General features: G+C 61.6%; 46 protein-coding genes, 1 tRNA gene, 1 pseudogene and 1 riboswitch (1 of these 49 running past the window's edge). Of the genes and pseudogenes, 30 read left to right on the forward strand and 18 right to left on the reverse strand.

Annotated elements, in window-relative coordinates; genetic code table 11:
• Positions 1 to 644: 644 nt before the first annotated feature.
• The 17 genes and pseudogenes from RCCGE510_RS15515 to RCCGE510_RS15595 all read left to right on the forward strand — a co-directional run bounded on the left by RCCGE510_RS15515 (position 645) and on the right by RCCGE510_RS15595 (position 20432).
• The gene (locus tag RCCGE510_RS15515; protein ID WP_007631293.1) at positions 645 to 983 is read left to right on the forward strand and encodes a hypothetical protein; all 339 of its coding nucleotides are present in this window, start codon (positions 645 to 647) and stop codon (positions 981 to 983) included.
• A gap of 141 nt (positions 984 to 1124) precedes the next feature.
• A complete protein-coding gene (locus RCCGE510_RS15520) occupies positions 1125 to 1331 on the forward strand; it encodes a hypothetical protein (protein WP_007631295.1) in 207 nt (68 codons plus the stop codon).
• 154 nt (positions 1332 to 1485) lie between these two features.
• Complete coding sequence (locus RCCGE510_RS15525; protein WP_007631297.1) at positions 1486 to 2292, forward strand: pseudouridine synthase; 807 nt, start codon at positions 1486 to 1488, stop codon at positions 2290 to 2292.
• A gap of 20 nt (positions 2293 to 2312) precedes the next feature.
• Positions 2313 to 2999: a phosphoribosyltransferase gene (locus RCCGE510_RS15530; protein ID WP_037078895.1), complete on the forward strand. Its 687-nt coding sequence runs from the start codon at positions 2313 to 2315 to the stop codon at positions 2997 to 2999.
• Positions 3000 to 3101: 102 nt separating this feature from the next.
• Positions 3102 to 4844, forward strand: coding sequence for an SLC13 family permease (locus RCCGE510_RS15535; protein ID WP_007631300.1), 1743 nt, complete (start codon positions 3102 to 3104; stop codon positions 4842 to 4844).
• Between the two features lie 180 nt (positions 4845 to 5024).
• Positions 5025 to 5969 carry a phosphoribosylaminoimidazolesuccinocarboxamide synthase gene (locus tag RCCGE510_RS15540; protein WP_007631302.1) on the forward strand — a complete coding sequence of 315 codons (945 nt, stop codon included), beginning with the start codon at positions 5025 to 5027 and terminating at the stop codon, positions 5967 to 5969.
• Positions 5970 to 6073: 104 nt separating this feature from the next.
• On the forward strand, positions 6074 to 6676 hold the full coding sequence (locus RCCGE510_RS15545; protein ID WP_007631305.1) for a TetR family transcriptional regulator: 603 nt from the start codon (positions 6074 to 6076) through the stop codon (positions 6674 to 6676).
• Between the two features lie 157 nt (positions 6677 to 6833).
• Positions 6834 to 8045: an efflux RND transporter periplasmic adaptor subunit gene (locus RCCGE510_RS15550; RefSeq protein WP_007631307.1), complete on the forward strand. Its 1212-nt coding sequence runs from the start codon at positions 6834 to 6836 to the stop codon at positions 8043 to 8045.
• Positions 8046 to 8092: 47 nt separating this feature from the next.
• Positions 8093 to 11203: an efflux RND transporter permease subunit gene (locus RCCGE510_RS15555; RefSeq protein WP_007631309.1), complete on the forward strand. Its 3111-nt coding sequence runs from the start codon at positions 8093 to 8095 to the stop codon at positions 11201 to 11203.
• Positions 11204 to 11353: 150 nt separating this feature from the next.
• A complete protein-coding gene (locus RCCGE510_RS15560; RefSeq protein ID WP_037078878.1) occupies positions 11354 to 12793 on the forward strand; it encodes an efflux transporter outer membrane subunit in 1440 nt (479 codons plus the stop codon).
• Positions 12794 to 12965: 172 nt separating this feature from the next.
• Positions 12966 to 14010 (forward strand): annotated as a pseudogene (locus tag RCCGE510_RS15565) (LacI family DNA-binding transcriptional regulator).
• Position 14011: 1 nt separating this feature from the next.
• Positions 14012 to 15034, forward strand: coding sequence for an ABC transporter substrate-binding protein (locus RCCGE510_RS15570; RefSeq protein WP_007631313.1), 1023 nt, complete (start codon positions 14012 to 14014; stop codon positions 15032 to 15034).
• A 67-nt stretch (positions 15035 to 15101) separates the two neighbouring features.
• On the forward strand, positions 15102 to 15929 hold the full coding sequence (locus RCCGE510_RS15575) for an ABC transporter permease (protein WP_007631314.1): 828 nt from the start codon (positions 15102 to 15104) through the stop codon (positions 15927 to 15929).
• Positions 15926 to 16705 carry an ABC transporter permease gene (locus RCCGE510_RS15580; protein WP_007631315.1) on the forward strand — a complete coding sequence of 260 codons (780 nt, stop codon included), beginning with the start codon at positions 15926 to 15928 and terminating at the stop codon, positions 16703 to 16705. Before RCCGE510_RS15575 ends, RCCGE510_RS15580 begins: the two co-directional genes overlap by 4 nt.
• A complete protein-coding gene (locus tag RCCGE510_RS15585; protein WP_007631316.1) occupies positions 16698 to 17723 on the forward strand; it encodes an ABC transporter ATP-binding protein in 1026 nt (341 codons plus the stop codon). The genes RCCGE510_RS15580 and RCCGE510_RS15585 overlap by 8 nt, the downstream gene beginning before the upstream one ends.
• A 4-nt stretch (positions 17724 to 17727) precedes the next feature.
• Positions 17728 to 18648 (forward strand): nucleoside hydrolase, encoded by a 921-nt coding sequence (locus RCCGE510_RS15590; protein ID WP_007631317.1) that lies wholly within the window; start codon positions 17728 to 17730, stop codon positions 18646 to 18648.
• Positions 18645 to 20432 (forward strand): adenine deaminase, encoded by a 1788-nt coding sequence (locus tag RCCGE510_RS15595; RefSeq protein ID WP_007631318.1) that lies wholly within the window; start codon positions 18645 to 18647, stop codon positions 20430 to 20432. Before RCCGE510_RS15590 ends, RCCGE510_RS15595 begins: the two co-directional genes overlap by 4 nt.
• Before the next feature lie 168 nt (positions 20433 to 20600).
• Here the strand turns inward: RCCGE510_RS15595 and RCCGE510_RS15600 are convergent, their stop codons facing one another.
• The 6 genes from RCCGE510_RS15600 to RCCGE510_RS15625 form a co-directional block, all read right to left on the reverse strand.
• Complete coding sequence (locus tag RCCGE510_RS15600) at positions 20601 to 21770, reverse strand: M20 aminoacylase family protein (protein WP_007631319.1); 1170 nt, start codon at positions 21768 to 21770, stop codon at positions 20601 to 20603.
• A gap of 107 nt (positions 21771 to 21877) precedes the next feature.
• Positions 21878 to 23383, reverse strand: a complete 1506-nt coding sequence (locus RCCGE510_RS15605; protein WP_007631320.1) for a tripartite tricarboxylate transporter permease — start codon at positions 23381 to 23383, stop codon at positions 21878 to 21880.
• Positions 23384 to 23392: 9 nt separating this feature from the next.
• Positions 23393 to 23854, reverse strand: a complete 462-nt coding sequence (locus RCCGE510_RS15610; RefSeq protein WP_007631321.1) for a tripartite tricarboxylate transporter TctB family protein — start codon at positions 23852 to 23854, stop codon at positions 23393 to 23395.
• Between the two features lie 217 nt (positions 23855 to 24071).
• Positions 24072 to 25055 (reverse strand): tripartite tricarboxylate transporter substrate-binding protein, encoded by a 984-nt coding sequence (locus tag RCCGE510_RS15615; protein ID WP_007631322.1) that lies wholly within the window; start codon positions 25053 to 25055, stop codon positions 24072 to 24074.
• Positions 25056 to 25371: 316 nt separating this feature from the next.
• Positions 25372 to 26706 (reverse strand): sigma-54 dependent transcriptional regulator, encoded by a 1335-nt coding sequence (locus RCCGE510_RS15620; RefSeq protein WP_007631323.1) that lies wholly within the window; start codon positions 26704 to 26706, stop codon positions 25372 to 25374.
• The gene (locus RCCGE510_RS15625; protein WP_276310656.1) at positions 26703 to 28499 is read right to left on the reverse strand and encodes a sensor histidine kinase; all 1797 of its coding nucleotides are present in this window, start codon (positions 28497 to 28499) and stop codon (positions 26703 to 26705) included. The genes RCCGE510_RS15620 and RCCGE510_RS15625 overlap by 4 nt, the downstream gene beginning before the upstream one ends.
• Positions 28500 to 28688: 189 nt before the next feature.
• Between RCCGE510_RS15625 and RCCGE510_RS15630 the strand changes: the two genes are divergently transcribed.
• The gene (locus RCCGE510_RS15630; protein WP_007631328.1) at positions 28689 to 29351 is read left to right on the forward strand and encodes a sulfite oxidase-like oxidoreductase; all 663 of its coding nucleotides are present in this window, start codon (positions 28689 to 28691) and stop codon (positions 29349 to 29351) included.
• On the opposite strand, the gene RCCGE510_RS15635 is transcribed toward RCCGE510_RS15630, so the two are convergent.
• The 3 genes from RCCGE510_RS15635 to RCCGE510_RS15645 form a co-directional block, all read right to left on the reverse strand.
• On the reverse strand, positions 29336 to 29965 hold the full coding sequence (locus RCCGE510_RS15635; RefSeq protein ID WP_007631329.1) for a hypothetical protein: 630 nt from the start codon (positions 29963 to 29965) through the stop codon (positions 29336 to 29338). The genes RCCGE510_RS15630 and RCCGE510_RS15635 overlap by 16 nt on opposite strands.
• A 296-nt stretch (positions 29966 to 30261) precedes the next feature.
• Positions 30262 to 30996: a CbtA family protein gene (locus tag RCCGE510_RS15640; protein ID WP_007631331.1), complete on the reverse strand. Its 735-nt coding sequence runs from the start codon at positions 30994 to 30996 to the stop codon at positions 30262 to 30264.
• A gap of 13 nt (positions 30997 to 31009) precedes the next feature.
• Positions 31010 to 31219, reverse strand: a complete 210-nt coding sequence (locus RCCGE510_RS15645; RefSeq protein WP_007631333.1) for a CbtB-domain containing protein — start codon at positions 31217 to 31219, stop codon at positions 31010 to 31012.
• A 28-nt stretch (positions 31220 to 31247) separates the two neighbouring features.
• A riboswitch (cobalamin riboswitch) is annotated at positions 31248 to 31369 on the reverse strand.
• 83 nt (positions 31370 to 31452) lie between these two features.
• Here RCCGE510_RS15645 and RCCGE510_RS15650 point away from each other — a divergent pair.
• Positions 31453 to 32007, forward strand: a complete 555-nt coding sequence (locus RCCGE510_RS15650) for a histidine phosphatase family protein (protein ID WP_007631336.1) — start codon at positions 31453 to 31455, stop codon at positions 32005 to 32007.
• Positions 32008 to 32521: 514 nt separating this feature from the next.
• Entirely contained in the window at positions 32522 to 34093 is a 1572-nt protein-coding gene (locus RCCGE510_RS15660) for a bifunctional diguanylate cyclase/phosphodiesterase (protein WP_007631343.1), read from the forward strand.
• A 65-nt stretch (positions 34094 to 34158) separates the two neighbouring features.
• On the opposite strand, the gene RCCGE510_RS15665 is transcribed toward RCCGE510_RS15660, so the two are convergent.
• Positions 34159 to 35760, reverse strand: coding sequence for an inorganic phosphate transporter (locus RCCGE510_RS15665; protein ID WP_007631345.1), 1602 nt, complete (start codon positions 35758 to 35760; stop codon positions 34159 to 34161).
• A gap of 285 nt (positions 35761 to 36045) precedes the next feature.
• On the opposite strand from RCCGE510_RS15665, the gene RCCGE510_RS15670 reads away from it, so the two are divergent.
• Together RCCGE510_RS15670 and RCCGE510_RS15675 are read left to right on the forward strand one after the other, a co-directional pair.
• On the forward strand, positions 36046 to 37224 hold the full coding sequence (locus RCCGE510_RS15670) for an acetate/propionate family kinase (RefSeq protein WP_007631347.1): 1179 nt from the start codon (positions 36046 to 36048) through the stop codon (positions 37222 to 37224).
• Between the two features lie 71 nt (positions 37225 to 37295).
• Positions 37296 to 39680: a phosphoketolase family protein gene (locus tag RCCGE510_RS15675; RefSeq protein ID WP_007631349.1), complete on the forward strand. Its 2385-nt coding sequence runs from the start codon at positions 37296 to 37298 to the stop codon at positions 39678 to 39680.
• A gap of 40 nt (positions 39681 to 39720) precedes the next feature.
• Here RCCGE510_RS15675 and RCCGE510_RS15680 read toward each other — a convergent pair whose 3' ends face one another.
• On the reverse strand, positions 39721 to 40611 hold the full coding sequence (locus tag RCCGE510_RS15680) for a helix-turn-helix domain-containing protein (RefSeq protein WP_007631351.1): 891 nt from the start codon (positions 40609 to 40611) through the stop codon (positions 39721 to 39723).
• Positions 40612 to 40726: 115 nt separating this feature from the next.
• Here RCCGE510_RS15680 and pobA point away from each other — a divergent pair, with 115 nt between their 5' ends.
• The 7 genes from pobA (at position 40727) to RCCGE510_RS15715 (ending at position 47851) form a co-directional block, all read left to right on the forward strand.
• Complete coding sequence (gene pobA, locus RCCGE510_RS15685; protein ID WP_007631353.1) at positions 40727 to 41899, forward strand: 4-hydroxybenzoate 3-monooxygenase; 1173 nt, start codon at positions 40727 to 40729, stop codon at positions 41897 to 41899.
• A gap of 200 nt (positions 41900 to 42099) precedes the next feature.
• The gene (locus tag RCCGE510_RS15690; protein WP_007631355.1) at positions 42100 to 43272 is read left to right on the forward strand and encodes an ABC transporter substrate-binding protein; all 1173 of its coding nucleotides are present in this window, start codon (positions 42100 to 42102) and stop codon (positions 43270 to 43272) included.
• A 65-nt stretch (positions 43273 to 43337) separates the two neighbouring features.
• The gene (locus tag RCCGE510_RS15695) at positions 43338 to 44201 is read left to right on the forward strand and encodes a branched-chain amino acid ABC transporter permease (RefSeq protein WP_007631357.1); all 864 of its coding nucleotides are present in this window, start codon (positions 43338 to 43340) and stop codon (positions 44199 to 44201) included.
• Between the two features lies 1 nt (position 44202).
• Positions 44203 to 45207, forward strand: a complete 1005-nt coding sequence (locus tag RCCGE510_RS15700; RefSeq protein WP_007631359.1) for a branched-chain amino acid ABC transporter permease — start codon at positions 44203 to 44205, stop codon at positions 45205 to 45207.
• Positions 45204 to 45968: an ABC transporter ATP-binding protein gene (locus RCCGE510_RS15705; RefSeq protein WP_007631361.1), complete on the forward strand. Its 765-nt coding sequence runs from the start codon at positions 45204 to 45206 to the stop codon at positions 45966 to 45968. The genes RCCGE510_RS15700 and RCCGE510_RS15705 overlap by 4 nt, the downstream gene beginning before the upstream one ends.
• Positions 45949 to 46665 (forward strand): ABC transporter ATP-binding protein, encoded by a 717-nt coding sequence (locus RCCGE510_RS15710; RefSeq protein ID WP_007631363.1) that lies wholly within the window; start codon positions 45949 to 45951, stop codon positions 46663 to 46665. Before RCCGE510_RS15705 ends, RCCGE510_RS15710 begins: the two co-directional genes overlap by 20 nt.
• Positions 46666 to 47017: 352 nt before the next feature.
• Entirely contained in the window at positions 47018 to 47851 is an 834-nt protein-coding gene (locus tag RCCGE510_RS15715) for a VCBS domain-containing protein (protein WP_007631366.1), read from the forward strand.
• Positions 47852 to 48017: 166 nt separating this feature from the next.
• Here RCCGE510_RS15715 and RCCGE510_RS15720 read toward each other — a convergent pair.
• Positions 48018 to 48094: transfer RNA gene (locus tag RCCGE510_RS15720), tRNA-Met, on the reverse strand.
• A 136-nt stretch (positions 48095 to 48230) separates the two neighbouring features.
• Positions 48231 to 49430, reverse strand: a complete 1200-nt coding sequence (gene mnmA / locus RCCGE510_RS15725; protein ID WP_007631368.1) for a tRNA 2-thiouridine(34) synthase MnmA — start codon at positions 49428 to 49430, stop codon at positions 48231 to 48233.
• A 511-nt stretch (positions 49431 to 49941) separates the two neighbouring features.
• Here mnmA and RCCGE510_RS15730 point away from each other — a divergent pair.
• Positions 49942 to 50205, forward strand: a complete 264-nt coding sequence (locus RCCGE510_RS15730) for a hypothetical protein (protein ID WP_007631371.1) — start codon at positions 49942 to 49944, stop codon at positions 50203 to 50205.
• Positions 50206 to 50396: 191 nt separating this feature from the next.
• Here RCCGE510_RS15730 and serA read toward each other — a convergent pair whose 3' ends face one another.
• The 5 genes from serA to ftsH form a co-directional block, all read right to left on the reverse strand.
• Positions 50397 to 51992 carry a phosphoglycerate dehydrogenase gene (gene serA / locus RCCGE510_RS15735; RefSeq protein WP_007631373.1) on the reverse strand — a complete coding sequence of 532 codons (1596 nt, stop codon included), beginning with the start codon at positions 51990 to 51992 and terminating at the stop codon, positions 50397 to 50399.
• A gap of 83 nt (positions 51993 to 52075) precedes the next feature.
• Positions 52076 to 53254, reverse strand: coding sequence for a phosphoserine transaminase (locus RCCGE510_RS15740; RefSeq protein ID WP_007631375.1), 1179 nt, complete (start codon positions 53252 to 53254; stop codon positions 52076 to 52078).
• A gap of 189 nt (positions 53255 to 53443) precedes the next feature.
• Complete coding sequence (locus RCCGE510_RS15745) at positions 53444 to 54280, reverse strand: outer membrane protein (RefSeq protein WP_007631379.1); 837 nt, start codon at positions 54278 to 54280, stop codon at positions 53444 to 53446.
• Positions 54281 to 54540: 260 nt separating this feature from the next.
• The gene (gene glmM, locus RCCGE510_RS15750; RefSeq protein WP_007631381.1) at positions 54541 to 55893 is read right to left on the reverse strand and encodes a phosphoglucosamine mutase; all 1353 of its coding nucleotides are present in this window, start codon (positions 55891 to 55893) and stop codon (positions 54541 to 54543) included.
• 242 nt (positions 55894 to 56135) lie between these two features.
• Positions 56136 to 57671 carry the 3' portion of an ATP-dependent zinc metalloprotease FtsH gene (ftsH, locus tag RCCGE510_RS15755; RefSeq protein WP_007631383.1) on the reverse strand. It continues 393 nt past the right edge of the window, so only the last 1536 of its 1929 coding nucleotides appear in the window; the start codon falls outside the window, past its right edge; its stop codon occupies positions 56136 to 56138.

Here is a 57671-nt window from a genome sequence, read left to right on the forward strand (position 1 = left end):
AATAGCCGAAACCAAATCTCCGAAAACCAGTGTAACTTCTCTTGATAAAACGTGACCGTCAAAGTCTCTTTCAAAGGATCCAAATCTCTTCGGATCCCGCAAGCTCCGCCGCCCACGTTTCTCTTTCTTCTCTATATTCAATTGTCAAAAAACCGACGACACAAAGCCGTCACCAAAACCCGCTCCAAACTCGCGCCCAGAACACAAACCAGCAATCCGCCAATCCGCTTGAGTTTCTTTAGAACGAAAGACTTCGTCGCCAGCAGCGCCGCCGCCCTCGTTCAGTGAGTGGGCTTATAGAACTAACCCTCCCAAACAGTCAACAGCCATCCCAAAAGTTTTTTGACATTTTTGTAACAGTTTGATTCGGCTGGCATTTTTGTCGGTGGATATTATCCACAGGGGGCTGTTTCGGAGCGGATTCCTGAAAATTTGTTTATCGTCTGGTCAAAAATCTGTCGGAAAGCCGCCCTCCAAGCGGAAAAATGACAAGAAAACAGCGGCTTGCAAGAATTTATGGTTAATGAAGGATTGAGGGCCCTCAATCGGCGAGCTTTAAATTTCCGTCACAAATCAAAGGCCGACATCTCGGAACCTATCTTCATCTGAGGTGTTTCCTCTCCCATTGAAGGAAGGAGACCGACATGGCTGCCAACACCGATGATATCAGAGCATCTGTCAGCAAGGACATTGCCGCACTTCAACAGGAAGTCTCGCGCCTGCAGAAGATGATTTCCGCTCAAGGCGCCGAAGCCTATTACGAAGTGCGCGGCCGGGCCGGCAAGGCATATGAAGAAGCCCTGCCCCGGGCAAAGAACGCCGTCGCTCAGATCAGGGCTGAAGGCGTCGCTGCCGCCGACGCCGCCCGCGAGCATCCGGCCGCAACGACCACTGCGCTAGCACTTGCAGGTGCCATCGGATTCCTCGCCGGATATCTGCTTTCCGGCAGCCAACAGCCGCAACCTCGGCAATGGTGGCGCTGAGACCGCAACATCCACGCATAGACCGGTTTTTTTACGCACCCGCCGATCCTTTTATCGGTAGGGTGCGTAAACGCTTATGTCTTACAAAAACCAATTTTTAATGCCAGCTATGGGAACATAAAAAACGAAGGGAGGACTACCATGGAAAACAAGAGGGCCAACTGCATCATCGAAGTCAGCGTCGACGGCGCCAATGGTCGTCACGCCGTCGGCATCATGAATATGCGCCAGGCACTCGACCTGCCGGAAATGCCAAGCCTATCCTACACACATCCGGACCCGGTCAAGGCCGCCGCCGGTATCGTTGTCAGCCGCAAGGAACTGGCCGGCTTCATGGTCTGCCGCTGAGGCAGCCCAATCCCAGCAAGCCCCACTGCGCTTTACCCTGAAGCGCTGAATCCTTTTTGCGGCATTATTCATTCCGTCTGGTTTTCTTTTGCGTTGCTGGCATCCATGCGCCGTTCATGCCAAGAGAGGGCACGAAGCAAGACAAGGACGGCAGATGAGGGAGCGGCGCCCACCGCATAAGACGCGTGAGCGGACAAAGCCCGCCGATAACGCTGCAGGCAAGCGGGTCACCCTTCCCCGCGCCCTCTCTAAGCTCGGTTATTGCTCCCGAACCCAGGCCGAACGGCTGATCGCCGAAAACCGCGTCGCCGTCGACGGCCGCACCATCACCGATATCTCCGCATGGGTCGATCTTGCAACTGCTCGGATTAGCGTCGACGGACTCGTGATCGTTGCAGAGGCGAAAATCTACCTGATGCTCAACAAGCCCCGCGGTCTCGTCACGACCCGTCATGATCCCGAAGGCAGACCAACGGTCTATGATTGTCTCCGGGATTTCGATATCCCGCATCTCTCCCCCGTCGGCCGGCTTGACAAGGCAAGCGAGGGGCTGCTGCTGTTCACCAACGACACCGAATTCGCGCAGATCCTGCTCGATCCGATTACCCATGTGACGAAGACCTATCACGTCCAGATCGACGGCGTCATGGATGATGAAGGCATCGCCGCCATGACATCGGGCATCCGTCACGACGGCGAATTGCTGACGGCGACCGCCGCGCGGCGGTTGCGCCAGGGCGACCGGAATTCCTGGATCGAGGTCGAGCTCGACGAGGGCCGCAACCGCCAGATCCGCCGCATGCTGGAAGCCCTCGGAAGCGAATGCCTGCGCCTCGTGCGCGTTGCAATCGGCGGGCTCGAACTCGGCGAACTGCCGAAAGGCGCCGTGCGTGCGCTGAGCGAGGTGGAATTGCAGGCGCTACGCCGCAGAACCGGCATGGAAAGGGCGAGACGCAATTGACCGATGTGATGGCGATGGCGATGGCGCCGCATGATTTCTGGCAGGAGATTCATCCTCCCGGCACCTTCCCCGACGACCGGGAGTTCACCTCCTTTTATGTCGCCGCGCTGGAGGATGGCCGCCAACTTCGCCTGCCGATCCGCATACTGGCGGATGGCGATCACGCCCTTGCCTCGCTGATCGTCAACCAGGCGAGCTTCGCCGTCCTCGATGCGCTGGCCGAAAGCCTCGCCGAAAAGATCAGGCCCATGCGCATCGATGTTGTCGCCGGCCTGCCGACGCTCGGCCTGACGCTTGCCGCCGCCGTGGCGCAGAAGCTCGGTCATAACAGGTACGTTCCGCTCGGCACCTCACGCAAATTCTGGTACCGCGACGAGCTCTCCGTTGCCCTGTCCTCGATCACCACGCCAACGCAACAGAAGCGGCTCTATATCGATCCGCGCATGCTGCCGCTGCTGACCGGGCGGCGCGTCGCTCTGATTGATGACGTCATTTCCAGCGGCGCCTCGATCGCCGCCGGTCTTCACCTGCTGACGGCCTGCGGCATCGAACCCGCCGCCATCGGTGCGGCGATGCTGCAATCGGAGCGCTGGCGCGACAGCCTTGCGGCCGTCGGGCCGCAATGGATCGAGCGCACAGTCGGCGTTTTCGCAACGCCCATTCTGGAACGGAACGCAGCGGGCCGGTGGCAGGCTCCGACGGCTTGACGCGAGATATGGAAATTGTCCAATCTTTGCCTGAAGGCACCTCTGTACAGAGCATGAGGAACGATTACAGTCTGCCTGGTCGATGAAAGACCGGATCCACGCATGACGTTCGAGCAAGCACTCCTGCTGATCCTTCTGCTGGGGATGCTCGTTCTCTTCTCACTCGATCGCTTCCGCATCGAGGTGGTCTCGATCGCCGGTCTGCTTGTCGGCCATGCGCTCGGCCTCTATCCCGCCGACCAGATCTTCACGGGCTTCGCCAGTCCCGTCGTCGTCACCGTCGTCGAGATCCTGCTGATTGTTCAGGTGCTGGCGCGCGCCAAGCTCTTCGACAGTCTGGCTGCCCGTTTCGCCGCCTCAGGGCCCTCGGGTTTCCAGGTCATATCAGGCATTTCGTCGCTTACCGGATTCATCTCCATTTTCATTAACAATATCGGTGCCTTTGCGATCGCCCTGCCGGTGGCGCTGCGGCTCGGCACGGCTCTGGCGATCCCCCGCCGCCAGCTCGTCATGCCGGTCTCATTCGCAGCCCTGCTCGGCGGTCTCGTTTCGCTGATCGGCACGCCGGCCAACCTGCTCGTCAGCGATGCGCTCACCAAAGCGACCGGCGCGAGCTTTCGCTTTTTCGATTTCGCCTATGTCGGCCTGCCGGTCGCGATCGCCGGCATTTTGCTCATCGCCTTTCGCGTGCAGCGGCTGTTTCCAGATCTCGACGAAGCGCCGGCGACGGCCTCTCCGGCCACGCGCCGCATCGTCGTCGAGCGTCGCATCCCCGACGTTTCGCCGTTGATCGGCGTGCGGCTTTCCGATTGTCCCGCGCGTTTCGGCATCAAGCCGCATGCGCTAATCCGTGGCGACAATTTCGTCTTCGGTCCGCTCGACCAGTCGGTGATCGCAGCCGGCGACGTGTTGCTTGCCGAAGGCGGCGATACGGTCTTTGCAGGCCTTGCCGCCGCGCAGGCGCTGATGGCCGATGCCCACCCGCATGGCCTGCAGCCGGATTTTACCCGTGTCGAAGCCGTCGTCATGCCGGAAAGCACGCTGGTGGGTTCGCGGATCCGCTCGCTCGAAATCTTTCACAGTCGCGGCGTTGCGGTCACCGCTCTCGCCATGCGCGCGCCGCGCATAGAAGGCCGCTTCCTGGATCTGCAGCTGTCGATTGGCGATATATTGACATTGGAGGGGCCGCGCATGGCGATCGCCGAAGCGCTTGAAGAAAGCGAGTGCCTGCCGCTCGCCTCGGCTGCTTCGAGCGAACCAGCCTCGCTCTCTTGGCGGCCCTTCGCGCTCTTTGCCTGCGGCATCGCCGCCTCGGCGGCCGGCTTGCGTCCCGATGTTTCTTTTGCCGGCGTCGTGCTCGTGCTTGCCCTGCTCAATCATCTCAACATCCGACAGGCGATGGCCGATCTCAATTGGCCGATCATTATAATGCTGGCGGCGATGATCCCGATCGGTCAGGCAGTGGCAACCACTGGGGCGGCAGAAACCATTGCCGGCTGGCTCAGCCTCGTCGTGCCGATCACCCATCCGCTCTTCGGCATTGCTCTCATCCTCTTCCTCGCCATGGCGCTGACACCCTTCGTCAACAACGCGACGGTCGCAATCGTTCTGGCGCCGATCGCACTGGAATTCGCAAAGGCCGGCAGCCATGCGCCGGACGCCTATCTGATCGCCGTCGCGGCCGGCGCCTCGCTCGATTTCCTGACGCCCTTCGGCCATCACAACAACACGTTGGCGATGGGCATTGGCGGCTACCGCTTCAGTGACTTCCTGCGCGCCGGCTGGCCGCTTGCCGTTACAAGTTACGGCCTCGCTTTGCTTCTCCTGGCTCTGTTCTGGCTGTGATGCGATACTTGGGCGCCACCTTGACTTCCCGGCAATGACTACAGCGCCGCGCGTCTTTCAGACGCGCAAAGGACGCTGGAGCATTTTGAGTGCTGCATAATTCCTTAAATCGATTCCGATTTAAGGAATTATGCAGTAGAGCAGGAAGCCTTCACCCAATCACAAGGACAGTCGAGCGCCGTGCGAATCCTCTCCGAAGCCCATTTCCCGGAACTGCCGAATTATTATCGCGGCAAGGTGCGCGAGAATTACGATCTTCCGGACGGACGCCGGATTATCATCAGCACCGACCGGCTGAGTGCTTTCGACCGCATTCTCACCTGCATTCCCTATAAGGGCCAGGTGCTGACGCAGACGGCGCGCTACTGGTTCGAGGCGACAAGGGACATCTGCCCGAACCACGTCCTCGACTATCCCGATGCGAATGTCGTCATCGGCACGCGGCTCGACATCCTGCCGGTCGAGATCGTCGTGCGCGGTTATCTCGCCGGCACCACCGGCACGTCGATCCTGACACTCTATAAGAAGGGTGAGCGCCAGATGTACGGCATGCGCCTGCCAGACGGCATGCGCGACAACCAGATCCTGCCCGAACCCGTCATCACCCCGACCAGCAAGGAATTCGATGGCGGCCATGACGAGCCGCTGACGCCTGACGAAATCGTCACGCGCGGCCTTCTGACCAAGGAGCGGTGGCAGACCCTGTCGCGATACGCGCTTGCGCTCTTCGCCCGCGGCCAGGAGATGGCCGCGAAACGTGGATTGATTCTGGTCGACACCAAATATGAATTCGGCACCGATGGCGACGGCAATATCATCCTAGCCGACGAGATCCACACGCCCGACAGCAGCCGCTACTGGCTTGCCGAAAGCTATCCGGCAAGCTTCGCCGCGGGAAAACGTCCAGAAAGTTTCGACAAGGATTTCGTCCGCGCCTGGGTGGCAGAGCGCTGCGACCCTTATAAGGACGACATTCCGGAAATCCCCAACGAACTGATCGAGCAGACCTCGGCCGTCTATATCAAGGCGTATGAGGCGATCACCGGCCAGCGCTTTGTGCCCGACGATAGTGGCGAGACGCCGCTTGCCCGTGTCCGAAAGAACCTCACCCCCTACTTCCTCTGAGAGGGCGGCGCGAAGGCCGCCGGCCAATGATCGACTTGCTGCATTTCGTGCAATCGCGCTAACATCAGCCGAAAGAAGGATCGGGCTCGCCCGGCGGGGGACGGATGGCAAGAAGGCCGAGACGCAAGGCCGAGGAAACGCGGGAAGACATTCTCTCCATGGCGGAGATGCTGTTTCGCGAGCGCGGCTATGTCGCAGTGTCGATTGCCGACATCGCCGGCGCGCTCCACATGTCGCCGGCCAATGTCTTCAAGCATTTCCGTTCTAAAGTCGCGCTGATCGATGCGATCGCCGGGCGCCATCTCGACAATGCGACCGAGCGTTTTGCAGCCTTCGACCAGGACCTGCCGCCGAAGGAGCAACTGCTTCGCTTCGTCCTTCGCCTGCTGGAAGGCCATCTGCAGGACATCCAGAAGAACCCTTACATCTTCGAAATGGTGCTTTCGACAATTGAGGCCAAACTCGAGGCCGGCAACCGTTATCGCGCCCGTATCGAAGAAAAGCTCGGTGAGATCATCGGCGAGGGAATGGCGGAGGGACGTTATCATTGCCGCGACCCCGAAAGCGCGGCACGCACCGTCGCAGACGTGCTTGCCTGCGTGCTGCACCCTATCCTGATCGCCCGTGACGACAAGGAAACACTCGTGCACCGCGCCGAGCACATCGTGGGCTTCGTCGATGCCGCACTGCAAAATAACGCTTGCTAAGTGACGATCGCTAACTTACGTCACTTCGTAAAGCTTTTGTTAAATTCGGACAATGGCATTTGAATGCCGAACCAATCCTGACGCTTATACAAGTCTGCGCTCGGCTGAGCTGCGGCCATGGATTGAACGGCAACTGCCATCGCACAGGGAATTCAGAATGATACGGCGTGCCCTCCTCATCTCCTCGGCGCTGGCGTTCGGCGCATTGCTCGCAGCCTGCAGCGATAACGCCAGCAAGCCCGCCGGCAATGCATCCGCAGGCACGGCCCAGCAGGCGGCGCCTGTCGGGGTCATCGCGCTGAAAAAGGGGAGTTTCCCGATCACCACGATCCTTCCCGGCCGCGCCGAGACCTTCCAGACGGCTGATATCCGGCCGCAGGTAAGCGGCCTCATCCGCGAGATCGCCTTCAAGGAAGGCGGCGAGATCAAGAAGGGCGACCTTCTCTACCAGATCGAGGATGCCCCCTATATTGCCGCCGTCGAGCAAGCCAAGGCGGCAATCTCCAAAGCCGAAGCGAGTGTGCCGAGCGCTGAAAGCAATCTCGACCGCTACCAGCGCCTCGTCGGCAGTGGCGCCACCCAGATCGAATTCGAAACGGCCAAGACGACGCTGCTTCAGGCCAAGGCCGAAGTCGAGTCAGCAAAGGCAGCGCTGTCCGCCGCACAGATCGATCTCGACCATACCAGGATCATCGCGCCCTTCGACGGCGTCAGCGACCAGACAGCCTATAATGTCGGCAACGTCGTTTCAGCCAATCAGACGACGGCGCTGACGACGATCCGCCAACTTGACCCAATCTATATCTCGCTGACGGAATCGAGCACCAACCTGCTGAAGCTGCGCGATGCGATGGCCGCCGGCGACATCAAGGGCGCCGCCAGTGTCGTGTTCCACCTGATCCTCGAAGACGGCAAGGAATACAATCAGCAGGGCAAGCTCGACATGTCGAAGCAGGTGGTCAGTGAGACCACCGGCACCTTCATTATCCGCGTACTCTTTCCCAATCCCGACCGTCTCGTCCTGCCCGGCATGTATGTCCGGGCAACCGTCGAACTCGGCGCCGAGGCGGGGTATGCCTTGCCGCAACTGGCAACGAGCCGTGATGCCAACGGCCGGCTGACGGCACAGTTCGTTTCCGCCGATGGCAAGGTCGAAACCCGCGCTTTCGAAAACAGCTCGCCCTCCAACAATTCCTGGCTCGTGACCGAAGGCATCAAGGACGGCGATCAGCTGATCGTCAGTGGCCTGCAATCGATCACCTCAGGCATGCCGGTGAAGCCGGTTCCGATGAAGATCACCGACAACGGCGTGGTCGTGGCTGCTGAGCAGCCCGCGGCCGGTGACGCACAGAAGCCCGCAGCGAAGTAATCGCTTCGAGCCCCTACGTCGCCGTCTCAGCCGCACAGGAACAACCGATGGCCAAGTTTTTCATCCGACGTCCGATTTTCGCCTGGGTCATTGCGATCACCATCATGCTCGCCGGCTTGCTGGCGATCTCCACCCTGTCGATCTCGCAATATCCCGACATCGCGCCGACGACGGTCCGTATCAATGCCACCTATCGGGGTGCGAGTGCTGAGACTGTCGAGAAATCGGTGACGACGATCATCGAGGACGGCATGACCGGCCTCGACGATCTCACCTATATGACCTCAACCTCGTCGACGGGTTCGGCCAGCATCCAGCTGACCTTCGGGACGAGCGCCGACCCTGATATCGCCCAGGTACAGGTGCAGAACAAGCTGCAGCTGGTTCAGTCGAAGCTTCCGAACGACGTTATCGATGCCGGCATCAGCGTAACCCGCTCGACCTCCAGCATTCTTCTCGTCGGCTCGCTCGTTTCCACCGACGGCAAGCGCAATTCGGTCGACCTCGGCAACATCGTGTCGACCTCGATCGAGGACCAGATCCAGCGCCTGGAGGGCGTCGGCAGCATCAACGTCTTCGGCTCGGGATACGCCATGCGCGTCTGGCTCGACCCCTTCAAGCTGCTGAAATACCAGCTGACGCCGAGCGACGTCACCGCCGCCATCCAGGCGCAGAACACCCAGGTCTCCGTCGGTTCGCTCGGTGCCCAGCCGGCAATCCCCGGCCAGCAGATCAACGTTACCATCACTGCGCAAAGTCAGCTGACCACCGTCGCCGATTTTGAGCACATTATCCTGAAGGTCGAAAAGGATGGCGCGACGGTGCGCCTGAGCGATGTCTCGCGAATCGAGATCGGCCAGGAAAGCTACGGCGGCAATTCGCGTTACAATGGCCAGCCCTCGACCGGTTTTGCCGTCAACCTGGCGATCGGCGCCAACGCCATCGATACCGCCGCCCGCGTGCGCTCTGCGCTCGCTGTCATCGGCCGCGGCCTGCCCGCCGGTGTCGAGATTACCTATCCCTATGACACGACGCCCTTCGTCGAGCTGTCGATCGAAAAGGTGGTGCACACGCTGATCGAGGCGATCGTGCTCGTTTTCGTCGTCCTTCTCATCTTCCTGCAGAACCTGCGGGCGACGCTGATCCCGACGATTGCCGTTCCCGTCGTCCTGCTCGGCACCTTCGGGGTGCTGGCGATCACCGGCTATTCGATCAATACGTTGACGATGTTCGCGATGGTGCTGGCGATCGGCCTACTCGTCGACGACGCCATCGTCGTCGTCGAAAATGTCGAACGCATCATGTCCGAAGAGAAGCTTTCGCCGCTCGAGGCGACGGAAAAGTCGATGGGCGAAATCACCGGCGCCATTGTTGGCATCGCCCTCGTCCTCACCGCCGTCTTCATTCCGATGGCTTTCTTTGGTGGTTCGACCGGCATCATCTATCGTCAGTTCTCGATCACCATCGTCTCGGCCATGCTACTGTCGGCGCTCGTCGCCCTCGTGCTGACGCCCGCCCTTTGCGCCACGATGCTGAAGCCGGTCGGCGAACACAGGAAACACCGCGTCGGCGATTGGTTCAACCGCAATTTCACGCGCTCGACCAACGGCTATGTCAGCACCATCGGCTATCTCCTGAAACGGCCGATCCGCGTCATGCTGGTCTTCCTGCTCGTCGGCGCCGGCTGCGCCTATCTCTTCACCCGCCTGCCGAGCTCGTTCTTGCCGCAGGAAGACCAGGGCGTACTGCTGACCATCGTCACCACGCCGCCGGGCTCGACGACCCAGCAAAGCCAGGCAGTCGTCGAGAAGGTCGAGAAGTACTATCGGGAAAATGAGAAGGATGCGGTCGAATCCGTGTTCGGCGCGCTCGGCTTCGGCTTTAACGGCTCCGGCCAGAACAGCGCCATCGTCTTCACCAAGCTCAAGGATTTCTCGCAGCGTACCGATCCGGCGCTGAGCGCCCAGTCGGTCGTCAACCGGGCGCTTGGCAGTTTCTTCAAGATCCGCGAGGCGCAGGTTTTCGCGCTTCTGCCGCCGGCGATCCAGGGCCTCGGCGTGTCGAGCGGCTTCTCCATGTATCTCGTCGATACCGGCGGTCACGGCAATGATGCCTTGACAGCCGCCTCCAAGCGGCTGATCCAGATGGGCAACACCTCGGGCAAGATCGTGGCGCTGCGCAGCAGCAACAAGGAAGTCGAGCCGCAGATGCGAATCGTGCTCGATCAGGAAAAGATCGGTGCGATGGGCGTCGACATCGCCTCGGTCAATTCGATGCTGTCGATCATCTTCACCGGCCGCGACGTCAACGATTTCACCCTGAATGGCGAGATCAAGCCCGTCTACGTTGAAGGCGATGCGCCCTTCCGCATGCAGCCTGATGATCTCGACCACTGGTATGCCCGCAACAATGCCGGCGAAATGGTGCCGTTTTCCGCCTTTACCCGAACGGAGTGGGTGAAGGGTGCGCCCTCGCTTGCCCGCTTCAACGCCGTCAGCGCCATTCCGCTCGACGGAGCTTCCGCACCCGGGATTTCCTCCGGCGATGCGATGAACGAAATGGAAGCGCTGACCGAACAGCTGGGCGGCGGTTATACGGTCGCCTGGCAGGGCATCTCCTATCAGGAGCGGCTTTCCGGTTCGCAGGCGCCGATGCTCTATGCAATCTCCGTTCTCGTCGTCTTCCTCTGCCTGGCGGCGCTTTACGAAAGCTGGTCCATCCCTTTCTCGGTGATCATGGCGGTGCCTGTCGGTATTCTCGGGGCGCTGACGGCAGCAACCTTGTTCGGTCAGGCCAACGACGTCTATTTCAAGGTCGGCCTGCTCACAACCATCGGGCTGGCGGCAAAAAACGCGATCCTGATCGTCGAATTCGCCAAAGATCGCATGGAAAGTGGCATGGGCCTCTACGAAGCGACGCTGGAAGCGGCGAGATTACGCTTGCGGCCGATCATCATGACCTCGCTTGCCTTCATTCTCGGCGTCGTGCCGCTGGCAATCGCGACAGGCGCGGGTTCGGCGGCACAAAACGCCATCGGTATCGGCGTTCTCGGCGGCATGTTGGCGGCGACGATGCTCGGAATCTTCTTCGTTCCCTCCTTCTTCGTCGTCATTCGACGCATCTTTGCCACACGCGGCAAAAATGCGGCAGGAGTGTGATATAAATGCACTGTGATAATGCTGTTCTCGTTGCTACATTGCGGCCGACTGCTTCGGCATGGTGTTTTTGGTAGAGCGAGGCGCGGCGGCCGTTAGTGAAGTATGAAGCTTCAGACTAGAATTGACTTGCTCGAGTACAGGATGAAATGAATGGTATCTCTTCGTTTTGCCACACCGGCATTATTGTTATTGTTGTCGGGCTGCGTTGTTGGCCCGGATCATGTTCCTCCTGAGATGCCACTGCCCGCCAAATTCGGAGAGGGCAGCACCAAGAGCGACGGCGATGTCACCACCGTAGCCTGGTGGAATGCCTTCAACGACCGCAAGCTGAACGGCTATGTCCAGAGCGGCCTCGACCAGAACCTGTCAATCCAGCAGGCGATCGAACGAATCAATGCGGCTTCCGCCAACGTTACCGTAGCAGGAGCCGGCGGCCTGCCGAACCTGACGGTCGGCGCCTCGCACACGGTCAGCGGCCAGAGGGGTGAGCTGCGGTCGCAGTTTGACACACGCAACACCAGCGGCGGCGAAGCACAGCTGAGCTGGTTGCTCGATATCTTCGGCCTCTACAAGCGCAGCACGGAAGGCGCTCTCGCTTCGCTCGATTCCGCTTACGCATCCGCGGACGTCGCCAAGCTCACTCTCGTGCAGGACATGGTCTCGAGTTATATCGATGTCCGCTATTACCAGCAGCGCCTGGCGCTTTCCAAGGCCAACTTGAAGTCTCGCCAGGAGACCTACGAACTCACCAAATTCCAGCTTGAAGCTGGTGCCGCCTCGCGTCTCGACGTCGTCCAGGCCGAAGGCTTGGTACAGTCGACGCTCGCCGAAATTCCCGGCCTCGAAACCAATGCCCGCATATCGGCCCATCACATCGCCACGCTGCTCGGCCTGCCTGCATCAACTCTCGTCGATGAGCTGCTGAGGGGCGCCGGTCAGCCGGTGTTCCGCGGCAGCATCACCTCCGGCATCCCGGCAGACCTGATCCGCAACCGGCCTGATATCCGCGTAGCGGAACGTAACCTCGCTGCCGCAACGGCCAATATCGGTGTTGCCCAGGCGCAGCTTTATCCAAGCATCTCGCTCAGCGGCTCGATTTCGCCGGCCTATATCAATCAGCGCGGCATCCATGGCGGCCTGACACCCTGGTCCTTCGGCCCGACCCTCAACCTGCCGATCCTCGATGGTGGCCGCCTGCGCGCCAACGTCAAATCGGCACAGTCTGATGCTGCTACGGCCTACCTCAACTGGAAATCGACCGTGCTGACCGCGATCGAACAGGTCGAGAACGCGCTTTCGGCCGTCCGGCGTGACGCCCGCACCGTCTCGGCACTCCAGGCTCAGGTGAAGACCACGCAGGAGACACTCGAACTTTCCACCGCATCCTACAAGGACGGCGCTTCGTCGCTGCTTGACGTTCTCGACGCCCAGCGCCAGGTTTCGCTCGCCCAAGCAAGCCTTGCCGCAGCCGTCCAGCAGATGGCCAAGGACTATGTCTCGCTGAACGTCGCAGTCGGCGGCGGCTTTGCCCCAGGCGGCAAGACCACCGTAGCCAACACCACTGTCGTGGTGAAGCCCGCCAAGACCTGATCGGCCGCCTTGTGCCGTCTGACATCCAGAGCCCCGCGATCGTCCCGCGGGGCTTTTTCATGTTGACCGAATTTTGTATCCGGATAATTCACATAAGATGAATTGGGAATCGACAAGCGAAAAAAGCTGATGTAAAGCTTGATTAAACGATTAATCAAGAGCGCCGTCGATCATGGCTTCATCGCGTTCGGGACCGAACCTCAGCAGGATAGCGACGTCGCTCGGCGTTTCCGTCGCCACGGTCTCCAATGCGTTATCAGGCAAGGGTCGGGTATCCGGCCAATTGGTTGAAAGGATCCGCGAGCATGCGGCCGAACTCGGTTATGTCCCGAGCCAGGCCGGCCGGGCGCTGAGGACCGGCCGCAGCGGCGTTCTCGGCCTGGTGCTCCCTGATATCGCCAATCCGCTGTTCCCGAAGATTGCCCAGGCGATCGAATTCGCCGCTTCCGCCGCCGGTTACGGCGTGCTGATCGCCGATTCCCGCGGCGACGCCGCCACCCAGACCGAAGCGATCAATCGGCTGGTCGAGCGCGGCGTCGACGGCATGGTCATCATTCCCCGCCGCGCCACCCGCATTTCCGCCGCCGCCTGTCCGGTCGCCGTTATCGACACCGCCTCCACACCAGGCAATACCGTTGCCGCCGACCACTGGCAGGGCGGGTGCGAAATCGCCGGCCATCTCGCCAGCCTCGGCCATCGCCGCATCCTCATCATCGGCAACAATCAGGAATCCAACGTCCAGAACGACCGCGCTGACGGCATCCGCGCCGGGATGCGCCTGGGAATGCATTCCGAGACACTGTGGATCGAGAGGCTGGAGCAAATTGGTGGCAGCGGCTGCCCGCTCGGTCTCGCCGAAAAAGTCAGGCAGGGGTTCACGGCCTTCGCAGCCCTCTCCGACCTGCAGGCGCTTCGCGCGCTGACGGAGCTGCAGCAGGCCGGTGTCAACATTCCGGCCGATGTCAGCGTTACCGGCTTCGACGACCTCATTTGGTCGCCGGTCGTCACGCCGTCGCTGACGACGGTTCGAATGGACATGGACACTATTGCCGGAATTGCCGTGTCGGCGCTGGTGGATACCATAAGAACAAGCAGCATCCGGCAAGGCATGCTGGTTACCGCCGAGATCGATCGCGTCGCCATGCAGCTGATCGTCCGCCAATCATCCGGGCCTGCGAACCCCGGCACCAAAAACCTCAGAGATGGAGAACATGTAAGATGAAAAAAGCTCTCATTGCCTCGGCAGCAATCGCCGCCCTTTCTCCGCTCGGAGCGGCCGCTGCCGACCGCACGTTGACCATTTCCGTCTATGCCTTTGCGCAGGACGATTTCAAGGCGCTGGTCTACGATCCCTTCGAAGCCAAATGCGGCTGCAAGCTGGTGGTCGAGACCGGCAACAGCGTCGAGCGTCTGGCCAAGCTGGAAGCCAACAAGGCCAATCCCGTCATCGATCTCGCCGCCGTTTCGATGGCCGATGCGCTAGCCGCCTCACGCGCCGGCCTGATCGACAAGATCGATACCGCCAAGCTTGCCAGCTTCACCAAGCTCTACGACGTTGCCAAGGACCCGAACGGCGACGGCATGAGTGTCGGTTATACCTTCTACGCCACCTCGATCGCCTATCGGTCCGACAAGATGAAGATCGATTCCTGGACCGACCTTTTGAAGCCGGAATATGTCGGGCACGTCGCGTTTCCGAACGTGACCACCAATCAGGGCCCACCGGCGCTCTACATGCTCGGCCTGGCGCTTGGAAAAGATACGCCCGATCTGAAAGGACCGATCGAGGCGCTGGGCGAAAAGAAGGACGAGATCGTCACCTTCTATGAAAAATCCTCGCAACTGGTGCAACTGATGCAGCAGGAGGAAATCTGGGCAGCGCCGATCGGCCGTTTCTCCTGGGCCGGTTTCACCAAGCTCGACGTGCCGGTCGCCTGGGCAACGCCAAAGGAGGGCCAGACCGGCGGCATGAATGTGCTGGTGTTGACCAAGGGGGCGAAGAATCAGGACCTCGCTTTGCAATTCATGGATTTCTGGCTCTCGACCGACATCCAGACCAAGCTTGCCGAAAAGCTGATCGACAGCCCGGCCAACCGCGAGGTCAAGCTTTCCGAAGCCGCCGCCAACAACCTCACCTATGGCGAGGAAACCGCCAAGAGCCTCAAGCTGATCCCCTCCGCCGTCGCCCTCGACAACCGTGCCGGCTGGCTGAAGACATGGAACGAAAAGGTCGGGCAATAAGGCCTGCCTGAGAACCGGTCCCGGCGCCTCAGCCGGGACCATCCTCCGTCCGCTCGAAAGGCGTCTCATGTTCCAGAACCGCGCAGAAGCCCTGGCGCTTGCCCTGCCGGCAGCCGTCTTTGCAACCCTGGTCTTTCTGTTGCCCGTCGCAATCCTGCTGTCGGAGGGTTTCCATGCCGGTGGCGCCTGGACACTGTCGGCCTATGCCGGTTTCTTCTCCGAGACGCTGAACCGCACGGTCTTCGTGCGCAGCTTCCGGCTCGGCCTCGAAGTTACCGCCGTCTCGGCTGTCATCGGTTATGCCGCAGCCTTCGCCATCGTCAACTTGCCACCGAATGGCAAAGGCCGCATGATCGGCCTCGTCACCTTGCCGCTGATGATCTCTCCTGTCGCCCGCACCTATGCCTGGATCGTCATTCTCGGCCGCACCGGCATCGTCAACCAGGCGATAACGGGCCTCGGCCTCAGCGCCGAGCCGCTGCGGCTGCTGTTCACCGAGACCGCCGTCTTCATCGGCCTCCTGCAGCTCTTTCTACCGCTGATGATACTTTCCTTAATCAGCGCGCTCGAAAACATGCCGAAGGATGCGATACCCGCAGCACGCGTGCTTGGCGCCAACTGGTTCCAGGTCTTCTGGAAGGTCATCCTGCCGCTGACCAAGGAAGGTCTCGTCGTCGGCGGCACGCTGGTCTTCACCGGATCGCTGACCGCCTATATCACCCCTGCCGTGCTTGGCGGCTCCAAGGTGCTGATGCTGGAAACGCTGCTGTATCAGCAGGTTTCCGTCGCCAATGATTTCGTCTCGGCAAGCGTCATCGCCTTCATTCTGATCATCATGAGCTTTGCGGCCAATATCCTGCTGAAACGCCTTGCGACGGCGAGGAACCGCCGATGACCCTGCGCCTATTTTCGCCGATCGTGCTTTTCCTGCTGCTGGTCTTCCTGATCGGTCCGTTCCTGATCATTATTGCCGCTTCGCTATCGGCCGGCGATACGCTGGCCTTCCCGCCACAGGGACTGTCGCTGCGCTGGGTCATGAAGGTGTTCACTGTCGAGAGTTTCCGCGACAGCTTCGCCATGTCGATGTTCCTCGCCGTCTTCGGAACGCTCGCAGCCCTCATCCTCGGCATCCCGGCCGCCTATGCCCTGTCGCGCTACCGGCTGCCCGCGGCCGAAACCGTCCGCACCATCGTCTCGCTGCCGATCATCGTGCCCGGCATCATCGTCGGCCTGGCGCTGCTGCGTTATCTCGTCGTTCCTTTCGGTTTCGACATCACGCTGGCACTCTTCTTCGCCCATACCGCACTGGTACTGCCCTATGCAGTGCGTGTCGTCTCGGCAAGCCTCGACAATCTGCGCTCGGACATCGAGGAGGCCGCCGTCCTGCTCGGCTCGTCCAGACTCGGCGCTTTCTTCCGCGTGGTCATGCCGAATATCCGCGGCGGCATCCTTGCCGCCTTCATCCTCGGTTTCGTCACCAGCTTCAATCAAGTGCCGGTGTCGCTCTTCCTTTCCGGACCAGGCGTCCGCACGTTGCCGATCGACATGCTGGGCTACATGGAAACCACCTACGATCCGTCCATTGCGGCGCTCTCCGCCCTTCTCGCCTTTCTCTCGATGGGCATCGTCTTCCTCGCCGAACGTTTCCTGGGATTCTCACGCTATGTCTGATGCCTATCTTCAACTCGACAAGCTGACGCTTGCCTATGGCGACACGGTCGCGGTCGGCAATCTCGACCTTACGATCGGCAAGGGTGAACTGGTGGCGCTTCTCGGCCCCTCCGGCTGCGGCAAGACGACAACCATGCGAGCCATCGCCGGCCTGCTGACGCCCGCCTCCGGCCGTATCAGCCTCGATGGAGCCGATATCACCCGCGTTTCGGCCAACAAGCGCGCCGTCGGACTCGTCTTCCAGTCCTACGCGCTCTTCCCGCATCTGACGGTTTTTGAGAACGTCGCTTTTGGCCTGCGCCTCAAGGGTATTTCGGGCGCAGATCTCGACGCCCGTATCGCCTCCGGCCTGAAATCGGTCGGCCTGTCGGCTTTCGCCGGCCGCAAGCCCGCCGAACTCTCCGGCGGCCAGCAGCAGCGTGTGGCGCTCGCCCGCTCGATGGTGATGGAGCCGAAAGTGCTGCTGCTCGACGAGCCGCTTTCCAATCTCGATGCCCGGCTTCGCCTCGAAATGCGCGCCGAATTGCAGCGGGTGCAGAAGGAGACCGGCGTCACCATGATTTTCGTCACCCACGACCAGGTCGAGGCCTTGGCGCTCGCCGACCGCATCGTCGTGATGTTGAACGGCGGCATCGAACAGATCGGCACGCCGGAAGAAATCTACAACAATCCGGCCTCCGCCTTCGTCGCCGATTTCGTCGGCTTCGAGAATGTCTTCGCGCTGAAGGATGGAAAGCTTGTGACGCCGAACGGCCCGATCGCCCTTTCCGGCCCCGCACCGCAAGCTGCGGCAGGCCTCGCCTGGCGGCCACGTAAGGTGATCCTTGGCTCGGGCACTTTTCAGGGCACCGTGCGCGGCACGTCTTTCGCAGGCAACACCCGCGAATATCTCCTCGACACCGCGCTCGGACCGATCAAGGCCGAGGTTGATGCCGGTCTGCCGCCCCACGAGATCGGAAGTAGGCTCGCCTTCGACCTTCCGGTTGCCGGCGCTGCCAGCCTCAAGCGGTTTGGGTGAAATCATGGGCGTCTGGATCGACACCGACATGGGCTTCGACGACATCGCCGCCATTCTGGTGGTGGGTCAATCGGAATTAGAGATCGACGGCGTATCGCTGGTTTTCGGCAATACGCCACTGAGGCAGGTGAAAACGAATGCCGCCAGCGCTGCCAGTGCCTTCGGCTGGAAATTCCCCATCCACACCGGTCGCGCCATGCCTGTTCTCGGCAAGCTCGAGACCGCTCAGGCGATCCTCGGCGAAACCGGCATCCCAACCATCGGCAAGAGCCTCCCAGAGGTATCAGCCCTTGCCGAAAGCGATGCCTTTGCAGCGCTTTGCCGCTGGTTGGAAGGTCAGGGCGAGCACCGTATCCTGGCGCTCGGCCCGCTGACCAATATCGCCGCAGTGGCGCTCGCCCGCCCCGATCTTGCCGCCCGCATCAGCGAACTTGTGTGGATGGGCGGCGGCGTCACCTCAGGCAACCACACGGCGTCTGCCGAGTTCAACGCGCTCGCCGATTCCGAGGCACTGTCGATCGTCATTGCCCATGGTCTGCCGCTGCGCATGGTCGATCTCGATCTCTGCCGCAAGGTGCTGGCAAGGCCCGAGGATGCCGAACCGGTGCGCAATGCCGGCGGCGCCAATGCCGGGCTGATCGCCGATATGTTTGCAGGCTACATCCGCATCGGTACCAGCCGCGGCCGCCCGGGCATGGCGATCTACGATCCCACCGCCGCCGTCGCCTTCGTCGCTGCCGATGTCGTCAGTTTCCGGCCCGCGCGCATCGACGTCGAGCTGCAGGGCGCCTTGACCCGTGGCCGCACCGTCGTCGAGACCCGCGCTACACACGCAGCCTTCAATGCCCAATTTGCCGCCGACATCGATGCCGACAAGGCGCGTGTCATCATTCTTGCAGCCCTGGTCAACGAGGCCCGCAAATGAACGCCATTCCTCGCCAGGAACCCGGCGATCTCAACGATCCCGCCTTGCGCGCCCGCGCCGTCGCCGCCGCGCGCGGCGATGCGCCCTTCGACATGCTGATTGCCGGCGGCCGGCTGCTCGACGCGGTGACGGGACTGATACGCGAGGCCGATATCGGCTTCGTTGGCGCCCTGATCGCCAGCGTCCACCCTCCGGCAAGCCGCAGCGATGCGGCCGAAATCATCGATGCGGCAGGCGGCATCCTGACGCCCGGCCTGATCGACACCCACATGCATGTCGAGAGTTCGATGGTGACACCCGCGGCATATGCGAGCGCCGTGCTGGCGCGCGGCGTCACCACGGTCGTCTGGGATCCGCATGAATTCGCCAACGTGCATGGGCTTGACGGTGTGCGCTGGGCGATCGAGGCGGCCCGCTGCCTGCCGCTGCGCATGATCCTGCTTGCTCCCTCCTGCGTGCCGTCGGCTCCCGGCCTGGAACTCGCCGGTGCCGATTTCGATGCCTCCGTCATCGCCGAGATGTTGCGTTCCTCCGCCGTCGGCGGCGTCGCCGAAGTGATGAACATGCGCGGCGTCATCGACGGCGATCCGCGCATGGTGGCGATCGTCAATGCCGGCCTTGCCTCCGGCAAGCTCGTCTGCGGCCATGCCCGTGGCCTTGAAGGCGCCGATCTCAACGCCTTCATGGCAGCGGGCGTCACCTCCGATCACGAACTCACCTCCGGCGCCGACCTCCTCGCCAAGCTTTCCGCCGGCCTGACGATCGAGCTGCGCGGCTCGCACGACCACCTGCTGCAGGAATTCGTCGAGGTGCTAAACGGTCTCGGCCACCTACCGGCGACTGTCACGCTCTGCACCGACGACGTCTTTCCCGATGAACTCCATCAAAACGGCGGCCTCGACGATGTCATCCGCCGGCTGGTGCGCTACGGAATGAAGCCGGAATGGGCGATCCGGGCCGCGACCTTCAATGCCGCACAACGGCTGAAGCGTCCCGATCTCGGCCTCGTCGCCCCTGGCCGCCGCGCCGACATCGTAGTCTTCGAGGACCTCATGGAATTCCGGGCACAATTGGTCATATCAAGTGGCCGCATCGTCGCCCGCAACGGCAGCATGCAGATTGCCGTCCAGCAGCTCGATCCGGCACCGCTCGTCAATTCGGTGAAGCTCCCGCAACTGGGCGAGCGTGATTTCCGCATTCCATCAAGAGGCGAGCGCGTCCGCGTCGCCACCATCGACCGCCCGCGCTTTACGCAATGGAGTGAGGCGGAGGCAGAGGTCAGCGACGGGTTCGTCGTGCCGCCGGCCGGAAGCGCCATGATCGCCGTCGCCCATCGGCACGGGCAGGCAAATGGTATCCCGCGCATCGGTTTTCTCACCGGCTGGGGGGAATGGCGCGGCGCCTTTTGCACTACCGTCTCGCATGACAGCCACAACCTCACCGTCTTCGGCGGCAATACGCGCGACATGGCGCTCGCGGCCAATGCCGTCATATCAGCCGGCGGCGGCATGGCCGTCGCCAAAGACGGAAAGATCGAGGCGCTCCTGCCGCTGCCGCTCTCCGGCCTGGTGACCAGTGCGACGCTAAAAAACACCGCCTTGGCCTTCGCCGACATCCGCAAGGCCATGGAAAAAATCGTCGACTGGAAACCGCCCTACCTGGTCTTCAAAGCTTGCTTTGGCGCGACCCTCGCCTGCAATCTCGGCCCGCATCAGACGGACCGGGGGATTGCCGATGTCGGGACGGGCGAGGTGCTGGAAAGTCCGGTGCTGGAGGTTTTGTAAGTCAGGACGCACAGACTGCAAACGAGGGGATTGCCCGTGTGGCCCCCTCATCCGCCCTATGGGCACCTTCTCCCCGAGGGGAGAAGAGGGAATCGAGACGCTGCGGCGTATCCCTTCTACCCTTGGGGAGAAGGTGCCCGTAGGGCGGATGAGGGCCGCGAACACCGGCTACGCCTTCAACTCCCGCTCCACCAACGCCACCCAATAAGCCGCGCCATAACCAAGCGCCTCATCATTGAAATCATAGGCGGTGTTGTGATGCAGCGCCCCGTCTACCGCCGGGCCGTTGCCGAGCCAGACGTAACAGCCGGGCGCATTCTGTGCGAAGAAGGCGAAATCATCACCTGCCGTCGAAGGCGGAAAGCTTGTCCGCACCTTCCTGCCGAACACCGAGCCGGCCGCGGCGAGCGCCCGCGCGGTTGCATTCGCATCGTTGATAACAGGCGGAATCCGCCGCTCGAATACGTAATCGACGGCAACTGCATACATAGCCGCAGTGCCATGCGCCAACCGACCGATCTCGGTCTCCAGTTGGTCGCGCACTTCGGGCGAATAGGCCCGCGCCGTCCCGCCGATATTCACGATATCGGGAATGACGTTCAGCGCCTTCGGGTCGCCGGCCTGCAGGAAACAGGCGCTGACGACGGCCGGCTGCAGCGGATCGACCACCCGTCCGACGATGGTCTGCAGCGATGATAGGAAGGTGCCGGCGGCCGTGATCGGATCGCGGCCGAGATGCGGCTTGGCGCCGTGGGTGCCAATGCCGCGAAAAGTAATGCGCCAGCTGTCCGATGAGGCAAGCTGCGGTCCTTCGACCACGGCGATCTCGTCGAGCGCAAGCCCCGGCATGTTGTGCAGCCCGTAGACGGCGTCGCAGGGAAAAAGCTTGAATAGCCCCTCCTCGACCATGCGCCTTGCCCCGCCTCGCCCTTCTTCGGCCGGCTGGAAGATAAAATGCACCGTGCCAGAGAAACCTCGCGTCGCCGCAAGATGGCGCGAGGCACCGAGCAGCATCGCCGTATGTCCATCATGGCCGCAGGCATGCATCTGGCCAGGCACCGTCGATTTATAGGGCCGCTCCGCCATCTCGGGCATGGCGAGCGCATCCATATCGGCCCTGAGCCCGATCCGGCGCTTGCCGTTGCCGACCTGCAACGTGCCGACCACACCGGTACCGGCCAGTCCGCGATGCACGGCGATGCCAGCCTCCTCAAGAAGTCTGGCGACGATGGCGGCGGTGCGCTGCTCCTCGAATCCGAGTTCGGGATGGGCATGCAGATCGCGGCGCAGGGCGGTGAGGAATGGCAGATCGTCCTTGATCCGGGCGGGAATGCTCATCGGGCAATGCTCCTGGGGCCTGGAAATCCCTTCATCCGAAACGGGCGCCCAACCGGCGCCCGCGTCAGATCATCCCTTGTTTATCAAACGGTTCGCAAATTCAATCATCAAGTCTCTTCGACGAACACCTCTTCCCGCTTCTTCTTGACGCTTGGCAGGAAGACGATGATGAGCACGGCAAGTGCGATGGCCAGAAGAGTGGCGCTGATCGGCCGGGTGACGAAGGTGGTCGGATCGCCGCGCGACAGGATCATGGCGCGCCGGAGGTTTTCCTCGAGCAGCGGTCCGAGCACGAAGCCGAGCAGCAGCGGCGCCGGCTCGCAGCGAAGTTTTGCCAGCACATAACCGATGAGCCCGAAGAAGGCGACAGCGTAGAGGTCATAGACGTTGGCGTTGACGCTGTAGACCCCGATCGAGCAGAAGGCCATGATGATCGGGAAGAGCACGTAGTAAGGCACGGTCAAGAGCTTCACCCAGAGGCCTATCAGCGGCAGATTGAGGATGACCAGCATCAGGTTGCCGATCCACATCGAGGCGATGATGCCCCAGAACAGCGCCGGCTGCTCGGTGGCGACATTCGGCCCCGGCACGATGCCCTGGATGATCATCGCGCCGATCATCAGCGCCATGACCGGATTGGCGGGAATGCCGAGGGTCAACAGCGGAATGAATGAGGTCTGCGCTCCAGCATTGTTGGCCGATTCCGGTCCGGCGACACCGGCAACCGCCCCCTTGCCGAACTCTTCCGGCGTCTTCGACATCCGCTTTTCCACCGTATAGGAAGCGAAGGAGGCAAGGATCGCGCCGCCGCCCGGCAGGATGCCGAGCGCCGAGCCGATCACCGTGCCGCGAATAATCGGCGCGATCATCTCCTTGAATTCCTGGCGCGACGGCAAAAGGCCCGACACCTTGGCCATCAATACCGTGCGTGTCGATTCACCCTCGAGGTTGCGCAGGATTTCCGCCACCCCGAAAACGCCGACGGCAAGCGCCACAAAATTCAGCCCATCGGCATATTCGCGAATGCCGAGCGTGAAGCGCGGCGTGCCGGTATAGATGTCTGTGCCGACGAGGCCGAGCAGCAGCCCGAGCGCCACCATCGCGAGCGCCTTGACGACAGAGCCGTGCGCGAGCGCAATCGACGAAACGAGGCCGACGACCATCAGCGAGAAGTACTCCGCCGACCCGAATTGCAGCGCGATGGCCGTTAGCGGCGGCGCGAAGATCGCCACGAGGAAGGTCGAGACCGTTCCGGCAAAGAACGAACCGAACGCCGCGATCGCCAGCGCTGCCCCTGCCCTGCCCTTGCGTGCCATCTGATAACCGTCGATCGCGGTGACAGCGGACGAGGATTCGCCCGGCATGTTGATCAGAATAGCAGTGGTCGAGCCGCCGTACTGCGCGCCGTAATAGATGCCGGCGAGCATGATCAGCGAAGAGACCGGTTCGAGCTGGAAGGTGATCGGCAAGAGCATGGCGATCGTCGCCGTGGCGCCGATACCTGGCAGCACGCCGATCAGCGTGCCGAGCAGCACGCCGATCAGGCAGAAGAGCAGGTTTTCCGGAGTGCCGGCCGTCGCAAAACCGAGCGCGAGATTGCTGAAAAGATCCATCATCGCCTCCTAGAACCGGACCCAGGGACCGAAGCGCTCGAACGGCAGCCCGAGTCCATAGCTGAACACCGCCACCGAAAAGACCGTCAGCAGCAGCGAAAGAATGATCGCAACGAACAGGTTCATCTTTTGCGATGCGAAGCAGGCGATAAATGCGGTGAGGAATAGCGCCGGCGCAAATCCGAGCCCGCGCACCGTCAGTCCGAACAAGACGGGCGCCGGCAGGATGAAGACCATGCCGCGCCAGGCGAATGGGCCGATCGGCTCCCCCTCGACGCGCAGTGCCTGAATGAAGATGATCGCGCCGAGAAGCACGAGCACAAAGGCAAGCACCAGGGGAAAATAACCCGGCCCCATGCGCACTGCCGTGCCGAGGTCGAGCCCCAGCGACTGAATGGCGAAGAAAGCGCCGGTCGCGACGAAGAGCGCGCCGCAGATCGCATTAGTGGTATCGAAACTGATGGATTTCATGGTGTCTCCTGGAGTTGGAGATGGTTCACGTGACGCGTCACAAAGGAGCTAGCCCTCATCCGCCTGCCGGCAGCTTCTCCCCGCCCGCGGGGAGAAGGGGATATGCCGCTGGCCTCTCATCCCGGCCGCTGTTGCGTGGGGCAGGTCCCTCTCCCCGCAAGCGGGCAGAGGGTTGGGGCGAGGGGCTCATCCGGCATGCCCTGGACGAGGACAAGTCTCAGTCGGCATATTCGCCGGCAGCCTCGATCACCGTTTTCCACCGGGCGATCTCACTTTCGAGCTTCGCCTTCAGCGCAGCGGGCGTCGCATCGGCGTCTGAGGATGGCGCCGTGCCGAGTTCGGCAAAGCGCGCGGCGACATTCGGATCCTTCAGTGCGACCTGCAGCGACTTCGACAGACGGTCGTTGATTTCAGCCGGCGTGCCCTTCGGCGTGTAGATGCCGTGCCAGATGCCGACTTCAAAACCCGGCAGGCCGGCTTCGACTGCCGTCGGAATGTCCTTCATAACGTCGAGACGTTTTGGCGAAGTCACGGCATAGGCCTTGATCGTGCCGCCCTGGATCTGCTTGGTCGTGTTGGTCGTCTGGTCACACATGACGTCGACCTGGCCGCCGAGCAGATCGGTCATGGCAGGGCCGGTTCCCTTGTAGGGAACCGTCGTCAGCGGCGTCTGGATAGCGCTCATGAACATCATCCCGCAAAGATGCGAGGCGGCGCCGATGCCGGCATTGGCGACCGTCACCTTGTCCTTATTGGCCTTGATATAATCGATCAGCCCCTTGAGGTCGGTAGGTTCCATGTCCTTGCGGGCGACGATCGTCATCGGCACCTCGGTGACAAGGCCGACATAGTCGAAGGCGCCGAGCGTGTCGTAAGCAAGCTTGCGGTAGAGCGTGGCGCTGGTCGCCATGCCGATATGGTGCAGCAGGATGGTGTAACCGTCGGGATCGGCACTCGCCACCCGGCCGGCGCCGAGCGTGCCGCCCGCGCCGCCGACATTTTCGACGACGATCTGCTGGCCGAGATCCTTCGACATGGATTCGGCGACGAGACGCGCGACGGTATCCGTCGGGCCGCCGGCCGCAAAGGGTACGACCATGGTGATGGTGCGCTCGGGATAGGTCTGCGCCGCAGCGGCGCTGGCGAGAAGAGAGACCGCGGCCGCCGCGGTCAGGCCCAGCATGGCCTTCAGAATTTTCATCGTTTCCTCCCTGGTAAAACAAGCTAGCCCGCCGACACATCCTCCGCGCCGGTTCGGATTACCTATTGTCGCCCGGAAAAATCGGCCCGCAATCACTGCAGCCAGCTTCGAAAGAGGATTTTGCGACAGTGCGATGCAACACGGGTCGATTTGGAAACAAACGGCTTGTGCAATGGGTGGAAACCCACCCATTGCACAATGACAGCCACCTCTTTTCATGGTGGCAGCACCGACCTCGGTCAGCGATTTGAGATTGGAGGGCGCACGGCCGGCCGCCGAAAATGTCACATCTGTAAGCGTGCACTTTCCAGAGCAGTTAGCCTTCGACGGTCAGCATCCGCTTGTCGAGGCCGTATTTCTGCATCTTTTCGTAGAGCGTTTTCCGGGAAATGCCGAGCGTCTCATAAACCGGTTTGAGACTGCCGCCATGCGCCACAAGCGCACTGGCAATAACGCCCCGTTCGAATTCAGCGACCCGCTCCGCAAGCCCGGTCGCCTCCTCGGCCTGCCGCCCGCCATCGTCGAGACCGAGAACCAGACGGTCGGCGGCATTCCTGAGTTCGCGCACATTGCCGGGCCAGTCGCGCTGGGCAATGTCGGAGATCACCTCGGGCGGCACCGCCATCTCGTCGCGGCCGTAGCGGGCGGCCGCTTCCCGAACCAGTTGCAGAAAGAGCAGCGGAACATCTGCCCGGCGCTGCGACAGCGATGGCACATGCAGCGTCGCAACGTTCAGCCGGTAGAACAGGTCGGCGCGGAAGCGCCCCGCCGCCACCTCCGCCTCCAGGTCCACCTTGCTCGTGGCGATAAAGCGCACGTCAAGCGCCACCGTCTCATTCGATCCCAACCTGGAAATCATCCGCTCCTGCAGCACCCGCAGGAACTTCGCCTGCAGGTCGAAGGGCATGGAGCCGATTTCGTCGAGCAGGATGGTGCCGCCGCGCCCATGTTCGAACTTTCCGTAGCGTGGCCTCACCGCGCCGGGAAAGGCGCCCACCTCATGGCCGAATAGCTCGCTTTCGATCAGGTTGGCCGGCAGCGCGGCGCAATTGATCGCGATGAACGGCCGGCTCGCCCGGGCGCTGATATCGTGGAGCGCCCGTGCCACCACTTCCTTGCCGACGCCGGTGTCCCCGACAATCAGCGTATCGGCGTCGCTAGCCCCGATCGCCCGGATGCGATAGCGCAGATCCACCATCACCTGCGTTCGTCCCGGCAGCCGCGCCTCGATATCGTCGCGTTTGCCGGCGACCGCTTTCAGCAGCCGGTTTTCCAGCACGAGGCCGCGCCGCTCCATCGCCCGGCGGATGACGCCGGCGAGCATCTCGGGGGTGAACGGCTTCTCGATGAAATCATAGGCGCCTTCGCGCATCGCCTTCACCGCAAGCTGAACGTCGCCGTGGCCGGTCACGAGAATGACCGGCACCTCCGGGTCGAGCTCGCGGATCTTCTGCATCAGCGTCATGCCGTCCATGCCGGGCATGCGGATGTCGCTGACGACGACGCCGGAAAAGCTGTAACCGATCAGCTCCAGCACATGATCGCCGTTCGAAAAGGTCTCGACACGAAAGCCCGAAAGCTCCAGCGCCTGCGCCGTCGAGCGGCGCAGTTCCTCTTCGTCGTCGACCAGCAGGATCTTAGCATCGTTCATTCCGCCGCCTCCGGCATCAGCCCCGCCGCCGATTGCAGCTCGATGCGGAACACCGCACCCCCTTCGGGATGATTGGCAGCAGCAAGGCTGCCGCCAAAATCCTTGATGATGTTGTAGGAGATCGAAAGCCCGAGACCGAGCCCCTTGCCAACGCCCTTCGTTGTAAAGAACGGATCGAAGATACGTTCGGCGATGGCCGCCGGCACACCCGGCCCGTGATCGCGCACAGTCAGCACCACTTTGCCGGCGGCCTCGAAGGCCGAAACCTCGATGCGTCTGTCATCAAGCCCTTCCACCGCATCGGCCGCGTTGGAAATCACATTCACCAGCACCTGCTGCAGCCGCACCGAACCGGCGCGCACGATGGGAGGCCGGCTCCCAAGATCAAGCCTCAGCTCGGCATCGGCCGCCTTCAGCCGCCAAGCGATGATCTCGAGCGTATCATGCATTGCCTCGTCGAGAGAAACCGACCCAAGCTTCTCGTTCGGTTTGCGGGCGAAATTGCGCAGGTGCCGGCTGATTGCGGCCATGCGGTCGATCAGCCCGCCGATACGCCTTATATTGTCCCGCGCCTCCTCCGTCCGGCCGCGATCGATGAGAACGGATGCGCTGTCTGTATAGGTCTTGGCGGCGGCGAGCGGCTGGTTGAACTCGTGCGACAGCGCAGCCGACATCTGCCCGAGGCCGGCGAGCTTGCCCGCCTGAATGAGGTCGGCTTGTGTCTGCCGGAGCTGCTGCTCGGTCAGCCGCCGTTCGGCAATCTCTTCTTCTATGCGGCTGTTGACGCGGGCAAGATCGGCCGTACGTACTTCGACGCGCCGCTCCAGCTCGTTGCGAGCCTCCGCTTGCAACTGCATGCGCTCGGCAAGCCGCGCCCGCCGTTGCCGCAGAACCGCGACCGCGAGCCCGGCAATGCAGAGGACGAGAAAGACCGCAGCAAGCGCGGTGCGCGCCTGGCTGCGGATGGAGTTCGTCTCCATCAGCACGTTCACCGTCCAGTCCTCGGCCGGCATGTAGTGCGAAAGCACCAGATATTCGCTCGACCCGCGCTCGCCGACGAGCGTCATCAGCTCGTGCGGCTCGAAGCGCTGACGTGTCACCGGCAGCGCCGTCAGCTTGGCATTGGCATAACGCCGCGACGCTTCCGTGCGTGCGATGCGGTCGGCCGTCAGCGGCAGGATTGCGCCGTAGAGCCATTCCGGGCTGCCGGACATGAAGATGATGCCCTCCGGATCGGAGACGAAGATCTTGTATTCGCCGCCACCCCAGGAGGATTCGATCATATCTATATCGACCTTGAAAACGATGACGCCGCGAATATCCGCACCGGTCCGGATCGGCGCGGCGAAATAATAGCCGCGCTTGAGCGAGGTGGTGCCGAGCGCATAGAACGATGCCTGCCGGCCTTCTATCGCCTCCTGGAAATAGGGTCGGTAGCTGAAATTCTGTCCGACGAAGCTTCCCGGCCCGTCATAATTGCTCGCTGCGATCGTCTCTCCATCGGGTTTGACCACATAAATGTCGGAGGATTTCAACAGCCCGTTGATCTCCTTGAGATAGAGATTGGCCGCGTCGCGCAGTGCTGCATCTTCAGGCGCGCTCACCAAGTCCTTGATGTCGTCGTGATCGGCGATCAACGCCGGCAACGCCTCATAGCGGTTGAGATGGCCGCTGAGCGCCGAAACGGCAAGGCGCAGCGCCGTTCCCGCCTGCGCCGATGCTTCCCCCATATAGGCGCGCGTCGCGATCGCGCTTCCATAGGTGAAGAAGGCGAAGATGATCACCGGCACCACCAGCAACGCCGCTATCGCACGATATCTCGAAGACAGATCCGGCTCCTCCCCTTTCTGCCTCCACTCCCCAGCGAGGCATACCCGACAGCGCCGAGTCTACTAACCCCGGCAGTGATTTCCAAGAGCCCGCCGAAACTTGACACCAGCCAGGGGCGGATGTCCTATTGCGGCATCGTAGGGAACCCGATCATGAGCGACGACCAGACACCCGCCGACAGCAAGCTCACCAGCTCCAAGCGCCGCTGGGCGGCTGAAGGCAAGTTTCTGACCGGCCGCATCAGCCGTCCCGAAACCGAGCGCCTGCCGCCGGGCCAACACCTCGTCAAGAACTGGCCGGTGCTCGATCTCGGCCAGCAGCCTGTCGTATCCACGGATAGCTGGCGGCTCGAAGTACGCGGCCTGGTGGAAACTCCGCTCACCCTCACCTGGACCGCCTTCCAGGCGATCGAGCCGAGCACCAAGGTCAGCGATATCCACTGCGTCACCACCTGGTCGCGCTACGACAACAAATGGAAAGGCGTTTCGACGCGCGATCTGCTCGATCTCGCCATGCCGAAACCCGCAGCCGGTTACGTCATGCTGACGAGTTATGACGGCTACACCACCAACCTGCCGCTTGCCGATTTCGCGGCCGAGGATGCGATCCTTGCAACATCATGGGAAGGCCTCCCGCTGACGCCGGATCACGGCGGCCCGATGCGCCTCGTGGTGCCGCATCTTTATTTTTGGAAAAGCGCCAAATGGCTGCGCCGCATCGAACTGATCCCCGACGACGAGGCCGGCTTCTGGGAAAAGAACGGCTACCATATGTATGGCGATCCGTGGCGTGAACAGCGCTATTCCGACGATTGAGCCTTCGGCCGCAGAAAGCGGCCAAGCGCAACCACTACAAAGGCGAACAGAGCGGCAAACCCCGTCAGCGATGCCATGCTGGCGGCATGAAGCGGCACCTTGCTCCAGCGTGGCTTGACGACATCGGCGGTGTTGAAGGCCTCGCCGCTGAACCGGCAGGTGATGAGCGCAAGGCTGCGCCGCACCATGTCGGCGTCGACCGCGGAAACGATTTCACCCGCCGCAGCGGCCTCTCGCGGCATCTCGCGCATCGAAAGCAATACCGCCTTGGCTGCAGCGAGATAGGCGTGAGCGCATTCGTTGAACGGACTCTCCTCGTCGGTTACGCTGCCCGGCATCCGCCCCCAAAGACAATAGGAATATTGGATTTCGGCATAGTTCAGAACGCGCCGGAAAGGCTCGTTCGTATCAACTGCGCGTGATGCCAGGTCGATAATTCGGCTGCGATAGTCCGAAATCACCGCCATCTCGCCATGCGAAATTTTCGGGATATCGAGGCCGGCATGGCCGCCGCCGGCGCTGCGGCTATGAGCAAGGGTATTTTCAGCAATGAATAGAAGCAAGCATGCGCTGAGACCGAGAAAAGCAAGCCATCGATAGAGATCGCGTGCCATCCCTCCAGCTTGCCTCATTCCTGTCCTCGGACTCCTGACGGACGAGAGAGGAACACGGCGCTGCCACATACCCCTTCTCCCCAGCGGGGGTCCGAAGGACGGATCGAGACCCGTGGCTCGACCCCGGTCGATGCCGGCAGGCAGATGAGGGGGTGAGCAGCAAAGCTGCGAAGGCACTGAGCACAAGCGAAGGGCAACATATAGGGCGTGTCGTATGGCCCCCTCATCCGACCCTTCGGGCCACCTTCTCCCCGCTGAGGAGAAGGGGTAGCAAGCCGCAACCTCGATATGCCCGATCACCGAAACGCCAGCCGCTGCCCGCCCTTCACGGCAAGCCGCTTTTCCGCCAGCGCTCCGAAGGCAAGACCGAGCGTTGCCCAGAGGATCACGTGCATGCCGAGCGAGGTGGTGCGGAAACGCCAGAGCACCATCGCCGAGAAGTTCTCCGGCACCTCGTTGATCGGCGGCAGCAGATAGAGCACCACGCCGATGAAGACGAGATAGGCGATGCCAGCGATAATCGCGCCGGTCCAGGCACCGAGACGATCCGAAAGACGGCGCGACAGCGCCACCGCGGCAATCAGGGCAGCGAGCGAGACGACGATCATCAGGAAGAACAGCTCGGTCCTGACGCCGATCGTGTCGGGATTGCCGACGGCCGGCGGATTGGCCGGATATTTGATACCGGGAACAAGCACGATCGCCACAAAGGCGGCAATGGCGATGACGGCCGAGGTGCCGCGCGCCGAAAGGCTGCTGACGCGGCCGTGCACGAAAGCGAAGGCGAGCGCGAAAAGCCCGCCGACGGCAATGCTGTAGGCCATAACGCCGGTGAAGAGGCCAAGACCGGCCTGCGTGGCGCGGCTGACGATTTCAGGTTCGGCAGCTTCGCCGGCCGCCTGGGCGCTCGCTTCCTCGAAAGCGATCGCCGCATCGACCAACGGTTCGCCGAAGATATGGGCGAAAGTGAAAACGAGGATGCCAGCAATCAGGCCCGCGAGCATGCCGCGAAGCAGAAGGTTTCCAACCATGTGAGCAACTCCCTTAGTGGCAGGGAAAGCCGAGGAGATGACGGCCGTCATGCACGAATTCGTGCACATACATGCCGTTGAACAGCGCCATTGCGCCTTCCTCGGTGCCGACGAAATAGATGGCGATAAGCATCAGCAAGCCGCCGAAGATCGCCCAGGGCAGAATCTCTCCTACCGGGATCGGCGCGGGTGCCGCGACGGGCGTGAAAGTGGTGTTAGACATGTATTCCTCCGGGAATGACGCGTTCAGTCGAAAGAGTGCTTATGCAGGTGGGTCTGACTTCCAGCGCGAAGAGCTTTCGACACGCTGGTCACAGTGGCGCGACCGCGCCGGACTTACACCGGCTTCCAAACCCGCAACAGCACGGTTATATCTGCACGCCGAAGAGACTGTCAACGAAACTTCACAAGCCGGCGAAGGGCTGTTCCCACCGCTATCCGGAGATCGGAACGACCGTGAATACGCGCCTTACCTGGATCTGCCACGGTGCAACGGCAGCGAACCGCAAAGCCCTGTTCCCGCTCGACGAACCGCTGGAAGACAAGGCCGCGGAAGAAGCGTCCGGGATGGCCGCCCCATCCCGCGCCGATCGTATTGTCACCAGCCCGGCTTTGCGCGCCCGCCAGACGGCGCAAGCACTCCGCCTCGAAGCCCGGATAGATCAGGCGCTTCGCGACTGCGATCACGGGCGCTGGGCCGGCAGGTCGATCGCCGCGATCGAGGCCGAGGAGCCGGAGAACCTCATGGCGTGGATGCGCGATCCGGAAGCGGCCCCGCACGGGGGCGAGAGCCTTGTTGATCTCAGAACACGTGTCGGCGGTTGGATGGACGACGAATCCGCTCACGGCGGCCATGTGATCGCTGTCAGCCACGCGGCCGTCATCCGGGCGGCGGTAGCGCACGTACTTCAGGCGCCGATCTCCTGCTTCTGGCTCGTCGACGTCGAGCCGCTTGCCATTGTTCGCATGACCAGCAACGGACGGCGCTGGGCTCTGCGTTTTCAGCGTTAAAGCGCGTCGCGATCTTTCAGATTCGCTCCTTGCGCTTTATCTCTTTGTTCTTACGCATGTCGTTGCCGAAAACCGCTCCACACTTTTGCGCGACATGCTTTAGCGATCCCTCATCTTATCCAGCCTTACACAAGCAAATCGCGTCATCTCTATTGAACCCGGTTTCACCGGGACTACTTCCTTGTCCCAGGGAGATGGAAGACATGACATATGACTGGAGTGGGGAGCGCACGCGTCGTCTGCGTTTGATGCGTGTCGCCACAATCACGGTTTTAGTTGGTCTGATCGTCAGCGTCCCGCTGCTGATCGTCACCGGCTAAATACGAGAAAGGGCGAGCGATGCTATCAGCACGCTCGCCTTCGTTCTTTCCTGCCACCGGCTCCGCGGATAGCGCCCTCAGTCCCTCAGCCGCGCAGCAAAAAGCTGCCGCCTCCAAAAATTCGCCTTCTGGTTTCAACGAACATTTCAGACTTTCATGATAGTTCGGCGCAGGGTGGAGATGGAGAAGGCCATATGCCGGTGTTTTTCCAAAGCAGGGCCGGAAGGCAATGCGTGTCGATCGTCGGGCTTGGGATAACCCTCTGGCTCCTCGGCGCGCTATTGCGGCTCGACGACAGCCTGGCCTCCTTCATGACTGGCTTCGGGGAATACGGCGCCGACAAGCTCGTTCTGGCGCTCGGCATCGCCGGCGCCATGAGCTTCATCTATTCGGTGCTGCGCATCGCGGACCTGCGCAAGGAAACCGAACTGCGCGCGACCGCCCAGGCGAAAGCCGATTGGACCGCCACCCATGACCATCTGACCAAGCTGCCGAACCGCTACGCCTTCGAGCGCAGGATCCTCTCACGGCCGGTCAGAAACGAGGAAGCCGAGATCGAGGAGTGGGACCGCAACGTCACCATCTTCTCCGTCGATCTCGACGGCTTCAAGAAGGTCAACGATCTCGTCGGCCACAAGGGCGGCGACATTCTGTTGATCGAGGTTGCCAGACGGATATGCGCGCTCGGCAACGCCGATTGCGTCTATCGCTTCGGCGGCGACGAGTTCATCATCGTCGCCTTTGCCTTGACTGCGCAGCGCGAGGAGCGTTTTGCCAGGCTGCTCATCCAGGCCGTCACCCGGCCCATCCATATCGATGGCTTTGCCGTCGAAGTCGGTGGCAGTGTCGGCTATGACCGCTGGGCAGAGGGAACCGAACCACTGGAGGATGCCGCTCATCGTGCCGACCTCGCCATGTACGAGGCAAAATCTCGAGGACCCAACCACTATTTCGTCTTCGAACCGGCAATGCAGGATAAGGTAACGGAACGCGCTGCACTGGAAACCCGGCTGCGCGCCGCAATCGCCAACAAAGCGATCAAACCCTTCTATCAGCCGCTGATCGACCTGAAGACCGGTCAGCTCTGTGGCTTCGAGGCCTTAGCGCGTTGGATCGGCGACGATGGCGTCAACATTCCGCCGCCGGTCTTCATCGATATCGCCGAGGAAACCGGCATGATCACTGCGCTGTTCGAGGATCTCCTTGCCCAGGCCTGCAGCGATGCACTCACCTGGCCCGAGCATGTGACATTGTCTTTCAACGTCTCGCCGGTCCAGATGGAAGACAGGCTGCTGACCTCGCGCATTCTCAAGGTCCTTTCGGCAAGCCGACTGCCGCCGCAGCGCCTGGAAGTCGAGATCACCGAGAACGCGCTGATCCAGGATCCGGCCATCGCCGCCGTCATTCTCGACGAACTGCACGCCGCCGGCATCCAGATCGCGCTCGACGATTTCGGCACGGGCTATTCGAGCCTCGCCCAGCTCGCCCGTTATCGTTTCGACAAGATCAAGATCGACAAAAGCTTCATCGCCACCTATCGCGACGACGAACGTCAGGAAAAAATCGTCCGCGCCATGCTCGGTCTCGGCAGGAGCCTCAACATCAAGACGACCGCGGAAGGCGTCGAGGAGCACGGCCAGCTCGCCTTCCTGCTGCAGCTCGGCTGCGACATCGGCCAGGGCTATCTTTTCGGCAAGGCGATGCCCGCCGCCGAGGCGGGCATCTTTGTCAGTGATCGCAATGCCAGTCTGGCCTCAACGGCCTGACGATACGCTCTACCTTTTGACGCAATTCCCGGCAAAGCCGCTTCGCGCTTTGCCTGGAATTTGCCCTAAAACACCTGGCGCAGGATTACGAAGAGCACGAAGGCGATTGCAATCGAGGCCGGCAGTGTCAGCACCCAGGCCATCAGCATATTGCGAACGGTCGACCATTGCAGGCCGGAACCGTTCGCCGCCATCGTGCCGGCGACGCCTGATGACAGCACATGCGTCGTCGAAACCGGCAGGCCGAGTTGGTCGGCCGAGGCGATGGTGATCATCGCGACGACCTCTGCTGCAGCGCCCTGCCCGTAAGTCAGATGTGTCTTGCCGATCTTTTCGCCGACGGTGACGACGATGCGCTTCCAGCCCACCATCGTACCGAGGCCAAGCGCGATCGCGACCGCCACCTTCTCCCAGAGCGGGATGAACTTCGTCGCGTTGTCGACCGCCTTGTGATAGTTCGTCACCGCGCCGAGGTCGCCGGCGTCCATCGGTAACAGCTTCTGCTTGTCGATCAGCTTCAGCGCCTCGCCAATCAGGTAGATGTCGTTGCGAACGTTGCCGACGAGATTGGTCGGCACCGCTTCGAGCGTCGGGAAGCCAGCAACTTCGGCGCTCGTCTGATGAATATATTGCTGCAGCGCCGGCGTCGTCGCATCCGTCCAGCGCTTGTTCTTGACGGCGTTGCTGACTTCGGCCTTGAAGTCGGTGACGGTCACACCCGGCTTCACATATTTGCCGAGGGCGGTTTCCACCTGGACCGATGCCGATTTGTAGGCTTCGAGATAGTTGACATCGGGCGTGCGGTTCAGTGCGAAAGCTGTCGGCACGAGGCCGATCAGGATGAGCATGATGAGGCCCATGCCCTTCTGGCCGTCATTCGAGCCATGGGCGAAGCTGACGCCGGTGCAGGTGAAGATCAGGATCGCGCGGATCCAAAGCGGCGGCGGCTGGTTGCCCTTCGGTTCGGCATAGAGCGCCTTGTTGCGCACCAGAAGCTTCATGACCAGCAGAAGCACCGCGGAAAAACCGAAGCCGATCAGCGGCGAGATCAGCAGCGACAGGCCGATATTGGTCGCCTGCGACCAGTCGACGCCGCTGGTCGCCGTGCCGGCCGGCGCCAGGAACTGGTTGGCAAGGCCGACGCCGATGATCGATCCCACCAGCGTATGCGAACTCGATGACGGCAGGCCGAGATACCAGGTACCGAGGTTCCAGACGATCGCGGCGATCAGCAGCGCAAACACCATGGCAAGGCCGGAGCCGGAGCCGACCTGCAGGATCAGTTCCACCGGCAGCAGCGCCAGAATGCCGAAGGCGACGGCGCCGCTCGAGGTCAGCACCCCGAGGAAGTTGAAGAAACCGGACCAGATGACGGCGAATTCCGCCGGCATGGAACGGGTGTAGATGACGGTGGCAACAGCATTGGCCGTATCGTGGAAACCGTTGACGAATTCGAAGCCGAGCCCGATCAGCAGCGCAAGGCCCAGGAGAATCCAGGGAACGGCAACTGCGGTCGTCAGGTCGCGTCCAAGTGCATAGGCGACATATCCAAGGCCACAGACCAGAACCAGCGCGAAAACCGGCAAGAACCATTTGCCGGCCGAATTCGAACTGTGGAGCGGGTGGGAGGCGTCGCTATGAACCTGGCTGGGGGCAATATCGGCCATGGCATACTTCCTCATTCCGTTTTGCAAATTTGCCTTTTGTTAATAATTCTGCAGCGTGAAGCTCTCATGACGCCTGTCTGGCCCCTCAGCCCCTGACATAGGACGATAGACCGTCACCGACGCCCCGCCGGAGCATCCTTCAATATGCGGCGTCACAAACCCGGCCGAACAAGATGATAGGATGCGCAGAGACAAAAGGGGCAACGGGCGAACGGATGCCTTTCCATCCGCGGCCCCGACACTAAGTTCGGCAATCTCACCTCCGCACGGAGTCTTCCGAAGATCATGTCATCGACCGACCTCCTCCTGACCTTCAACGCCGGCTCCTCGACGGTCAAGATCGGTATCTTCGCGGTTGATGGCGCCAAAGCACGGCGCCTCGGCAAGGGCGTGATCGATTTTCGCGCCGAACCTCTCTTGCTCGGCCTGAGCCGGGGATCGCAGACATTCGACATGCCGTTGAAGGCCGAGGTGACAAAAGACCTGCACGACGTCATCGATGAGACCTTCAGGCTTCTCGCCGATCATTTCGACATCAGCACCACGCGCGCCGCCGGCCACCGCGTCGTCCATGGCGGCGACCTTTTCACCAGGGCGACCATGCTCGACGATGCCGCAATCGATGCCGTCGATGCGCTGACGCCGCTCGCACCCTTGCATCAGCCGCAGGCACTGCGTTTCATCCGCGCGCTGCGGCATCTGAAACCGCATCTCGCCCAGACGGCCTCCTTCGACACGGCCTTCCATGCGACGCAGGACGATCTCGTTCGCCGCTTCGCAATTCCCCGTGCGCTGCACGACGAGGGCGTCAAGCGTTATGGCTTCCATGGACTTTCCTATAAATTCATCGTCGGCGAGCTTGCCCGCAAGGCGCCGCACGCGGCGAAGACCATCGTCGCCCATCTCGGCAGTGGCGCCAGCCTCTGTGCACTCGATCAAGGCGTCAGCCGCGATTGCAGCATGGGCTTTTCGACGCTCGACGGCATTCCGATGGCCACACGCCCGGGCTCACTCGATCCCGGCGTCATTCTGCATCTGGCGGGGGAGAGAAAACAATCCTTCAAGGAAATCGAAGACCTGCTCTATCACCGCTCCGGCCTGCTCGGCGTCTCCGGCATCAGCGCCGACAGCCGCGACCTTTTAAAAGACGCACGGCCGGAGGCGCGCCAGGCGATCGATCTCTTCACGCTGCGCATCGCCGGCGAAATCGGCCGCATGACGGCAACGCTTGGCGGCCTCGACGCCGTCGTCTTCACCGCCGGCATCGGCGAGCATCAGCCGCAGATCCGCGCAGGCGTGGCGAGGCGGCTCTCCTGGCTCGGTCTTGTGATCGACGAAAACGCCAATGCCGCCAATGATGTCATGATCAGCACAAGGGAAAGCCGTGTCGCCGCCCACGTCATCGCCACGGATGAGGAGCAGATCATCGCCGATGAGGCCCTGTCCATTCTTCGCAGTGGCTGATTCAGATCAACAGCTTTCCGGCGCTGGCCGGTAGAATTGACGTTGAACAGGTTTTCGAACGGGAGAAATCCATGGAAAAGCATGTCTCGACCGCCGCTTTAACCGACGCCGAACTCACCTTGATCGACCGCTATTGGCGGGCCGCCAACTACCTCTCGGTCGGCCAGATCTATCTGCTTGCCAATCCGCTGCTACGCGAGCCGCTGACCCCCGAGCACATCAAGCCCCGCCTGCTCGGCCACTGGGGCACGACGCCCGGCCTCAACTTCATCTATGCCCATCTGAACCGCCTCATCCGCGCCCGCGACCTCGACATCATCTATATGTGCGGCCCCGGCCATGGCGGCCCGGGCATGGTCGCCAATACTTACCTTGAAGGCACCTACAGCGAGGTCTATCCCGATATTTCCGAGGATGCCGAGGGCATGCGCAAGCTCTTCCGGCAATTCTCCTTTCCCGGTGGCATCCCGAGCCATGCGGCGCCGGAAACCCCAGGCTCGATCCACGAGGGCGGCGAACTCGGCTACGCCCTCGTCCATGCCTATGGCGCCGCCTTCGACAATCCCGATCTGATCGTCGCCTGCGTCGTCGGCGACGGCGAAGCCGAAACCGGGCCGCTGGCTGCCAGCTGGCATTCCAATAAGTTCCTAAACCCCGCCCGCGACGGCGCCGTGCTGCCGATCCTGCATCTGAACGGCTACAAGATCGCCAACCCGACCATTCTCGGCCGCACCAATGATGACGACCTCCGGCGCCTGTTCGAAGGCTACGGTTACGAACCCTTCTTCGTCGAGGGCCATGAGCCGCGCGACATGCATCGGCAAATGGCCGTGACCTTCGAGCGGGTCTTCGACCGAATCCGCGAGATTCAGAATGAGGCTCGCCACGGCAAGGCGCCCGATACCTGCCCGCGCTGGCCGATGATCGTGCTGCGCAGCCCGAAAGGCTGGACCGGCCCAAGGGAGGTCGACGGCAAGAAGGTAGAAGGCTTCTGGCGCGCCCATCAGGTGCCGGTTTCCAATTGCCGCGAGAATGACGGCCATCGCAAGATCCTCGAAGACTGGATGCGCGGTTATAACCCGGAAGACCTGTTCGGCACCGACGGCAGGCTGAAACCGGAACTGCGGGCGCTGGCACCTGTCGGCGGGCGCCGCATGGGCGCCAACCCGCATGCCAATGGCGGCTTGCTGCGCAGGGATCTGGCTGTTCCCGATATCAACGACTACGCCGTCGATATCGGCAGGCGCGGCAGCGCCATGGTCCAGTCGACGGAGATCCTCGGCCATTACCTGCGCGACACGATGAAGCTCAATGCTGAAACTGCCAACTTCCGTATCTTCGGCCCCGACGAGACGGAATCGAACCGACTCGGCAGCGTCTTCGAAGTCACCGACCGTGTCTGGATGGAGGACATTGAGCCTTATGACGTCCACCTCTCCAGGGATGGCCGCGTCATGGAGGTGCTGAGCGAGCACCTCTGCCAGGGCTGGCTGGAAGGCTACCTCTTGACCGGCCGTCACGGCCTGTTTTCCTGTTACGAAGCCTTCATCCACATTATCGATTCGATGTTCAACCAGCACGCCAAATGGCTGAAGGTGACGCGCGAACTTGCCTGGCGAAGGCCGATCTCATCGCTGAACTACCTGCTGACCTCGCATGTCTGGCGCCAGGACCATAACGGCTTCAGCCATCAGGACCCCGGTTTTGTCGATCTCGTCGCCAACAAGAAGGCCGACATCGTCCGCATCTACCTGCCGCCGGATGCCAACACCCTGCTCTGGGTCGGCGACCATTGCCTTCGCACCTACGACCGCATCAACGTCATCGTCGCCGGCAAACAGCCGGAACCGCAATGGCTGTCGATGGACGAGGCGGTGAAACATTGCGAGACCGGCATCGGCATCTGGCACTGGGCAAGCAACGAGGAAGACGCCGTCTCGCCCGATCTCGTCATGGCCTGCGCCGGCGACGTGCCGACGATGGAGACGCTCGCCGCCGTCGATCTGCTGCGCAAGGCCATTCCGGAGTTGAAGATCCGAACCGTCAACGTCGTCGATCTGCTGGCGCTGCAATCAAAGGATCAGCATCCACATGGCCTGACCGACGGGGCCTTCGACGCGATCTTCACATCAGATAAGCCGGTGATTTTCGCCTATCACGGCTATCCCTATCTCATCCACCGCCTGACCTACAAACGCACCAACCACCGCAATATCCACGTCCGCGGCTTCATCGAAGAAGGCACGACGACGACACCCTTCGACATGACCGTCCTCAACGAACTCGACCGCTTCCATCTTGCTATCGAAGCGATCGAGTGTGTGCCCGGCCTGAAGGAAAAAGCAGGCGAAGCGCTTGCCGCCTTCCGCGGTAAACTCGCGGAGCATCACGCCTATGTCAGGGAGTATGGCGAGGACATGCCGGAAGTACAGAACTGGAGGTGGCCGGCGACGTGACGGACCCGAGACCTGCAAGTGCGTCGCCGCATGCCAAAACCTACGCGCCTTCAAGCCGAGCCTTTTCCTTGATGCGCCAGACCCGCGGCGTTTCTCCGGTATATTTGAGAAAAAAACGTGAGAAATAGGCGGGATCGGCAAAGCCGAGCCGAAAACCGATTTCCTGAACGCTGCCCAGCGTAAAGACAAGCTGGCGTTTCGCCTCCTCGACGAGTTTACCGGCAATCAACTCATGAGGCGTGTTGCCGGTCATCGACCGGACGATGCGGGTGAGATGCGTCGGCGAAACGCCGAGCTCCCCGGCGTAGAAGGAAGCGGGCTTGTGCGATCGGAAATGGCGCTGAATGAGCTCGTTCAGCATTTCAAGCCGCCGCTCGTTCTCGTTGGGCGGAAGCTCGTGCATGTTTCCCTGATGGGAAATCCTCGCTGTCAGCCGCAGCACCAGCGCAACGTAGGCAGCCAACACCTCGTTGCGGCCGCTGCGGCGGTTTTCGAATTCATCGCCCACCCGCCTCAATGTCTGCATGACATAGGCGGCCTCGGCATTCTCAGGATCGAGCGGTGTCAGGTGCGGCGTCGCCAGCCATTCGCCGAGATGGCTCCGCTCGCCGGGCGGATGGCTGAGATGAGATCGCAATAGGGTGATCACCAGGCCGTCGATATCACGCGAAAACCGGAAGCCGTGATTGAGCCCGGGCGGCACTGTGATGATTGCCGGCGGCCGGATGGCATGGCTCTTTTCGCCGAAGATCGCATCGCCGGAGCCCGCTTCAATGTACAATATCTGAAAGAAGCTCTCGTGACGGTGCGGGCGTATCTCCCAATGATGCAAGCTGCTGCGGGAGCGAATTGTTTCGCAATGCAACCAAAAATCCGGATCTCGCCCGGTGTTTTCGCCGTAGAGCTCGTAGGTAGGGACATGTCTGCTCATCGGGCTCTCCCGCACTAATGTTCGATTAGTGCAATTTTTAGGCCGGGATGTCCATTGCTGTAGAAAGGGCGACGGGGCAGAATCTGGCAAAACGCAAAATGTCAGGGAGACGCATTTGCGAACCCAGGTCGCCATCATCGGTTCAGGGCCATCCGGCCTGTTGCTCGGTCAGCTTCTGACCGAAGCCGGCATCAACAATGTCATTCTCGATCGCGTCAACAAGGATTACATCCTCGGCCGGGTTCGCGCCGGCGTTCTGGAGGAAGGCACCGTCGGACTGCTGGATCAGGCCAAAGCGGCAGCGAGGCTGCATGCCGAAGGCCTGCCGCATGACGGCTTCTCACTCGCCTTCGACGGACGCGACCATCGCATCGACCTGCACGAACTGACCGGCGGTCGGCGTGTTACGGTCTACGGGCAGACTGAGGTGACGCGCGATCTGATGGAGCGGCGCAAAGCAAGCGGCGCTCTATCGATCTATGATGCCGCCGATGTCGTACCGCATGATTTCGACGGCCGCGCTCCTTTTCTTACCCACACAAAGGACGGCGCAACGCAACGCATCGATTGCGACTTCATCGCCGGCTGCGACGGCTTTCATGGCGCCAGCCGCAAGGCCGTCCCCGAAAAGGCGATCAGGCGTTTCGAGAAGGTCTATCCTTTCGGCTGGCTGGGCGTTCTTGCCGACGTGGCACCGGTCAGCCACGAACTGATCTACGCCAACCATCCAAGGGGCTTTGCGCTCTGTTCGATGCGCTCGGCCACGCGCAGCCGCTACTACATCCAATGCGCACTCGACGAGAAGATCGAGGACTGGAGCGACGATCGCTTCTGGGACGAGTTGAGACGGCGCCTGCCGGCGCATCACGCCGAGGCGTTGACGACCGCTCCGTCCTTCGAGAAATCGATCGCTCCGCTGCGCTCCTTCGTCGCCGAGCCGATGCGTTTCGGCCGGCTTTTCCTCGTCGGCGACGCCGCGCATATCGTGCCGCCGACCGGCGCCAAAGGGCTGAACCTTGCAGCCAGCGACGTCCATTATCTTTTCTCCGGGCTGATCGAGCATTACCGTGAAGGCTCGGATCACGGCATCGACGCCTACTCGCAGAGGGCACTTGCCCGTGTGTGGAAAGCCGTGCGGTTTTCCTGGTGGATGACGACGATGATGCATCGTTTTCCCGATACCGGCGATTTCGATCAGAAGATCCAAGAGGCCGAACTCGACTATCTCACCCATTCCCGTGCGGCCTCCACGGCGCTCGCGGAAAACTATGTGGGATTGCCGTTATGATATGAAGGCCTGAGGCTTAACATGAACCAAGTCGACGGCAGAGCCGGTCACCAACCACTCCACCCCTAGACACATAACCACATGGTGATGGATTACGGCATTTATTTCATTTTACATCACCATTTCGCATGACAAAGCTAGCGCGAATTTTTTGCGGCTAGCAAATGCGGCGCTGGAGTGCGCCAACAAGGGAGAGAGAAATGAAAAAACTGCTTCTGGCCGCCGCTGCGGCAATCGCCATCGGCACGAGCGCCTATGCCGACACCATCAAGGTCGGCGTCGTCGGCCCGTTTTCCGGTCCGTTCGCGCTCCAGGGCAAGAACTTCAAGGCCGGCATCGACGCCTATATGGCCGTTAACGGCAACAAGGTCGGCAGCGACACCGTCGAGATCGTCTATCGCGACGTGCCGCAGGCCGATCCCGCCCAATCCAAGGCGCTGGCGCAGGAACTGATCGTCAAGGAAAAGGTCCAGTATCTCGCCGGCTTCTATTTCACCCCCGATGCCATGGCGGTGACCCCGATCCTGAAGCAGGGCAACGTGCCGATGGTCATCATGAACGCCGCCACCTCGGCGATCGTCACCAAGAGCCCGCTCGTCGTTCGCACCTCGTTCACCACCTGGCAGACCTCGACGCCGATCGCCAAAGTCGCCTTCGACGCCGGCGTCAAGAAGGTGATCTCGGTCGTCAGCGACTACGGCCCGGGCATCGACGCCGAGAATGCCTTCAAGACCGGCTTCGAAAAGGCCGGCGGCCAGGTGGTCGAGGCGATCCGCATACCGCTTGCCACCAACGATTTCAGCCCGATCATGCAACGCATCAAGGATTCCGGAGCCGAGGGCGTCTTCGCCTTCCTGCCGTCAGGCCCGACGACGCTCGGCTTCGTCAAGGCTTACAATGAAAACGGCCTGAAGGCCGCCGGCATCAAGTTCTTTGCGCCTGGAGATCTGACGCAGGAATCCGACCTGCCGGCGCTGGGTGAAGCCGCGCTCGGCATCCAGACCACCTTCCACTATGCCGTGTCGCACGACTCGCCTGAGAATAAGGCCTTCGTCGAGGCTGCCGCCAAGGCGATCGGCAACAAGGCCGAACTCTCCTTCCCCGCGGTCAGCGCCTATGACGGCATGTATGTCATCTACAAGATGATCGAGGCGACAGGCGGCAAGCAGGATGCCGAGAAGGCTGTCGATGCGGTCAAGGGCCTTGCCTGGGTAAGCCCGCGCGGCCCGGTTTCGATCGATCCGGAAAGCCGCCACATCACGCAGAATATCTATCTGCGCGAAGTCGCCAAAGCCGATGACGGGACCTACATCAACAAGGAGATTCAGACCTTCGAGAAGCAGGGCGATCCCGGCCTGGCGGCGGTGAAGTAAATCCGGCATCCCGACAAGCGACGGGCTCGCAGCCCGAGCCCGTCGCATCGAAGCAAGGTATTTCCATGCAGACAGTCTTCAGCATAGCCGTCGACGCCTTCGCTTATGGCATGGTGCTCTTCGTGATATCGATCGGCCTTTCCGTGACCATGGGACTGATGCGCGTCGTCAATCTGGCGCACGGCGCCTTCGCGATGATCGGCGGCTATATCGCCTCCTATGCCGCTCGAGACCTCGGCCTCGGTTATGCCGCAACGGTCCTCGCCGCGGTGGTCGTCACAATCATCATCGCAATCCCGCTCGAACGTTTCCTCTACCGCCGGATCTACGGTGCGCCTGAACTGACGCAGGTGCTGATGACGATCGGCATCACCTTCTGCGTCATCGGCATCGCCAATTACGCGATGGGGCCGACGCTGAAGACCATACCGCTTCCCGCGACGCTGCAGGGATCGGCCGATCTCGGCTTCCGCACCATTCCCGTTCACCGGCTTTTCGCCATCCTTTGCGGCCTGGCTGTTGCGCTGGCGCTCTGGTTTGCGATCGAAAGGACCAGCTTCGGCGTCAAACTGCGCGCCTCCGTCGACGATGCGGCGATGGCTGCGGCTCTCGGCGTGCGCACCGAGATCATCTACGCGGTAAGCTTTGCCGTCGCCGTCGGGCTTGCCGCTTTCGGCGGCGTGGTCGGCGCCGAACTCCTGCCCGTCGAACCTTATTACGCGTTGCGCTACATGGTCACCTTCCTGGTTGTCGTCTCCGTCGGCGGCGCGGGGTCCATTCCGGGCGCGCTGATCGCCTGCCTGCTGCTTGGAGCGATCGATACGACAGGACGGTATCTGATGCCTGAATTCGGCGAATTTTTCTTCTACCTCGCCGTGATCGCGATCATTTGCGTCTTCCCGCGCGGCCTTGCCGGAAGGGCGAAATAACATGGCGCTTGCAATCAACGACGACAGCGAACGTCTCCAGCGCCGGCGCGGATTTCTCGGCGGCGATATCGCCGCGATAGCGGTTATGACAGCCATCGCCGCAATCGGCTATTTCGCGTTTCCCGATAATCTGGCGCTTCTGACCCGGATGATCACCATCGCGCTGCTCGTTCTGTCGGTCGACCTCGTGACCGGCTATTGCGGCGTCGCCACCCTCGGCCATGCCGCGTTGTTCGGGTCCGGCGCCTATGCCGCCGGTATCTTGTCGGCGCATTACGGTATCAACGATCCGCTGCTGATGATGTTGGCCGGCATTGCCGGCGGCGCGTTTGCCGGGCTGCTCAGCGGCGCGATCATTCTGCGGGCGCATGGGCTGCCGCAGCTCGTGCTGTCGATTGCCCTCATCAACCTCTTCCATGAATTTGCCAACAAGGCTTCGTCATGGACAGGCGGCAGCGATGGGCTTTCCGGCATCGCGCCGGACCCGGTCTTCGGCCTTTTCGAATTCGATCTTTACGGTCACACCGCCTTCTTCTTCGGCATGTCGCTGCTGCTTGTTGTCTTCGTGCTGCTGCGATGGCTGGTCCGCTCGCCTTTCGGCATGCTCTGCCGCGCCATCAAGCAGGACCCATTGCGCGTCCGCGCCATGGGCGCTTCGCCGAAGGCGGCGCTCATCAGGATGTACGTCATCTCAGGCGCCGTCGCCGGGGTTGGCGGCGCCTTGAATGCGATCTCGACACAGGTCGTTGGCCTCGACAGCCTGTCTTTCACGCAATCAGCCGAAGCGCTGGTCATGTTGGTCCTCGGCGGCACCGGCTCTCTCTTCGGGGCGCTCTCCGGCACTGTCATCTTCATGCTCTTCGAGGATTATGTCTCCGCCGCCAATCCCTTCCATTGGCTGACCATGGTCGGCGCGCTGCTGATTGCCGTCGTGCTCTTCGCGCCGAAAGGCCTGTATGGCACAGCCGCGGCCTTCATGGACCGCCGCAGGGAGCAGCGCTCATGAGCCCGGTCTTCGAAGTCGCCAATCTCAGGAAAGCCTTTGGCGGCCTTGCCGTCACCAATGACGTCTCGCTGGCGATGTCGCCAGGCGACCGCATCGCGCTGATCGGCCCGAATGGCGCCGGCAAGACCACCTTCGTCAATCTCGTAACCGGCAACCTCGCCCCCGATTCCGGCGAGGTCCACCTCGGCGGCGAGAGGGTGACGAAGGTCGATGCGATCGGCAGGGTCAAACGCGGCCTTGTCCGCTCTTTTCAGGTGACGCGGCTGTTCCACGACATGACGCCGGCCGAACATGTGGGACTTGCCATTCTTCAACGGGACGGAAAGACCGGGCGCGCTTTTGGAAATTTCTTTCGAATGCCCGATGTCATGGCCGAGGTCGACGATCTCCTTGGAAAACTCGGGCTGGCATCACTGATGCACTGCAAGGTCAGCGAGATCGCCTATGGCCAGCAGCGGCTTCTGGAGATCGCCGTGGCACTGGCGCTGAAACCGAAAGTGCTGCTGCTCGACGAGCCGGCGGCCGGCGTGCCGCAGAGCGATACCGGCCGCATCGAGCAGGCGCTGGCCGATCTGCCCGCCGACCTCGCCGTGCTGATGATCGAGCACGACATGGATCTCGTCTTCCGTTTTGCAAAACGCGTCATCGTGCTTGCATCAGGCGCCATCATCTTCGACGGCCGGCCTGAAGACGTCACCAAGGATGCGCGTGTGCGCGAGGCTTATCTCGGGAGTTATGCCAATGCCGGCCCTGTCGCTTGAGGTCGAAAACCTGTCGGCCGGGTATGGGCCGACCCGCGTGCTCGAAGGCATTTCCTTCTCCGTGCCGGCAGGCGGCCGGCTTGCTTTGCTCGGCCGCAACGGCATGGGCAAGACAACGCTCCTGGCGACGCTTGCCGGACAGACCAGGCGATATGAGGGCCACATCCGTCTCGGCGCTGCGGATATCGCCGCCGCACCGAGCGCGGCACGCGCGCACAAGGGTCTCGGATATGTGCCGCAGACCCGTTGCGTCTTCCCGACGCTGACGGTCGAGGAGAACCTTTTCGTCGGCCTGAAGGCGCGGCCGAAGACGGCGCTGGAGGAGGCCTACGCCATGTTCCCGCGCCTGAAGGAGCGCCGCCGCAACCTCGGCAGCCAGCTCTCTGGCGGCGAGCAGCAGATGCTTTCCACCGCAAGAACCATTCTCGGCCGCCCGTCCGTCCTGCTGCTCGACGAACCGCTGGAGGGCCTGGCACCGGTTATCTGCGAGGAGCTAATGGTTGCCTTTACCGAACTCGCCAAGTCAGGCGACATGACCATTCTGCTTGTGGAACAGCGCATCCAGAGCGCACTCGATTTCGCCGATCAAGTCGTCATCCTCGAGCGAGGCAGGCTGGCCTGGGTGGGAACGCCGGAAACACTGTCCAGAGATCACGATACCGTCGAGAGCCTGCTGGGGGTCGGCGGCCTGCATTGATTGATGCTCGACAGAAGCTCCGGCTGCCGATTGTCTCCGTTCCGCCCCAAGGTTGCTCTTGGCGCGCCGAGCAACTCCTTCAGTATATCGTCATGACGACGTCATCCTTGGCCAATCATTATTACCTGCCGGGAATGCTTCTGCCGCCGGCGAGGAGACAGCCGCAGCACCAAAACTTGAATTATAAGCAGGACGGACGTCAACACTGCCTTCTTCGCCTGGTGCCGTGAGCTGCAGGCAGTCGAATTTGCCGGTTTAAGTAGACGAACTAATCTTATGCTTCGGCAATTGACATTGCCAAGCCACCCGACCAGGTTGCATATTCGGAACGATAATCACACGGGAGGTAGAAATGGCAAACCATAAGCCGGTCGCAGGTGACGTATACCTGCCTATTTTCAATATCGACAATCCGATTGACGGCGACATCCTGGAAAACACCAGTTCCACGGATGCCGATGGAGATCGGGTGCGTCTCAACTTCGTGAATGGACAGCGAATCCAGCAACCCGCCGATCCTGACGGCCCTGCCACGACGACGACAGTCGAGGGAAAATACGGCACACTGACCGTCTATTCCAACGGTAACTACACCTATGAACTCGATCATTCCAACCCGGTGGTATCGGCGCTCGGCCCCGGAGATCAACTCGTCGACCAGTTCAATTTCAAGATCTCGGATGGCAAAGGCGCCACCGACTTCGGCCTGCTCAATATCGCGGTCGACTTGCCGGAACGCGGCGACGTCTTCGTCAACTTCGAGGATGTCGGCAAACACGACTTCCCCACGGGTTACAAGGGCTTCGATTGGGGCGCTTGGCACGATGGTGACGACGCAACGGTACACAAGGAAGTCGACGGCAACCATTCTCTCGCAGGCGGCGTGTTCTGGACACCCATCCAAGCCGCCGATGGCGGCACCTTCCAGATCGAGCAGTTCAGCGTAGCAAACGGGACATCGCACTATGACAACGTTCTAACGGTCGAAGGCAAGCTGAACGGCGATACCGTATTCCTGGTCACGGTCAACGTGACCGCCGACAGCATTCACGACCCGCAAGTGATCGATCTCAGCGCCTACGGCCCGATCGACTATCTCGTGCTCGACACCGAACCCGTCATCACAGAGACGAGCGGCCCGGATTATTATGGCGCGCGATACGACAATTTTCATTTCATCGTTTGACTGGTGCATGGATGGCGCGGGTTTCCCGCGCTGCCCTCGCATACGGGTGAAACCATTTGGCGATCGAACCCGCCCATCGCCTTTATCCCGCCTATTGGGCGACACAGGGAAACGCCCAAAACCGAAGTAAGATCTCGTCGACTGTTGATATTGTTGGAGATTTGACTGGTAGCGGAGGAGGGATTTGAACCCCCGACACAAGGATTATGATTCCTCTGCTCTGACCTACTGAGCTACTCCGCCACTGGTCAAACGATACCTGCTCGCGAAGCGCAGCGGGCTCGTGGGATGAGCGGCTTATAAGGTGCGCTTCGGCTTTGTGTCAAGCGCATGATCGAGAAAAACGGTGGGCTTTGACGCCTGCCCTCTCCGATTGATTTCAAGCGGCGACGGGGCTGGCCAAAAGAGCCTTCAGCGAAGCTTCCGCCGAGGGTTCCCGCTCCGAGCGCTCGATAAAACCACCGCCGAAGACCCGGGCATTGTCGCCAGGTGCGGAATAAAGCGCACAGGCCTGACCGGGCGCGATGCCCGCCTCGGCGACCGTCAGGTCGACATAGGTGCCGTTCGCATCGACATGCAGCACGGCCGGTGCCGGCGCCCGCGTCGAGCGGACTTTGGCGTAACAGGCAAAGCCATTGCCGGAAGCGGCTTGCGCCAGCGTTTCGTCGCCCAGCCAGTTGACGTCGCGCAGGTAGACGCGGTGGGTTTCCAGCGCCTCCTTCGGTCCGACGATGACGCGGCGCGAGCGGGCGTCGAGAAAGACGACGTAGAGCGGCTCGCCGGTGGCGATGCCGATGCCGCGACGCTGGCCGATGGTGAAGTGCAGGATGCCTTCATGGCTTCCCAATATGCGACCGTCGAGATGGACGATCTCACCGGCAAGAGCCGCATTCGGCTTCAGCTTGGTGATGATGTCGGAATATTTGCCCTGCGGCACGAAGCAGATGTCCTGGCTGTCGGCCTTCTTGGCGACGACGAGGCCCATCTCTTCGGCAAGCCTGCGGGTCTCGGCCTTCGGCAGGCCGCCGAGGGGAAAGCGCAGATAGTCGATCTGTTCCTGCGTCGTCGCGAACAGGAAATAGCTTTGGTCTCGGTCGGCGTCGGCCGGGCGGAAAAGCGCGCGGCGGCCGGGATTTTCCGGCGTTGGGTTCGGTCCCGAGCGGATATAGTGACCGGTCGCCAAAGCATCGGCGCCGAGCTCCTTTGCGGTCGCCAGGAGATCGGCGAACTTGACGGTCTGGTTGCAGGACACGCAAGGGATCGGCGTTTCGCCGGCCACATAGCTTTCTGCGAAAGGATTGATCACCGTCTCGCGAAAGCGCTTTTCGTAATCGAGGACATAATGCGGAATACCGAGTGTTTCGCAGACGCGGCGCGCATCATCGATGTCCTGGCCGGCGCAGCAGGAACCGGCGCGGTGAACGGCGGCGCCGTGATCGTAAAGCTGCAGCGTAATGCCGAGAACGTCGTAACCCTGCTGTTTGAGAAGGCCGGCGACGACGGATGAATCGACGCCGCCCGACATGGCGACGACGACACGGGTCTCTTCCGGCTGCTTGTCAAAATCCAGTGTGTTCAACGGTGGTGCCAAATTCTGCTTGGGCCAAATCCGCCCTTGCGCTGCAATTGCGGCGGATTTGCCGATATCAGGCGGGATCGGCCGCCATTTCTCGATGAGGAACCGATATAGAAAGGATTGTACCCAGACGCAAGAGGGGGCCTCGAACAGCCGATGATTTGGCATTCCCAGCGCAAAGCAAGGCGCAGCCGAAGCCGCGCCTTGGAGCGGGGGTGCGGCTCTCAGGTGCCGATCAGCTTGTTGCAGGCGAATGCGATGCTCGGATTGGCGATGATGGCGGTTACGAGCGCCAGTCCGATTATCGAGAATGAATAGCGTTTCATAGACATCCTCCTTTCCAGCCCATGGGAATTATGCCGGTTCGGCCGCAGTTCTCAAAATAACGAATGCTTGAAGCAGGGCCGGCTCAGCCGAAAATCATTCGACAAATAACTTAAACGCGATGGAACATTTCCCTCCCTCATGCGTTGCGGGTGAGGAATGTCGCAATCGAATTTCTGCGGAGGGTTTCATGGCCAGGTTCGGCACGACAGCGGATTACAGCAGGATCAAACACTGGATCGAGGAACGCGGCGGCCATCCCGCCCGTATCAAGGATGCCCGGGACAGCGAAACCGTTGGCGTCGATTTCTCTTCGGAACCAGGGGAAGAAATTTCCTGGGACGAATTCTTCCAGGGTTTTGACGGAAGCCGGCTCGCCTTCCTGCATCGCACCGAGGCGCAGGACGACGCCGCCCGTCTCGGCAGGATCGTCCGCCGACGTCGGCACCACTAAAACAGGATGATTTTAGGCCTGATCGGCCTAAAACGTGAATCCTGTTCTACATCAAATAGCTAGAGCATGATGTCATAAGAAAACCACACACTTTTCGGCATCACGCTTAAGCCTCATCCGCTTTTGATTCGGAAAACCCGGCGCGATTTACCGCGCCGGGTTTTCCGTGTCTTGCCTTGGGAGGGCAAAGCTCAATCGATGTTGAAGGTGAGCAGCTTCGCCTGGCGGATGGCCTGGTTGGCCGTCAACTGCGCAAGCACGCCGTCTTCAACTTTGCCGTCGACATAGAGCAGCGCGATGGCGTCACCGCCCTGCTTGTCGCGGCCGAGCTGGAAGTTGGCGATGTTGACGCCGGCGGTACCGAGCGTCATGCCGATGAAGCCGATCATACCGGGAACGTCGGTATTGGTGATGTAGATCATGTGCGAGCCGACATCGGCATCGAGGTTGATGCCCTTGATCTGGATGAAGCGCGGCTTGCCATCCGAAAACACCGTGCCGGCGACCGAGCGCGTCATGCTTTCGGTCGTCACCGTCAGCTTGATGTAACCGTCGAATACGCCTGTCTTGTCGCGCTTGACCTCGGAAAGTACGACGCCCTTTTCCTTGACCATGATCGGCGCCGAAACCATGTTGACGTCGGCGACCTGCGGGCGGATCAGACCGGCGAGTACCGCGCTGGTCAGCGCCCGCGTGTTCATGTTGGCGGTGATGCCGTCATAGAGGATTTCGATTTCCTTGATCGGCTCCTCGGTGACCTGGCCGACGAAGGCGCCGAGAACGTCGGCAAGGCGGATGAAGGGCTTCAGGATCGGCGCTTCCTCAGCCGTGATCGACGGCATGTTGATGGCGTTTGAGACCGCCCCCTTGACGAGGTAATCCGCCATCTGTTCGGCCACCTGCAGGGCGACGTTTTCCTGCGCCTCGGTCGTCGAGGCGCCGAGATGCGGGGTGCAGACGACGTTCGGCAGGCCGAAGAGCGGGCTTTCCTTGGCGGGCTCGACTTCGAAGACGTCGAAGGCGGCACCGGCGACATGACCGGACTTGATCGCTTCGGCAAGGGCTGCTTCGTCGACCAGGCCGCCACGGGCGCAGTTGATGATCCGCACCCCCGGCTTGGTCTTTGCCAGCGCTTCCTTGTTGAGGATGCCGCGCGTCTTGTCGGTCATCGGCACGTGCAGCGTGATGAAATCGGCGCGGGCGAAAAGCTCTTCCAGCTCGACCTTGGTGACGCCCATCTCCTCGGCGCGCTCCTTGGAGAGGAACGGATCGTATGCGACGACATGCATCTTGAGGCCGATGGCGCGGGCGCAGACGATGGAGCCGATATTGCCGGCGCCGATGACGCCGAGCGTCTTGCCGGTGATCTCGACACCCATGAACTTCGACTTCTCCCATTTGCCGGCCTGCGTCGAGGTATCGGCTGCCGGAAGCTGGCGAGCGACTGCGAACATCAGCGCGATCGCATGTTCGGCCGTCGTGATCGAGTTGCCGAAGGGCGTGTTCATGACGATGATGCCGCGGCGCGAAGCGGCCGGAATATCGACATTGTCGACGCCAATGCCGGCGCGGCCGACGACCTTGAGGTTTGTCGCACCCTGGATGATCTTTTCCGTCACTTTGGTGGCGGAGCGGATGGCCAGGCCATCATACTTGCCGATGACGTCGAGCAGACGGTCCTTGTCCTTGCCGAGCTGCGGTTCGAAATCGACTTCGACGCCGCGGTCGCGGAAGATCTGGACGGCGGTTTCCGACAATTCGTCGGATACGAGAACGCGAGGTGCCATTGTGGCCTCCTTCAAAAGTGTTCAGCGATGGATGAAATGAGAATGCTGGGCTCCGCCCTGGGGCGGAGCCGGATGCGATCACGTCAGGCGGCAGCCTGGCCGAGCTGCGCCTTCTGCGTTTCGAAGGCCCAGGAAAGCCAGGGCATCAGCTTCTGCATGTCGGATGCCTCGATCGTGGCGCCGGCCCAGATGCGCAGGCCGGACGGCGCGTCGCGATAATGGCCGACGTCATAGGCGACACCTTCCTTTTCCAAGAGGCCGACCAGCCCCTTGGCGAAATTCGCCTGGCCGTCGTCGTCGAGCGCCGCGATATCCTTGTCGACGATCTTCAGGCAGACCGAGGTGTTGGAAGCCGTTTCCGCCTTGACGGCGAGATTGGCGATCCAGTCGTTGGCGGCCACGAAATCGTGGATGACCTTGGCATTGGCATCGGCGCGCGCGATCAGCGCCTTCAGGCCGCCGAGGCCCTTGGCCCAGACAAGCGCGTCGATATAGTCCTCGACGCAGAGCATCGACGGCGTGTTGATCGTCTCGCCCTGGAAGATGCCCTCCGTCAGCTTGCCGCCCGAAGTCATACGGAAGATCTTCGGCAGTGGCCAGGCCGGCGTGTAGGTCACCAGACGCTCGACGGCGCGCGGCGAAAGAATGATGACGCCATGCGCGCCCTCGCCGCCCAGAACCTTCTGCCAGGAGAAGGTGACGACATCGAGCTTGGCGAAATCGAGTTGCTGCGCGAAAGCAGCCGAGGTGGCATCGCAGATCGTCAGGCCCTTGCGGTCGGCAGGGATGAAATCGGCGTTCGGCACACGCACGCCCGAGGTGGTGCCGTTCCAGGTGAAGACCACGTCGCGGTCGAAATCGACGGCGGAAAGATCCGGAAGCTCGCCGTAACCGGCTTCGAGCTTGCGCACATCCTTGAGCTTCAGCTGCTTGACGACATCGGTGACCCAGCCGGCGCCGAAGCTTTCCCAGGCGAGCATGTCGACGCCGCGTTCGCCGAGCAGCGACCAGAGCGCCATTTCGACGGCGCCGGTATCGGAAGCGGGAACGATGCCGATACGGTAGTCCGCCGGCACCTCTAGAATTTCACGGGTAAGGTCGATGGCCTGCTTGAGCTTGGTCTTGCCGACCTTCGCGCGGTGCGAACGGCCAAGGGCCGCGTCGGAAAGAGCGTCGAGCGACCAACCGGGGCGCTTCGAGCAGGGGCCAGAAGAAAAATGCGTATTGTTCGGACGGATGTCCGGCTTTGCGGTCTTCGCCATGATGCTATCCTCTCAGATAGAAAGCCCTTCGTTGGGGAAGGGTGTCCCGCCGCCGTGTGTATGGATCGGGCGCGTCATAGTCAAGATCGATGTGTCGCAGAGAGAAGATATTTTGACGCAGGCGAGGGGGTCGCAACGGAAAAAGCCGCCCCGGTTCAGGGGCGGCTTTCGGATATGATGCTATCGGATTTACTTGTAGACCGGCTGCTGCAGCGGGATTTCCGGCGCTGGCTCATAACTCGCCTGGGCGCAGCCGCCGAACAGATAGCGGGCACCGACGCGGGCTTCGTGGACGCTCAGACCCTTGTCGCGGCCCGGGCCACCGTTTTCTGCGTAGCCGAACATGTTGCCGCCGTCGATATGCAGGTAGCGGTAGCCGACATCAGCCTTGACGTTGCAGGTGACGTCGATCGAGGCGCCGGCCATGAGGGCGTAAGTAAAGCGCCAGTTGCCCTTGCCGCCATGGGTGACCTGGTCGTCGCAGAAGCTGCCGTCATCGGCGCAGGCGACGTTGCGCAGGTTCTTCCACTTCACGTAGGAACCGCCGATACCGGCGCCGACATAAGGGGTGACATAGCCGTAGGTGCCGAGATCGACATAGGCGTTGGCCAGCAGCGTGTAGGCCGTCAGCGAGGAGCGGTCGCTCGAGGTGCAATCCACCAGGGGGAAGCCGCACTGCCCGACCGTCGAGCCTTTGAAATCGGCTTGGGTGAGATAGTCGAAAGTCAGATCGGTGCGCAGGTAGCTGTTGATCTGGTAACCGACACCGCCGCCGACCGTCCATGCGTCGTCCAGGTCGGCACGGTCGAAATCGACCTCGCTGGCATTGCTGCCCTGGAAATAGCGGGCCCCACGCAAATCGGTGAAGGCATAACCGACATCGCCGCGCAGATACCAGCCGGTCGCTTCGGTGACGGCCACTTCAGGCGGCTGCTCCGGGATCGGCTCGGCCGGGGCGAGATCCGCGGAATAGGCGTTTGTCGCGATCAACAATGCGGCGAAGATGCCGGACAAGGTTCTTTTCATGGATCCCACTCCAAAATTCGTTGAGGCGGCAGGCACAAATCGCTGCCAAACTGATACGCTTCGGATGGATAATGAATGGGAAACGTTAAAAGCTGCTTAACCACGCTTGTTTACCGTGATTCAGGCGCCGTAGCGGCCTGAACATTGGGTCGGACTGAATCGTGAATACCGCTTGGCCTCGGCAAAGCAGCAACACGCGAACGCGCATGAAAAAAGCCGGCGCTTGTGCACCGGCTTCTGATAGTCTGCTCTGGTTTGGATCAGGCGGCGGTTCGGACGTTCGAGATCGTGCCGATCAGCTCGTTGACGATGCGCTCGATCTGGGCGCGGTCGTCGCCCTCGGCCATGACGCGGATCAGCGGCTCGGTGCCCGAGGGGCGGATGACGAGGCGGCCGTTTTTGGCAAGCTCGGCTTCGGCATCGGCGATCGCCTTCTGCACCTGGATATCCTCCAGCGGCTTGCCGCCGCTGATGCGGACATTGCGCAGCAGCTGCGGCACCGGCTCGAAGCGGCGGCAGACCTCGCTGACGGTCCGGCCGGTCCGCTTGACTGCGGCCAGGATCTGCAGCGCTGCGACCAGACCATCGCCTGTCGTGCCGTAATCCGAAAGCACGATGTGACCAGACTGCTCGCCGCCGACATTGTAATTGTGCTGGCGCATATGCTCGACGACGTAGCGGTCGCCGACCCGCGTGCGGGCAAGCGCCATGCCGCGCTCGTCGAGGAAGCGCTCCAGGCCGAGATTGGACATCACGGTGGCGACGATACCATTGCCGCGCAGCTGCTGGCTCTCGGCCCAGCTCTCGGCGATGACGGCCATCAGCTGGTCGCCGTCGACGATCGAACCGTTTTCGTCAACGATGATGACGCGGTCCGCATCGCCGTCGAGCGCGATGCCGATATCGGCGCGCACCTCGTCGACCTTCTTCTGCAGCGCGACGGGGCTGGTAGAGCCGCAATTGAGATTGATATTGGTACCGTTCGGCTCGTTGCCGATAGTGACGACCTCGGCACCGAGCTCCCAGAGCACGGCGGGCGCCACCTTGTAGGCAGCACCATTGGCGCAATCGATGGCGATCCTCAGACCCTGCAGCGTCACGTCACGCGGCAGCGTGCGCTTGGCATGTTCGATATAGCGGTCATGCACGCCGTCGACGCGCTTGGCGCGGCCGATGTCATCAGATTTCGCAAGCTGAGCGTTCAGGTCTTTTTCGAGCAGATCCTCGATCTCGGCTTCGAGCTCATCGGAAAGCTTGTAACCATCGGGGCCGAAGAGTTTGATGCCGTTATCCTCATAAGGATTGTGCGAGGCCGAGATCATCACACCGATATCGCAGCGCAGCGAGCGCGTCAGCATGGCGACGGCCGGCGTCGGAATCGGGCCGAGAATAAAGGCATCGAGACCGGCGGCCGTGAAGCCCGCGACCATGGCGTTCTCAAGCATGTAACCGGAAAGGCGCGTATCCTTGCCGATGACGACGCGGTGGCGGTGGTTGCCACGGCGGAAGATCGTACCGGCGGCAATGCCGACCCGCATGGCGAGATCCGGCGTCATCGGGAAGACGTTGGATTGGCCGCGAATACCGTCCGTACCGAAATAGCGTCTTTTCATCTGCACTCCTGCGCTTTCCGCGCGCCATTCAAGGCAGCGCACCGTTCCAAGCGAATCCAGCTTCCATGGAATGTCGTTAATCCAAGAGCGTGATTCATGCTTGCCTTAATTCAGCGGAATGCCACAAAATGAGGCTATCGGCACGTAAATTAGCAAGAAAAATGATTATATCCCGTTACCAATAGAAAAGGCCGGATCTCCCGTCTGGGAAATCCGGCCTTGTTCAAGGTGGTGCTAGGCGCTCAATGCGGTTGCGGTTCGAGGCCGCCTTCGGGCTCATCACCCTTGGTGGCAGGCCGTGCGCCGGCCTTCGGAACAGCCGAGCGGCTTGGCGGCGAATCATCGCCGAGATCGCGCGACGGCTTCTCGCCGCGGATCAACGCTTTGATCTCTTCGCCGGTCAGCGTCTCGTATTCGAGCAGACCTTCAGCAAGAGCAACGAATTCGTCGTGCTTCTCCGTCAGGATCGTACGGGCCTGGGTATAGGCTTCGTCGATCAGGCGGTGCACTTCATTGTCGATCTTCTGGGCGGTTGCTTCCGAAACATTCTTCGACTGCGAAACCGAGTGGCCGAGGAAAACTTCCTGCTGGTTCTCGCCATAGGCGACCTGACCGAGTTGGTCGGAGAAGCCCCACTGCGTGACCATGGCGCGGGCAAGCTTGGTCGCTTGCTCGATGTCGGAGGAGGCACCCGACGTGATGTTCTCCTTGCCAAAGGTAAGCTCTTCGGCGACGCGGCCACCCATCATGATGCAAAGACGCGAAACCATCCACTTGTAGCTCATCGAGTAGCGATCGCCCTCGGGAAGCTGCATGACCATGCCCAGTGCACGACCGCGCGGAATGATCGTCGCCTTATGCAGCGGATCGGCGACGGCGACGTTGAGCGCGGTGATGGCGTGTCCGGCCTCATGATAAGCGGTGAGCTTCTTCTCCGCCTCGGTCATAGCCGAGGAACGGCGCTCGGCGCCCATCATGATCTTGTCCTTGGCGTCTTCGAATTCCTGCATGGTGACGACGCGCTTGTTGCGGCGGGCGGCCATCAGGGCGGCTTCGTTGACGAGGTTCATCAGGTCGGCGCCGGAGAACCCGGGTGTGCCGCGGGCAAGAATCTTCAGATCGACATTCGGTGCCAGCGGAACGTTGCGGGCATGCACCTTGAGGATGCGTTCGCGGCCGACGATGTCGGGGTTCGGCACCACGACCTGACGGTCGAAACGGCCGGGACGCAGCAGCGCCGGGTCAAGAACGTCGGGACGGTTGGTGGCGGCAATCAGGATCACGCCTTCATTCGCCTCGAAGCCGTCCATCTCGACCAGCAGCTGGTTGAGCGTCTGCTCGCGTTCGTCATTGCCGCCGCCGAGACCGGCACCGCGATGACGGCCGACGGCATCGATTTCGTCGATGAAGATGATGCAGGGCGCATTCTTCTTCGCCTGCTCGAACATGTCTCGCACACGGCTGGCGCCAACGCCGACGAACATTTCGACGAAGTCGGAACCCGAAATGGTGAAGAACGGCACGTTGGCTTCACCGGCGACCGAGCGGGCGAGCAGCGTCTTACCGGTGCCCGGAGGACCGACGAGCAGCACGCCGCGCGGGATCTTGCCACCGAGACGCTGGAACTTCTGCGGGTCACGCAGGAATTCGACGATTTCTTCGAGATCCTGCTTGGCCTCGTCGACGCCGGCGACGTCTTCGAAGGTCACACGGCCATGCGCTTCAGTGAGCAGCTTGGCCTTCGACTTGCCGAAGCCCATCGCGCCGCGAGAGCCGCC

Origin of the sequence: Rhizobium sp. CCGE 510, from assembly GCF_000292525.1 — a bacterium.
Classification (GTDB): Bacteria; Pseudomonadota; Alphaproteobacteria; order Rhizobiales; family Rhizobiaceae; genus Rhizobium.

Coding starts and splice junctions, on each gene's coding strand:
- RCCGE510_RS15515 (WP_007631293.1), top strand. CDS start 645: ATGGCTGCCAACACCGATGATATCAGAGCATCTGTCAGCAAGGACATT.
- RCCGE510_RS15520 (WP_007631295.1), top strand. CDS start 1,125: ATGGAAAACAAGAGGGCCAACTGCATCATCGAAGTCAGCGTCGACGGC.
- RCCGE510_RS15525 (WP_007631297.1), top strand. CDS start 1,486: ATGAGGGAGCGGCGCCCACCGCATAAGACGCGTGAGCGGACAAAGCCC.
- RCCGE510_RS15530 (WP_037078895.1), top strand. CDS start 2,313: ATGGCGCCGCATGATTTCTGGCAGGAGATTCATCCTCCCGGCACCTTC.
- RCCGE510_RS15535 (WP_007631300.1), top strand. CDS start 3,102: ATGACGTTCGAGCAAGCACTCCTGCTGATCCTTCTGCTGGGGATGCTC.
- RCCGE510_RS15545 (WP_007631305.1), top strand. CDS start 6,074: ATGGCAAGAAGGCCGAGACGCAAGGCCGAGGAAACGCGGGAAGACATT.
- RCCGE510_RS15550 (WP_007631307.1), top strand. CDS start 6,834: ATGATACGGCGTGCCCTCCTCATCTCCTCGGCGCTGGCGTTCGGCGCA.
- RCCGE510_RS15555 (WP_007631309.1), top strand. CDS start 8,093: ATGGCCAAGTTTTTCATCCGACGTCCGATTTTCGCCTGGGTCATTGCG.
- RCCGE510_RS15560 (WP_037078878.1), top strand. CDS start 11,354: ATGGTATCTCTTCGTTTTGCCACACCGGCATTATTGTTATTGTTGTCG.
- RCCGE510_RS15570 (WP_007631313.1), top strand. CDS start 14,012: ATGAAAAAAGCTCTCATTGCCTCGGCAGCAATCGCCGCCCTTTCTCCG.
- RCCGE510_RS15575 (WP_007631314.1), top strand. CDS start 15,102: ATGTTCCAGAACCGCGCAGAAGCCCTGGCGCTTGCCCTGCCGGCAGCC.
- RCCGE510_RS15580 (WP_007631315.1), top strand. CDS start 15,926: ATGACCCTGCGCCTATTTTCGCCGATCGTGCTTTTCCTGCTGCTGGTC.
- RCCGE510_RS15585 (WP_007631316.1), top strand. CDS start 16,698: ATGTCTGATGCCTATCTTCAACTCGACAAGCTGACGCTTGCCTATGGC.
- RCCGE510_RS15590 (WP_007631317.1), top strand. CDS start 17,728: ATGGGCGTCTGGATCGACACCGACATGGGCTTCGACGACATCGCCGCC.
- RCCGE510_RS15595 (WP_007631318.1), top strand. CDS start 18,645: ATGAACGCCATTCCTCGCCAGGAACCCGGCGATCTCAACGATCCCGCC.
- RCCGE510_RS15600 (WP_007631319.1), bottom strand. CDS start 21,770: ATGAGCATTCCCGCCCGGATCAAGGACGATCTGCCATTCCTCACCGCC.
- RCCGE510_RS15605 (WP_007631320.1), bottom strand. CDS start 23,383: ATGGATCTTTTCAGCAATCTCGCGCTCGGTTTTGCGACGGCCGGCACT.
- RCCGE510_RS15610 (WP_007631321.1), bottom strand. CDS start 23,854: ATGAAATCCATCAGTTTCGATACCACTAATGCGATCTGCGGCGCGCTC.
- RCCGE510_RS15615 (WP_007631322.1), bottom strand. CDS start 25,055: ATGAAAATTCTGAAGGCCATGCTGGGCCTGACCGCGGCGGCCGCGGTC.
- RCCGE510_RS15620 (WP_007631323.1), bottom strand. CDS start 26,706: ATGAACGATGCTAAGATCCTGCTGGTCGACGACGAAGAGGAACTGCGC.
- RCCGE510_RS15630 (WP_007631328.1), top strand. CDS start 28,689: ATGAGCGACGACCAGACACCCGCCGACAGCAAGCTCACCAGCTCCAAG.
- RCCGE510_RS15635 (WP_007631329.1), bottom strand. CDS start 29,965: ATGGCACGCGATCTCTATCGATGGCTTGCTTTTCTCGGTCTCAGCGCA.
- RCCGE510_RS15640 (WP_007631331.1), bottom strand. CDS start 30,996: ATGGTTGGAAACCTTCTGCTTCGCGGCATGCTCGCGGGCCTGATTGCT.
- RCCGE510_RS15645 (WP_007631333.1), bottom strand. CDS start 31,219: ATGTCTAACACCACTTTCACGCCCGTCGCGGCACCCGCGCCGATCCCG.
- RCCGE510_RS15660 (WP_007631343.1), top strand. CDS start 32,522: ATGCCGGTGTTTTTCCAAAGCAGGGCCGGAAGGCAATGCGTGTCGATC.
- RCCGE510_RS15665 (WP_007631345.1), bottom strand. CDS start 35,760: ATGGCCGATATTGCCCCCAGCCAGGTTCATAGCGACGCCTCCCACCCG.
- RCCGE510_RS15670 (WP_007631347.1), top strand. CDS start 36,046: ATGTCATCGACCGACCTCCTCCTGACCTTCAACGCCGGCTCCTCGACG.
- RCCGE510_RS15675 (WP_007631349.1), top strand. CDS start 37,296: ATGGAAAAGCATGTCTCGACCGCCGCTTTAACCGACGCCGAACTCACC.
- RCCGE510_RS15680 (WP_007631351.1), bottom strand. CDS start 40,611: ATGAGCAGACATGTCCCTACCTACGAGCTCTACGGCGAAAACACCGGG.
- RCCGE510_RS15690 (WP_007631355.1), top strand. CDS start 42,100: ATGAAAAAACTGCTTCTGGCCGCCGCTGCGGCAATCGCCATCGGCACG.
- RCCGE510_RS15695 (WP_007631357.1), top strand. CDS start 43,338: ATGCAGACAGTCTTCAGCATAGCCGTCGACGCCTTCGCTTATGGCATG.
- RCCGE510_RS15700 (WP_007631359.1), top strand. CDS start 44,203: ATGGCGCTTGCAATCAACGACGACAGCGAACGTCTCCAGCGCCGGCGC.
- RCCGE510_RS15705 (WP_007631361.1), top strand. CDS start 45,204: ATGAGCCCGGTCTTCGAAGTCGCCAATCTCAGGAAAGCCTTTGGCGGC.
- RCCGE510_RS15710 (WP_007631363.1), top strand. CDS start 45,949: ATGCCGGCCCTGTCGCTTGAGGTCGAAAACCTGTCGGCCGGGTATGGG.
- RCCGE510_RS15715 (WP_007631366.1), top strand. CDS start 47,018: ATGGCAAACCATAAGCCGGTCGCAGGTGACGTATACCTGCCTATTTTC.
- RCCGE510_RS15730 (WP_007631371.1), top strand. CDS start 49,942: ATGGCCAGGTTCGGCACGACAGCGGATTACAGCAGGATCAAACACTGG.
- serA (WP_007631373.1), bottom strand. CDS start 51,992: ATGGCACCTCGCGTTCTCGTATCCGACGAATTGTCGGAAACCGCCGTC.
- RCCGE510_RS15740 (WP_007631375.1), bottom strand. CDS start 53,254: ATGGCGAAGACCGCAAAGCCGGACATCCGTCCGAACAATACGCATTTT.
- RCCGE510_RS15745 (WP_007631379.1), bottom strand. CDS start 54,280: ATGAAAAGAACCTTGTCCGGCATCTTCGCCGCATTGTTGATCGCGACA.
- glmM (WP_007631381.1), bottom strand. CDS start 55,893: ATGAAAAGACGCTATTTCGGTACGGACGGTATTCGCGGCCAATCCAAC.